General features: G+C 66.0%; 59 protein-coding genes and 1 riboswitch (2 of these 60 cut by a window edge). Of the genes, 37 read left to right on the top strand and 22 right to left on the bottom strand.

What is annotated here, in order from left to right:
- Positions 1–782: the 5' portion of a carotenoid oxygenase family protein gene (locus ACFQU0_RS12300; protein WP_382201145.1), read on the bottom strand. The gene continues 706 nt to the left of window position 1, outside the view; the window shows 782 of its 1,488 coding nt (coding positions 1–782); it begins with the start codon at positions 780–782; its stop codon lies off the left edge, out of view.
- A 224-nt stretch (positions 783–1,006) separates the two neighbouring features.
- Between ACFQU0_RS12300 and ACFQU0_RS12295 the strand changes: the two genes are divergently transcribed.
- The 8 genes from ACFQU0_RS12295 to ACFQU0_RS12260 all read left to right on the top strand — a co-directional run bounded on the left by ACFQU0_RS12295 (position 1,007) and on the right by ACFQU0_RS12260 (position 8,684).
- Complete coding sequence (locus tag ACFQU0_RS12295; protein ID WP_382201143.1) at positions 1,007–1,798, top strand: sulfite exporter TauE/SafE family protein; 792 nt, start codon at positions 1,007–1,009, stop codon at positions 1,796–1,798.
- Between the two features lie 22 nt (positions 1,799–1,820).
- Positions 1,821–3,656, top strand: coding sequence for a nitrite/sulfite reductase (locus tag ACFQU0_RS12290; RefSeq protein ID WP_382201141.1), 1,836 nt, complete (start codon positions 1,821–1,823; stop codon positions 3,654–3,656).
- Positions 3,657–3,675: 19 nt separating this feature from the next.
- The gene (locus ACFQU0_RS12285; protein WP_382201140.1) at positions 3,676–4,065 is read left to right on the top strand and encodes a DUF934 domain-containing protein; all 390 of its coding nucleotides are present in this window, start codon (positions 3,676–3,678) and stop codon (positions 4,063–4,065) included.
- Between the two features lie 20 nt (positions 4,066–4,085).
- Entirely contained in the window at positions 4,086–4,823 is a 738-nt protein-coding gene (locus tag ACFQU0_RS12280; protein ID WP_382201138.1) for a phosphoadenylyl-sulfate reductase, read from the top strand.
- Entirely contained in the window at positions 4,820–5,767 is a 948-nt protein-coding gene (gene cysD / locus ACFQU0_RS12275) for a sulfate adenylyltransferase subunit CysD (protein ID WP_382201136.1), read from the top strand. Before ACFQU0_RS12280 ends, cysD begins: the two co-directional genes overlap by 4 nt.
- Entirely contained in the window at positions 5,767–7,092 is a 1,326-nt protein-coding gene (locus tag ACFQU0_RS12270) for a sulfate adenylyltransferase subunit 1 (protein ID WP_382201134.1), read from the top strand. Before cysD ends, ACFQU0_RS12270 begins: the two co-directional genes overlap by 1 nt.
- A 113-nt stretch (positions 7,093–7,205) precedes the next feature.
- Positions 7,206–7,535 carry a ferredoxin FdxA gene (gene fdxA, locus ACFQU0_RS12265; RefSeq protein WP_382201132.1) on the top strand — a complete coding sequence of 110 codons (330 nt, stop codon included), beginning with the start codon at positions 7,206–7,208 and terminating at the stop codon, positions 7,533–7,535.
- 48 nt (positions 7,536–7,583) lie between these two features.
- Positions 7,584–8,684, top strand: a complete 1,101-nt coding sequence (locus ACFQU0_RS12260) for an NAD(P)/FAD-dependent oxidoreductase (RefSeq protein WP_382201130.1) — start codon at positions 7,584–7,586, stop codon at positions 8,682–8,684.
- Between the two features lie 75 nt (positions 8,685–8,759).
- On the opposite strand, the gene rplI is transcribed toward ACFQU0_RS12260, so the two are convergent.
- From rplI to ACFQU0_RS12225, 7 genes are all read right to left on the bottom strand, one after another.
- On the bottom strand, positions 8,760–9,212 hold the full coding sequence (gene rplI / locus ACFQU0_RS12255) for a 50S ribosomal protein L9 (protein WP_382201127.1): 453 nt from the start codon (positions 9,210–9,212) through the stop codon (positions 8,760–8,762).
- A gap of 14 nt (positions 9,213–9,226) precedes the next feature.
- Positions 9,227–9,508, bottom strand: coding sequence for a 30S ribosomal protein S18 (rpsR, locus tag ACFQU0_RS12250; protein ID WP_342130806.1), 282 nt, complete (start codon positions 9,506–9,508; stop codon positions 9,227–9,229).
- A gap of 12 nt (positions 9,509–9,520) precedes the next feature.
- Positions 9,521–9,808: a primosomal replication protein N gene (priB, locus tag ACFQU0_RS12245; protein WP_382201124.1), complete on the bottom strand. Its 288-nt coding sequence runs from the start codon at positions 9,806–9,808 to the stop codon at positions 9,521–9,523.
- A gap of 23 nt (positions 9,809–9,831) precedes the next feature.
- Entirely contained in the window at positions 9,832–10,197 is a 366-nt protein-coding gene (rpsF, locus tag ACFQU0_RS12240; protein ID WP_382201122.1) for a 30S ribosomal protein S6, read from the bottom strand.
- 154 nt (positions 10,198–10,351) lie between these two features.
- Entirely contained in the window at positions 10,352–12,481 is a 2,130-nt protein-coding gene (locus ACFQU0_RS12235) for a sodium:solute symporter family protein (RefSeq protein WP_382201120.1), read from the bottom strand.
- 3 nt (positions 12,482–12,484) lie between these two features.
- On the bottom strand, positions 12,485–12,763 hold the full coding sequence (locus ACFQU0_RS12230) for a DUF4212 domain-containing protein (protein ID WP_382201118.1): 279 nt from the start codon (positions 12,761–12,763) through the stop codon (positions 12,485–12,487).
- A 69-nt stretch (positions 12,764–12,832) separates the two neighbouring features.
- Positions 12,833–13,129: a hypothetical protein gene (locus tag ACFQU0_RS12225; protein ID WP_382201116.1), complete on the bottom strand. Its 297-nt coding sequence runs from the start codon at positions 13,127–13,129 to the stop codon at positions 12,833–12,835.
- Positions 13,130–13,972: 843 nt separating this feature from the next.
- Between ACFQU0_RS12225 and ACFQU0_RS12220 the strand changes: the two genes are divergently transcribed.
- The 18 genes from ACFQU0_RS12220 (at position 13,973) to tolA (ending at position 28,596) form a co-directional block, all read left to right on the top strand.
- Positions 13,973–14,836 (top strand): lytic transglycosylase domain-containing protein, encoded by an 864-nt coding sequence (locus ACFQU0_RS12220; protein ID WP_382201114.1) that lies wholly within the window; start codon positions 13,973–13,975, stop codon positions 14,834–14,836.
- A gap of 49 nt (positions 14,837–14,885) precedes the next feature.
- Positions 14,886–15,014: riboswitch (ZMP/ZTP riboswitch) on the top strand.
- A gap of 51 nt (positions 15,015–15,065) precedes the next feature.
- Entirely contained in the window at positions 15,066–16,310 is a 1,245-nt protein-coding gene (glyA, locus tag ACFQU0_RS12215; protein WP_382201112.1) for a serine hydroxymethyltransferase, read from the top strand.
- Between the two features lie 2 nt (positions 16,311–16,312).
- Positions 16,313–16,762 (top strand): transcriptional regulator NrdR, encoded by a 450-nt coding sequence (gene nrdR, locus ACFQU0_RS12210; protein ID WP_382201110.1) that lies wholly within the window; start codon positions 16,313–16,315, stop codon positions 16,760–16,762.
- Positions 16,763–16,852: 90 nt separating this feature from the next.
- Positions 16,853–17,449 (top strand): pilus assembly FimT family protein, encoded by a 597-nt coding sequence (locus tag ACFQU0_RS12205; protein ID WP_382201108.1) that lies wholly within the window; start codon positions 16,853–16,855, stop codon positions 17,447–17,449.
- The gene (locus tag ACFQU0_RS12200) at positions 17,446–17,889 is read left to right on the top strand and encodes a type IV pilin protein (RefSeq protein WP_382201106.1); all 444 of its coding nucleotides are present in this window, start codon (positions 17,446–17,448) and stop codon (positions 17,887–17,889) included. Before ACFQU0_RS12205 ends, ACFQU0_RS12200 begins: the two co-directional genes overlap by 4 nt.
- Positions 17,852–18,562, top strand: coding sequence for a PilW family protein (locus ACFQU0_RS12195; protein ID WP_382201104.1), 711 nt, complete (start codon positions 17,852–17,854; stop codon positions 18,560–18,562). Before ACFQU0_RS12200 ends, ACFQU0_RS12195 begins: the two co-directional genes overlap by 38 nt.
- Positions 18,547–19,794: a hypothetical protein gene (locus ACFQU0_RS12190; protein WP_382201102.1), complete on the top strand. Its 1,248-nt coding sequence runs from the start codon at positions 18,547–18,549 to the stop codon at positions 19,792–19,794. Before ACFQU0_RS12195 ends, ACFQU0_RS12190 begins: the two co-directional genes overlap by 16 nt.
- Positions 19,791–20,966, top strand: a complete 1,176-nt coding sequence (locus ACFQU0_RS12185) for a type IV pilus modification PilV family protein (protein ID WP_382201100.1) — start codon at positions 19,791–19,793, stop codon at positions 20,964–20,966. Before ACFQU0_RS12190 ends, ACFQU0_RS12185 begins: the two co-directional genes overlap by 4 nt.
- A 16-nt stretch (positions 20,967–20,982) precedes the next feature.
- The gene (ribD, locus tag ACFQU0_RS12180) at positions 20,983–22,110 is read left to right on the top strand and encodes a bifunctional diaminohydroxyphosphoribosylaminopyrimidine deaminase/5-amino-6-(5-phosphoribosylamino)uracil reductase RibD (protein WP_382201098.1); all 1,128 of its coding nucleotides are present in this window, start codon (positions 20,983–20,985) and stop codon (positions 22,108–22,110) included.
- A 45-nt stretch (positions 22,111–22,155) separates the two neighbouring features.
- Positions 22,156–22,776, top strand: a complete 621-nt coding sequence (locus ACFQU0_RS12175) for a riboflavin synthase (protein ID WP_382201096.1) — start codon at positions 22,156–22,158, stop codon at positions 22,774–22,776.
- On the top strand, positions 22,773–23,900 hold the full coding sequence (ribBA, locus tag ACFQU0_RS12170; protein WP_382201094.1) for a bifunctional 3,4-dihydroxy-2-butanone-4-phosphate synthase/GTP cyclohydrolase II: 1,128 nt from the start codon (positions 22,773–22,775) through the stop codon (positions 23,898–23,900). The genes ACFQU0_RS12175 and ribBA overlap by 4 nt, the downstream gene beginning before the upstream one ends.
- Positions 23,901–23,913: 13 nt before the next feature.
- Positions 23,914–24,378: a 6,7-dimethyl-8-ribityllumazine synthase gene (ribH, locus tag ACFQU0_RS12165; RefSeq protein ID WP_382201092.1), complete on the top strand. Its 465-nt coding sequence runs from the start codon at positions 23,914–23,916 to the stop codon at positions 24,376–24,378.
- Between the two features lie 2 nt (positions 24,379–24,380).
- Entirely contained in the window at positions 24,381–24,881 is a 501-nt protein-coding gene (nusB, locus tag ACFQU0_RS12160) for a transcription antitermination factor NusB (protein WP_382201090.1), read from the top strand.
- 6 nt (positions 24,882–24,887) lie between these two features.
- A complete protein-coding gene (locus tag ACFQU0_RS12155; RefSeq protein WP_382201088.1) occupies positions 24,888–26,090 on the top strand; it encodes a pyridoxal phosphate-dependent aminotransferase in 1,203 nt (400 codons plus the stop codon).
- Positions 26,087–26,509: a tol-pal system-associated acyl-CoA thioesterase gene (gene ybgC / locus ACFQU0_RS12150; protein ID WP_382201086.1), complete on the top strand. Its 423-nt coding sequence runs from the start codon at positions 26,087–26,089 to the stop codon at positions 26,507–26,509. The genes ACFQU0_RS12155 and ybgC overlap by 4 nt, the downstream gene beginning before the upstream one ends.
- Positions 26,506–27,198 (top strand): protein TolQ, encoded by a 693-nt coding sequence (gene tolQ / locus ACFQU0_RS12145; protein ID WP_382201084.1) that lies wholly within the window; start codon positions 26,506–26,508, stop codon positions 27,196–27,198. Before ybgC ends, tolQ begins: the two co-directional genes overlap by 4 nt.
- Position 27,199: 1 nt before the next feature.
- On the top strand, positions 27,200–27,640 hold the full coding sequence (locus ACFQU0_RS12140) for an ExbD/TolR family protein (protein WP_382201082.1): 441 nt from the start codon (positions 27,200–27,202) through the stop codon (positions 27,638–27,640).
- Positions 27,641–27,654: 14 nt separating this feature from the next.
- A complete protein-coding gene (gene tolA, locus ACFQU0_RS12135) occupies positions 27,655–28,596 on the top strand; it encodes a cell envelope integrity protein TolA (protein ID WP_382201081.1) in 942 nt (313 codons plus the stop codon).
- A gap of 12 nt (positions 28,597–28,608) precedes the next feature.
- On the opposite strand, the gene ACFQU0_RS12130 is transcribed toward tolA, so the two are convergent.
- The 4 genes from ACFQU0_RS12130 to ACFQU0_RS12115 all read right to left on the bottom strand — a co-directional run bounded on the left by ACFQU0_RS12130 (position 28,609) and on the right by ACFQU0_RS12115 (position 35,745).
- Entirely contained in the window at positions 28,609–30,111 is a 1,503-nt protein-coding gene (locus ACFQU0_RS12130; RefSeq protein WP_382201079.1) for a sensor histidine kinase, read from the bottom strand.
- On the bottom strand, positions 30,108–31,592 hold the full coding sequence (locus ACFQU0_RS12125) for a sensor histidine kinase (protein WP_382201077.1): 1,485 nt from the start codon (positions 31,590–31,592) through the stop codon (positions 30,108–30,110). Before ACFQU0_RS12125 ends, ACFQU0_RS12130 begins: the two co-directional genes overlap by 4 nt.
- Before the next feature lie 108 nt (positions 31,593–31,700).
- Entirely contained in the window at positions 31,701–35,273 is a 3,573-nt protein-coding gene (dnaE, locus tag ACFQU0_RS12120; protein WP_382201076.1) for a DNA polymerase III subunit alpha, read from the bottom strand.
- Between the two features lie 82 nt (positions 35,274–35,355).
- On the bottom strand, positions 35,356–35,745 hold the full coding sequence (locus ACFQU0_RS12115; protein ID WP_382201074.1) for a winged helix-turn-helix domain-containing protein: 390 nt from the start codon (positions 35,743–35,745) through the stop codon (positions 35,356–35,358).
- A gap of 75 nt (positions 35,746–35,820) precedes the next feature.
- Between ACFQU0_RS12115 and modA the strand changes: the two genes are divergently transcribed.
- From modA to ACFQU0_RS12100, 3 genes are read left to right on the top strand one after another with little or no spacing between them, the layout of a single operon-like run.
- Positions 35,821–36,606, top strand: coding sequence for a molybdate ABC transporter substrate-binding protein (modA, locus tag ACFQU0_RS12110; RefSeq protein ID WP_382201072.1), 786 nt, complete (start codon positions 35,821–35,823; stop codon positions 36,604–36,606).
- Positions 36,607–36,608: 2 nt separating this feature from the next.
- Positions 36,609–37,277, top strand: coding sequence for a molybdate ABC transporter permease subunit (gene modB / locus ACFQU0_RS12105; RefSeq protein WP_382201071.1), 669 nt, complete (start codon positions 36,609–36,611; stop codon positions 37,275–37,277).
- Positions 37,274–38,386 (top strand): ABC transporter ATP-binding protein, encoded by a 1,113-nt coding sequence (locus ACFQU0_RS12100; RefSeq protein ID WP_382201069.1) that lies wholly within the window; start codon positions 37,274–37,276, stop codon positions 38,384–38,386. Before modB ends, ACFQU0_RS12100 begins: the two co-directional genes overlap by 4 nt.
- Before the next feature lie 12 nt (positions 38,387–38,398).
- Here ACFQU0_RS12100 and ACFQU0_RS12095 read toward each other — a convergent pair whose 3' ends face one another.
- Together ACFQU0_RS12095 and ACFQU0_RS12090 are read right to left on the bottom strand one after the other, a co-directional pair.
- Positions 38,399–39,385: a Bug family tripartite tricarboxylate transporter substrate binding protein gene (locus tag ACFQU0_RS12095; RefSeq protein ID WP_382201067.1), complete on the bottom strand. Its 987-nt coding sequence runs from the start codon at positions 39,383–39,385 to the stop codon at positions 38,399–38,401.
- A gap of 37 nt (positions 39,386–39,422) precedes the next feature.
- On the bottom strand, positions 39,423–40,616 hold the full coding sequence (locus tag ACFQU0_RS12090; RefSeq protein ID WP_382201160.1) for an FAD-dependent monooxygenase: 1,194 nt from the start codon (positions 40,614–40,616) through the stop codon (positions 39,423–39,425).
- 75 nt (positions 40,617–40,691) lie between these two features.
- On the opposite strand from ACFQU0_RS12090, the gene ACFQU0_RS12085 reads away from it, so the two are divergent.
- Positions 40,692–42,248: a diguanylate cyclase gene (locus tag ACFQU0_RS12085; protein ID WP_382201065.1), complete on the top strand. Its 1,557-nt coding sequence runs from the start codon at positions 40,692–40,694 to the stop codon at positions 42,246–42,248.
- 6 nt (positions 42,249–42,254) lie between these two features.
- On the opposite strand, the gene ACFQU0_RS12080 is transcribed toward ACFQU0_RS12085, so the two are convergent.
- From ACFQU0_RS12080 to ACFQU0_RS12055, 6 genes are all read right to left on the bottom strand, one after another.
- On the bottom strand, positions 42,255–43,307 hold the full coding sequence (locus tag ACFQU0_RS12080; protein WP_382201063.1) for a VWA domain-containing protein: 1,053 nt from the start codon (positions 43,305–43,307) through the stop codon (positions 42,255–42,257).
- Positions 43,308–43,328: 21 nt separating this feature from the next.
- Positions 43,329–44,288 (bottom strand): DUF58 domain-containing protein, encoded by a 960-nt coding sequence (locus ACFQU0_RS12075; RefSeq protein ID WP_382201061.1) that lies wholly within the window; start codon positions 44,286–44,288, stop codon positions 43,329–43,331.
- An 8-nt stretch (positions 44,289–44,296) separates the two neighbouring features.
- Positions 44,297–45,304 (bottom strand): AAA family ATPase, encoded by a 1,008-nt coding sequence (locus ACFQU0_RS12070; protein ID WP_382201059.1) that lies wholly within the window; start codon positions 45,302–45,304, stop codon positions 44,297–44,299.
- A gap of 18 nt (positions 45,305–45,322) precedes the next feature.
- A complete protein-coding gene (locus ACFQU0_RS12065) occupies positions 45,323–46,279 on the bottom strand; it encodes a S1C family serine protease (protein WP_382201057.1) in 957 nt (318 codons plus the stop codon).
- A gap of 144 nt (positions 46,280–46,423) precedes the next feature.
- Positions 46,424–47,416: a S49 family peptidase gene (locus ACFQU0_RS12060; RefSeq protein WP_382201055.1), complete on the bottom strand. Its 993-nt coding sequence runs from the start codon at positions 47,414–47,416 to the stop codon at positions 46,424–46,426.
- Positions 47,417–47,446: 30 nt separating this feature from the next.
- Positions 47,447–47,839 carry a Rieske (2Fe-2S) protein gene (locus tag ACFQU0_RS12055; RefSeq protein WP_382201053.1) on the bottom strand — a complete coding sequence of 131 codons (393 nt, stop codon included), beginning with the start codon at positions 47,837–47,839 and terminating at the stop codon, positions 47,447–47,449.
- A gap of 80 nt (positions 47,840–47,919) precedes the next feature.
- Here ACFQU0_RS12055 and ACFQU0_RS12050 point away from each other — a divergent pair, with 80 nt between their 5' ends.
- The gene (locus tag ACFQU0_RS12050) at positions 47,920–48,498 is read left to right on the top strand and encodes a histidine phosphatase family protein (RefSeq protein WP_382201051.1); all 579 of its coding nucleotides are present in this window, start codon (positions 47,920–47,922) and stop codon (positions 48,496–48,498) included.
- A 96-nt stretch (positions 48,499–48,594) separates the two neighbouring features.
- The gene (gene bktB / locus ACFQU0_RS12045; protein ID WP_382201049.1) at positions 48,595–49,779 is read left to right on the top strand and encodes a beta-ketothiolase BktB; all 1,185 of its coding nucleotides are present in this window, start codon (positions 48,595–48,597) and stop codon (positions 49,777–49,779) included.
- 30 nt (positions 49,780–49,809) lie between these two features.
- Here bktB and ACFQU0_RS12040 read toward each other — a convergent pair whose 3' ends face one another.
- Positions 49,810–50,259: an OsmC family protein gene (locus ACFQU0_RS12040; protein ID WP_382201047.1), complete on the bottom strand. Its 450-nt coding sequence runs from the start codon at positions 50,257–50,259 to the stop codon at positions 49,810–49,812.
- Between the two features lie 282 nt (positions 50,260–50,541).
- Between ACFQU0_RS12040 and ilvA the strand changes: the two genes are divergently transcribed.
- Complete coding sequence (gene ilvA / locus ACFQU0_RS12035; RefSeq protein WP_382201045.1) at positions 50,542–52,116, top strand: threonine ammonia-lyase, biosynthetic; 1,575 nt, start codon at positions 50,542–50,544, stop codon at positions 52,114–52,116.
- On the opposite strand, the gene ACFQU0_RS12030 is transcribed toward ilvA, so the two are convergent.
- The gene (locus tag ACFQU0_RS12030) at positions 52,106–52,648 is read right to left on the bottom strand and encodes a type II secretion system protein N (protein ID WP_382201043.1); all 543 of its coding nucleotides are present in this window, start codon (positions 52,646–52,648) and stop codon (positions 52,106–52,108) included. The two genes, ilvA and ACFQU0_RS12030, sit on opposite strands and share 11 nt — an antisense overlap.
- 83 nt (positions 52,649–52,731) lie before the next feature.
- On the opposite strand from ACFQU0_RS12030, the gene gspG reads away from it, so the two are divergent.
- The 4 genes in view from gspG to ACFQU0_RS12010 are tightly spaced (at most 5 nt apart) and all read left to right on the top strand, a layout consistent with a single transcriptional unit that may run on beyond the window.
- On the top strand, positions 52,732–53,172 hold the full coding sequence (gene gspG / locus ACFQU0_RS12025) for a type II secretion system major pseudopilin GspG (protein ID WP_382201158.1): 441 nt from the start codon (positions 52,732–52,734) through the stop codon (positions 53,170–53,172).
- Positions 53,173–53,176: 4 nt separating this feature from the next.
- Positions 53,177–53,815 (top strand): prepilin-type N-terminal cleavage/methylation domain-containing protein, encoded by a 639-nt coding sequence (locus ACFQU0_RS12020; RefSeq protein ID WP_382201041.1) that lies wholly within the window; start codon positions 53,177–53,179, stop codon positions 53,813–53,815.
- A 5-nt stretch (positions 53,816–53,820) separates the two neighbouring features.
- On the top strand, positions 53,821–54,195 hold the full coding sequence (gspI, locus tag ACFQU0_RS12015) for a type II secretion system minor pseudopilin GspI (RefSeq protein ID WP_382201039.1): 375 nt from the start codon (positions 53,821–53,823) through the stop codon (positions 54,193–54,195).
- 2 nt (positions 54,196–54,197) lie between these two features.
- A protein-coding gene (locus ACFQU0_RS12010) for a PulJ/GspJ family protein (RefSeq protein WP_382201037.1) crosses the window boundary here: on the top strand, positions 54,198–54,646 show its 5' portion. 241 nt of this gene lie beyond the right edge of the window; the window shows 449 of its 690 coding nt (coding positions 1–449); its start codon is at positions 54,198–54,200; its stop codon lies off the right edge, out of view.

The following is a 54,646-nucleotide window of genomic DNA, read 5'->3' as shown; positions in this document are numbered from 1 at the left end:
TAGAAACGCACCACGTGTTTGCCTTCGGCCAGCAGCTCCGGATCCCAGTACAGCGGAAAGTCGTTGAGGATGGCGAAGTTCTCGGTGAAGGCCATGTCGTGTGGCAGACGTGGACCGGGCAGCGGCACGGGCACGTAGTGCACCAGCTTGTCATGCCTGTCCACCACACCGTAGTGCATGTAGGGCGCATGGGTCGAGTAGTTGAAAAACAGCAACTCGCCATTGGACTCATCGACCTTGGAGTGCGCCGATATGCCATCCAGGGGCGACCAGGGTGGGATACCTTCTTGCGCCAGCGTCAACGGATCAAGCCGGTAGCCCTCACCGCACTGGTAATAGGTCGTCAGTGCCCGACCCGCGTGCACCACCACATCGGTGCTGGAGGCATCCTTGATGCCACCATGTGCACCCCAGCCCGGCCTGGTGGAAAGTGCCGGGTCTTCCAGCAAACCTGCCCACAAGCGCTTTCCGGCTTCCTGTTCTGCACTTAACCCCTTGGTCTGGATGAAACGGTTGCGGTAGCTGACCTTTCCGTCACGGAAGGCAGCCATGTGCAACATGCCATCGCCGTCGAAGGGGTGGTAACGGCCCAGCGCCTGGTACACCGGATTCTGTGTGTTACGAAGGTAAACACCATCAATGTCCCTGGGCACTTCGCCCTCGATGACCTTGAGGTCGGTGGCATTGACCTCTTCGAGCAGCGGTGTCCAGGCCCCCTGCAGGTAGGGGTGATCACCGGCGGTAATGTCACCGCGAAGGCGGCGAATGACGTCTGTTGGCATGGGTGTCTCCTGTCATTTCACTTTCTTTGTTGCATGCAGTTTGCTCGGTGCATCCACAGACCCAAGTAACAAAGATGACACTCAAGGGTTTTCACTGACACCAACACCGATCAACCGCCTTGCCACCCCAACCGAGACAGCGTGCCCCTTCATAACCCAAAGCAATACCACCATCACAAAAAGATAGTTTGAGATATGTAGACGGGCTTTTACAGTCCGTCCCCATGCATGAACTTGCCTTTGTTTTCGCCGGTTTTTTTGTGGGCCTCGTCGTCGGCCTCACCGGCGTGGGCGGCGGTTCGCTGATGACGCCCATCCTGATCTTCTTTTTTGGCGTCAAACCCTATCTCGCTGTCGGCACCGACCTGCTGTTTGCCGCTTTCACCAAAGCCGGTGGCACGGTGAGCCTGGCCCGCCAGCGTCTGGTGCCCTGGCGCGTGGTGGGCCAGCTGTGCGCGGGCAGCATCCCGGCCGCCCTGGCCACCTTGTGGGTGCTGCACACGGTGGGGCCGGCCAACCCGCAGGTGCAGACCGTCATGACCACCGCCCTGGGCGTGGCCTTGTTGCTCACCGCTGCCGCCATGCTCTACAAGGCCGCTCGCGGCAAAACGGCACCGCGCACGCTGGACGTGGCCCACCTCGAGCAAGCCACCCGCGCGCGCCATTGGGCACTCCCGCTGCTGTTCGGCGCCGTCATCGGCACCCTGGTGACGCTCACCTCGGTGGGCGCCGGCGCCATCGGCGTGACCGTGTTGCTGCTGCTGTTCCCGCTGTTGCCACTGCCGCGCATCGTTGCGGCCGACATCGCCTACGCCGTGCCGCTGACCCTGGTGGCCGGTCTGGGCCACGCCTCGCTCGGCTCGGTGGACTGGCCCTTGCTGGCCAAGCTGCTGGCCGGATCGCTGCCCGGCATCTGGCTGGGCTCAAAGCTCATGCGCCACACCCCCGAGCGCCTGGTGCGCTCCCTCCTCTCGCTGCTGCTGGCCTACGCCGGCGTCAAGCTGATCGCCATCTGATTCTCGACACCTGATACCCACCATGTACCAGTACACCGCCTTTGACCGCCAATTCGTGCAACAACGCGCGGCCCAGTTCCGCGACCAGTTGGAGCGCTGGCAGGCCGGCACCCTGAAGGACGACGAGTTCAAGCCGTTGCGCCTGCAAAACGGCTGGTACGTGCAGCGCCACGCCCCCATGCTGCGCGTGGCCGTGCCCTACGGCGAGCTGTCCACGGCCCAGGTGCGCGTGCTGGCCAAAATCGCCCGCGAATACGACCAACCGACCGCCGAGATCTTCCAGGGCGCAGTCGCCGCACAAAACCGCCTGGGCGACATCCAGCTGCGCGACGGCAAAGCCATCGGCAGCAAGCTCACCACCGGCTACGCCCACTTCACCACACGCCAGAACGTGCAGTACAACTGGATCCCGTTGTCCGACGCGGCCGACGTGATGGACCTGCTGGCCAGCGTGAACATGCACGGCATCCAGACCAGCGGCAACTGCATCCGCAACATCACCAGCGACGAGCGTGCCGGCATCGCGGTGGACGAAATCGCCGACCCCCGCCCTGTGGCCGAAATCCTGCGCCAGTGGAGCACCCTGCACCCCGAATTCGCCTTCCTGCCGCGCAAGTTCAAGATCGCCATCACCGGCGCCCGCGAAGACCGCGCCGCCATCCACTGGCACGACGTGGGTCTCCAACTGGTGCGCAATGACACCCAGGCACTGGGCTTCAAGGTGCTGGTGGGCGGTGGCATGGGTCGCACCCCGGTGGTGGGCACCGCCATCCGCGAGTTCCTGCCGTTTGACCAGATCCTGAACTACCTCGAAGCCGTGGTCCGCGTCTATAACCGCTGGGGCCGCCGCGACAACATCTACAAGGCCCGCATCAAGATCCTGGTGAAGGCCGAAGGCCAGCGCTACACCGACGAAGTGGAAGCCGAGTACAAGCGCATCGTCGAGCAAGACGGCGCCCCCCACACCATCCGCGCCGCCGAGTACGAGCGCGTGGCCGCGCACTTCGCGCCGCCGGCCCTGGCCTGCGACCGCAAGAGCGCCGACGCCAAGATCGCCCACATCCTGCGCGCCGCCGCCGAAGACGACGTGGAGTTTGGCCGCTGGTTGCAGCAAAACGTGGCCGCGCACAAGAACCCCGACCTGCGCGCCGTGACGCTGTCGTTCAAGCGCCTGGGCCAGGCCCCGGGCGACGCCACCGCCGACCAGCTCGACGCCGTGGCCGACCTGGCCGACCGCTACAGCGCCGGTGAAGTGCGCGTGACGCACGACCAGAACCTGCTGCTGCCCTGGGTGCGCTGCGACCAGCTGCCGGAAGTCTGGCGCGAGGCCCGCCGCCTGGGCCTGGCCAAGCCCAACATCCGCTTGCTGACCGACATGATCGCCTGCCCCGGCGGCGATTTCTGCGACCTGGCCAACGCGCGCTCCATTCCGGTGGCAGAAGCCATCACGGCCCGCTTCCAGGATATGGACGAGCTGCACGACCTGGGTGAGATCGACCTGCACATCAGCGGCTGCATCAACAGCTGCGGCCACCACCACAGCGGCCACATCGGCATCCTGGGCGTGGACAAGGACGGGCAGGAGTGGTACCAGATCACCCTGGCCGGCTCCGACGGTTCGGCACTGAGCGGCCCCACCCAAGCCGGCAAGGTGGTCGGCCCCTCGTTTGCCGCCAACGAAGTGACCGAAGCGGTAGAGGCCATCCTCGACGTCTACCGTGCCCAGCGTGAAAGCGGCGAAAACTTCATCACCGCGCTCAAGCGCATCGGCCACGAGCCCTTCAAGGCTGCTGCCAACGGGGTGCGCGTGGCCACCGCCCGCACGCCCGCCGCCGACGCCGTCACTGAGGCCGCCTGAGCCGCCCTGGAGAACACACATGCAACTGATCCAATCCCAAAACGCCTCTCAAGCCGCCTTGCTTGAAGGCACTGGCGTGCTGAGCGTGGCGAACGACACCGACGTCGAAGGCGTGAACCTCGACGGCGTCGCCACCGTGGTGCTGCACTTTCCCAAGTTCACCGATGGCCGCGCCTTCAGCCAGGCGGTGGAACTGCGCCGCCGCCGCGGTTTTGACGGCACCGTGGTGGCCACCGGCGACGTGCTGGTGGACCAGCTGCTGCAGATGAAGCGCTGCGGCTTCAGCGCCGCCGTGCTGCGCGCCGACCAAAGCCTGCCCGTGGGCGAAAAGCTGCTGCGCCACTACAGCGCCTTCTACCAGGGCGACGTGGAACAACCCGCCCCCCTGTTTGCCCGCCAGGCCGCCTGACCTTGACGGAGCAGCCCCACATGAGCGCCATCGCCCTCTACAACCGCCCCTCGGCCAGCTTTGATGCCAAGGTGGCCGCCAGCATCGCGCTGCTGCAGCGCGTGGCGGCCGAGCACCAGCCGCTGACCCAGGCCTCCAGCCTGGGCGTGGAAGACATGGTGGTCACCCACCTGATCCATCTGGCCGGCATCAACTCGGGCATCTTCGTGCTCGACACCGGCAAGCTGCACGCCGAAACGCTGGGCCTGATCGGCAAGATCGAGCAGCGCTACGCCCACAGCGTCGAGGTCTACCGCCCCAAGGCGGAAGCCACCATCAAGTTCGTCAAGCAGCACGGCGAAGAAGCCATGTACCAGAGCGTGGACCTGCGCAAGCAGTGCTGCGACATCCGCAAGATGGAACCGCTGGCACGTGCCCTGGCCGGCAAGGGTGGCTGGATCACCGGCCTGCGCCGCGAGCAGTCGGGCGCCCGCGCCGACGTGCCCGACGTGGTGCAGGAGCCCGGCCGCGTCAAGGTCAACCCGCTGGCCGACTGGACCTGGGGCGATGTGTGGCACTTTGTGGCCACGCACGGGCTGGACTACAACCCGCTGCACGACCAGTTCATGCCCAGCATCGGCTGCGCGCCCTGCACCCGCGCCATCGCGGTAGGTGAAGACTTCCGCGCCGGCCGCTGGTGGTGGGAAGAAACCTCCAAGGAATGTGGCCTGCACGTGCAAGCCCTGCCCGAATCACAAACCCAAGGACAGCCGGCATGAACGCCCGCACGGAACCCCAATTGCTGCAAGCCGCCCGCCCCCACCAGCCCCAGCGCTCCCACCTGGACGCACTGGAAGAAGAAACCATCTTCATCCTGCGTGAAGTGGCCGCCGCCTTCGAGCGCCCCACCCTGCTGTTCTCGGGCGGCAAGGACTCGCTGGTGCTGCTCAAGTGCGCCGAAAAGGCCTTCGGCGTCGGCCGCATCCCCTACCCGCTGCTGATGATCGACACCGGCCACAACTTCAAGGAAGTGACCGATTTCCGCGATTTCCGCGCTGCCGAACTGCAAGCCCGCCTGATCGTTCGCAGCGTGGAGGATTCGATGGTGCGCGGCACCGTGCGCCTGGCCCACCCGGGCGAGTCGCGCAACGCCCACCAGTCGGTCACGCTGCTGGAGGCCATCGACGAGTTCCGTTTCGACGCCCTCATCGGCGGCGCCCGCCGCGACGAGGAAAAGGCCCGCGCCAAGGAGCGCATCTTCAGCCACCGCGACAGCTTCGGCCAATGGCAGCCCAAGGCCCAGCGCCCCGAGCTGTGGAACCTCTACAACACCCGCCTGCAGCCGGGCGAACACTTCCGCGTATTCCCCATCAGCAACTGGACCGAGCTGGACGTGTGGCAGTACATCGCCCGCGAAAACATCGCGCTGCCCGAGCTGTACTACGCCCACCAGCGCGAGGTGGTGGAGCGCAAGGGCCTGCTGGTGCCGGTGACTGAGCTGACCCCCCCGCGCGAGGGCGAAACGGTGGAGACGCGTACCGTGCGCTTCCGCACCGTGGGCGACATCACCTGCACCTGCCCGGTCGAGAGCGATGCGGCCAGCGCCGACGACATCGTGCTGGAGACGCTCAGCGTCAACGTGAGCGAACGGGGCGCCACCCGCATGGACGACAAGACCAGCGACGCCTCGATGGAAAAGCGTAAAAAAGAGGGTTATTTCTGATGAACGCACTGAAATTCATCACCTGCGGCTCGGTCGACGACGGCAAGAGCACCCTGATTGGCCGACTGCTGGTGGACAGCCGCTCGGTGCTGCAGGACCAGTTGGCCAGCGTCACATCGGCCGGGGCCCACGGCGCCGAGGACGAGGTGGACCTGGCCTCGCTGACCGACGGCCTGTCGGCCGAGCGCGAGCAAGGCATCACCATCGACGTGGCCTGGCGCTACTTCAGCACCCAGGCGCGCAAGTTCATCATTGGCGACAGCCCCGGCCACGAGCAGTACACCCGCAACATGGTGACCGCCGCGAGCGGTGCCGATGCGGCCGTGGTGCTGGTGGACGCCACCAAGCTGGACTGGCGCGACCCGCAGCTCAAGCTGCTGCCCCAGACCCGCCGGCACAGCCTGCTGGTGCACCTGCTGCGCGTGCCCACCATCGTGGTGGCCATCAACAAGCTGGATGCGGTGGAAGACCCGGCCCTGGCCTTTGCCCACATCCGGGCACAGCTCGAAGGCTTCGCGGCCGAGGCCGGCATCCCTCTCAAGGCGGTGGTGCCCATCTCCGCCCTCAAGGGCTACAACGTGGTGACGGCCGCCGATGGTTGGGCCGGCTACCAGGGCCCCAGCCTGCTGGACCTGCTGGAGCACCTGCCCAACACCGTCGCCGAGACCGAACTGCCCTTCTCCTTCGCCGTGCAATGGGTGGAGAAGTTCTCTTCGTCGTCCGACACCTCACAAGGCCGCCGCGTGTTCTGGGGCCGCGTGGCCACCGGCGGCGTACAGGTCGGCCAGACCGTGCGCGTGCTGCAGGGCCCGCAGGGCCTGGGCCAGACGGCCACCGTGGCCCAGGTGCTGGACCACACCCGCCAACCCCATGCCGTGCTGGCCGGCCACAGCGCCGGCATCGTGCTGGACCGCGAGCTGGACGTGTCGCGCGGCGACTGGCTGCTGGCCGCCGGCGAAGCCGCCCCTGCGGCAGACGATTTCGACGACACGCCCGTGGCCTCGCCCATCCCCGTCACGCGTGAGCTGACCGCCACCGTGGCCTGGCTGGACAACGAGGCCCTGGTACCGGGCCGCGTCTACTGGGCGCTGCACGGCCACCGCTGGGTCAAGGCCAAGGTGCGCCGCATCGTGCACCAGGTCAACATCGAGACCCTGGCCGAGACCGACGCCGAGCAACTGCCGCCCAACGCCATTGGCGTGGTCGAGCTCCTGCTGCAGGAACCCATCGCCGCCCTGCCCTACACCCGCTCGCGCGGCCTGGGCGCCCTGGTGCTGGTGGACACCGCCAGCCACGCCACGGCCGGCGCCGTGATGCTGCGCTGACACCTTGATCCGCCCCTGGCCGATTGACACATGTCAAGCGGCAGGGGCATTGCCCATTTGAAAATGCGCGAAACCCTAAAATCAGGGGTTTCCACCGATTCCCTTCAAAAACCATGACCCACGTCGTCACCGAAGCCTGTATTGCCTGCAAGTACACCGATTGTGTGGACGTCTGCCCCGTGGACTGCTTCCGCGAAGGCCCCAACTTCCTCACCATCGACCCCGACGAGTGCATCGACTGCGCCGTGTGCATCCCCGAGTGCCCGGTCAACGCCATCTACGCCGAGGAAGACCTGCCGCGCGACCAGCAGCACATGATCAAGCTCAACGCCGAGCTGGCCCGCCTGCCCGGCTGGAAGAGCATCACCAAGCGCAAGACGCCCATGCCCGACGCCGAGGCCTGGAAAGACAAGACCGGCAAGCTCGGTCAACTGCTGCGCTGACGCGCCGGGGGCCGGGCCCCCACGGATTTGTTACCACCGCTGAACCCTATGGACCCGAAATTGAACCAGCAAGTCATTGACACCGCCCACGCCCACGAAGGCCCCATCGAGGCCGATGCCGTCATCGTTGGCGCCGGCCCCGTGGGCCTGTTCCAGGTGTTTGAACTGGGTCTGCTGGAGATCAAGGCACACGTCATCGATTCGCTGGCCTACCCCGGTGGCCAGCCGGTGGAGCTGTACCCCGACAAGCCCATCTACGACATCCCTGCTGTGCCCGTGTGCACCGGTCAGGAACTCACCGACGCCCTGCTCAAGCAGATCGAGCCTTTCGGTGCCACCTTCCACCTCGGCCAGGAAGTGACCGTGGTGCAGAAGCAGGACGATGGCCGCTTCTACGTCGAAACCTCCAAGGGCACGCGTTTTCTGACCAAGACCATCTTCATCGCCGCAGGCGTCGGTGCCTTCCAGCCGCGCACGCTGAAAGTGGATGGCTTGGAGCAGTTTGAAGGCTCGCAGCTGTTCTACCGCGTGAAGAACCCCGCCACCTTCGCTGGCAAGAACCTGGTCATCGTGGGCGGCGGCGATTCGGCGCTGGACTGGACGCTGAACTTCGTGGCCGAAGGCCCGAACAAGGCTGAGAGCGTCATCTTGATCCACCGCCGCGATGGCTTCAAAGCCGCGCCGGCCAACGTGGCCAAGATGCGCGAACTGTGCGAACAGTACGAGATGCAATTCATCGTGGGCCAAGTGACGGGCTACGAGGAAAAAGACGGCAAACTCACCGGCGCCAAGGTGACGGGTGCCGACGGCGTGACCCGCGTTGTGCCCATGGACATGATGCTGGTGTTCTTTGGCCTTTCACCCAAGCTGGGGCCGATCGCCGAGTGGGGCCTGGAGATCGAGCGCAAGCAACTGGTGGTGGACACCGAGAAGTTTTCCACCAGCATCCCCGGCATTTTTGCCGTGGGCGACATCAACACCTACCCGGGCAAGAAAAAGCTCATCCTGAGCGGTTTCCACGAATGTGCCCTGGCCGCCTTCGGCGCCGTTCCCTTCATCTTCCCCGAGAAGAAGGTCTTCCTGCAGTACACCACCACCAGCCCCAAGCTGCACAAGGTGTTGGGCGTGGAATCCCCCGTGTTTGATTGAGGCCGCGCCGCTTTTGGCGGCATCCGCCCAACAAAAAACCGCCCGAAGGCGGTTTTTTGTTGGGAGCGCGAGAGCTCAGGCGGTTTCGCCCAGCACGCTCACACTCACTTCGACGTTCACATCGGTGTGCAGCGACACACTGACGGTGTAGTCGCCCACAGCCTTCAGGGGGCCGTTGGGCATGCGGACTTGCGACTTGGCAACGGCAAAGCCTTGCTTCGTCAGCTCTTCCGACACGTCGTGGTTGGTGACGGAGCCGAACAGGCGACCATCAACGCCGGCTTTTTGCGACAGCTTGACGGTCAAACCGCCCAGCTTCTCGCCCAGCGCCTGGGCTTCGGCCAGCTTGGCGGCAGCCACCTTTTCGAGTTCGGCACGGCGTGCTTCGAACTCGGCAATGGCGTTCTGGGTGGCGCGCCGGGCACGGCCCGTGGGGATCAGGAAGTTGCGGGCGTAGCCGTCCTTGACCTTGACGATATCGCCGAGGGCACCGAGGTTGACCACTTTGTCGAGCAGAATGATTTGCATGTTGAGGCTCCTTCTTACACGCGGTGCTGGTCGGAGTACGGCAGCATGGCCAGGAAGCGCGCCCGTTTGATGGCGGTGTTGACCTGGCGCTGGTAAATCGCACGGGTACCCGTCAGGCGGGCGGGGATGATCTTGCCGTTTTCGGCGATGAAGTCACGCAGGACATCAACGTCCTTGTAGTCGACTTCTTCCACGCCAGCCACGGTGAAGCGGCAGAAACGCTTGCGCTTGAACAGCAGCGACTGGGTGTTGCGCTTGGGGCGCTTGTCTTTATTGAAACGCTTGGGTGCAGCCATGATGGAGCTTCCTTAAGGTTCTTTGAATGCTTGAATGTGGAACACAACGCCTTTGTGGTTGCGTGCGGTCGTCAGAAAGCCGTCGAATTCGAGCGCGGTGTTCAGGGCCAATTGGCCCAGTGCCTGCGCGTCGCCCCCAAAGGCCACGGCCTTGAGGATCAGACTGGCTTGCCGTTTGAGTCCCATTTCCAGCACCTCTGATTGGTGTTCGAGCACCAGATTGAGGGCGGGCACACCGGCTGGGGTGTAGCGCAGGCTATCGACCTGCACCACCACCGCCGTCAGGCGCAAATGGTTCAACGGGCAACGACCATCACGGCCATTTACGCTGCGGTCTCCTGCTGAGCGGACTTGCGAGCCTCTTCGCGCTCGACGGACTTCATCATGGAAGACGGGCCGGTGTCAGCCTTCTTCTTGAGGACGGTCAGGTGACGCAGCACGGCATCGTTGAACTTGAACGCGTGTTCCAGTTCAGCCATCACAGCTTGGTCGGCTTCGATGTTCACGCACAGGTAGTGCGCCTTCGACAGCTTGTTGATCTGGTACGCCAGTTGGCGGCGGCCCCAGTCTTCCACACGGTGGATCTTGCCACCACCGTTGGTGATCATGCCTTTGTAACGCTCCAGCATGGCGGGGACTTGTTCGCTTTGATCCGGGTGGATCAGCAGAACGATTTCGTAATGACGCATGGACACTCCTTTTGGATTGAACACCCGCCTCCGGCGTCAGACGGAGTGCGGTAAGGGAAAGCTGCCCCCGGCGTCAGACGGGGTGCGGCAAGGGAAAGCCCACGATTCTAACCAATTTTCGCCAGCCAGCCAAATCAGGGCAGTGTCCAGGCGTTCAATCCGGCCCGCGATCCAGGTCGCTGCGCAAACGGGGATAACGGACACGATCGACAAACGCCAGTGTTTTGGCCGATGGTTTGGGTGTGACGAGGCTCAGCAGCAAGATCACCGCAAAACCGACGGGCACCCCAAACAAGCCGGCCGAAATGGGTTGTATGCCCCACCACAGCTCAATGGGTCGGGTCACGCCAAAAACGCTGCGCAACCAGGGTTGTGTGGTCACCATGTAGTAGAAGGTCACACCCAGCCCGGCGACCATGCCCACCGATGCGGCGATGCCCGTTGCGCGCTTCCAAAAAATACCCAGCACCAGCGCTGGGAAAAAGGCCGCCGCCGCGATGGAGAATGCGGCGGACACGAGAAACAGGATGTCGGCAGGTTTCTGGGCCGCCACGTACGCCGCAGCCAGCGCCACGATGAGCAGCAGCACCTTGGAGATGGTGACGCGACGGGCCGTGGAGGCGCTGGGGTCGATCATTTTGTAGTACAGGTCATGGGAGAGCGAGCTGGCGATGGTCAGCAGCAAGCCGTCGGCGGTGGACAACGCTGCGGCCAGGCCGCCGGCTGCCACCAGGCCCGAAATCACGTAGGGCAGTCCCGCGATTTCCGGCATGGCCAGCACCACGATATCGCCACCGATGCTGATTTCGTTGAGCTGCAGCAGCCCATCGCGGTTGACGTCGGTGATGGACAGCAGGGCGGGATCGACCTTGTTCCAGGCCGCCACCCAGCCCGGGAGTTGGTCAAAAGGCATGCCCACCATCACGTTAAACACCTCGAACTTGACCAGCACGGCCAGCGCCGGTGCCGTGAAGTACAGCAACACGATGAACACCAGTGACCAGGTCACCGACGTCCGGGCTTGCCGCACACTGGGCACGGTGTAGTAGCGCATCAGGATGTGGGGCAAGGCCGCCGTGCCAACCATGAGGCAAAACACCAGTGCCAGGAAGTTGCGCCGCGAATGGTCGAACTCCACGCGCTCCTGCGGGCTGCCGTCAGGGTCGCCCGCGTACTGTTGCGCATGGGGTGGCATGCCATTGAGCGGCAGCGATTTGTCGCGGGCGGCCGCCAGTTCGCGCTGCCACAGAGCGCGCGCCGAATTGGCGTCGGACGGCAGGGCCGCGAGCGCACGTTCGGCAGCCGCCACCTCGACCAGATCGGCATCGCGGTTGCGCAACTGGGTCAACTTCGCTTCCATGCGGGCCTTGTCGGCGGCCAGCGCTGCCGCTGGGTTCTGGAGTTTTTCGCTCAAGGCCTGGGCTTTGGCCTCAAACAGCTGCCTCACCTCGATTTCCTTGGGGTCGGTGGCGAGCACGGTCTCTCGCGCCGACACCTTTTCCAACTGGTAGCCGTAGGCAATCTGCGGCACCGGGACCCCGGTCTGTTTGACCGACAACCAGACCACCGGCAACAGGTAGGCAACGATCAACACCACATACTGGGCCACCTGGGTCCAGGTCACGGCACGCATGCCCCCCAAAAACGAGCACACCAGAATGCCCCCCAAGCCAAGGAACACCCCGAGCTCGAACGCCACCCCCATCAGGTGCGAAGCAATCAGACCCACACCATAGATCTGGGCCACAACGTAGATGAACGAACACAAAATGGCCGCACAAATACCCAGCAGCCGCGGGACATTGCCACCGTAACGTTCTCCCAGGAAGTCAGGGATGGTGAACTGGCCAAACTTGCGCAGGCAAGGGGCCAGCAACAAGGCCACCAGGCAGTAGCCACCTGTCCAGCCCATGATGAAGGCCAGACCGTTGTAACCCGTCAAGTAAAGGGTTCCGGCGAGTCCGATGAAGGAGGCGGCCGACATCCAGTCGGAGCCGGTGGCCATGCCGTTGTACATGGCGGGCACACGACGCCCTGCCACGTAATACTCCGTGGCATCCGTGGTGCGGCTCAACAGGCCAATGCCCGCGTACAGCGCGATGGTGGAAAAAAGAAAGATGAAGCCGATCCACTGGCGCGGCAAGCCCATCTGTTCGAGCACCGCCAGCAACACCACAAAACACAGAAAACCCGCCGTGTACCAGGCGTACACCCTGTTCAACTGCTGCTTGAAGCGCCGTCCGGCCACCTGCTCGGCTGATGAAGACCCCGTGCCCGCTGCCACCCCTCACTCCTGCGCTTCGGCAACACCGTGCGCGAAGTCAGCGCGGTTCATGAACCACGCGTAGCTACCCACGATGAGCACGTACACAATGAGTGCCCCTTGCGCCGCCACCCAGAAGCTGAACGGCCAGCCAAAAAACGTGAAGCTGAGTTCTCGGGCGAAGTAGCTGACCACAAACGTCACGCCAAACCAGACGGCGAGCAGGACGGCGGTCACCGCGAGGTTGTTGCGCCAGTAGCGCGCCAGCATATCCGGCAGGGCCTGTGGGGAGGGTGGCGGCATCAAACGGCGCTCTGGTGAATGGCGTTCATGCCAGCGAGCGTAACGCAAGATGCCCATGCATTGCAGCACTCAACGACAGCCCGCAACCCCCAGCCCAAGACACAACCACAGCTTTGCCACTGTGGCGCCACACCACAGAAGGAACAGCAACAAGGCGGCGAACCGCATGTCGCGCCGGGCGTTTGCCCCGCCTGAAAACAGCCTGCCCACCAGCCCCACCACTGGGCTGGTGACCACTTGCAGCAAGCCATAGACCACGTTGTCACCTGAACGGCCACCCAGCAGCCGCATCAGCACCCACTGCCCTGCCAGCGCGAGCAGCGCAACCTCCACACACAACTTGAGCAGAACCACCACCGTGAGCATTGCGCCAACCTTTCGTCCGTTTTACCCCTTCCCCGCGCCTCGCCTGCAACAGCACACCGCAGAGACGCTCGCGACGTCAATCACCAGCAAAAAATAAGGGTTAATACTTATTTTTTCGATCAATCTGGACAGACCGCCTACACTACACCTAGGGTTTACCCTTGATTTTGTACTCACCAAGCGCCTCATCACCTGCGCGGCAAGCGACCCGCACGCTGCGCCCAACCAAGGAACCACCATGTCATTCGTTCACAACGTCATCGCCGTCATTGCAGAAACCCTCGCCCGCATCACCCGCCTGCGCATGAGCGCCGGTCTGCTGGGGTCCTGAAAGCGCGAAACACAAACGAAAAACCCCGGTGACCAAAGCCACCGGGGCCGACGGCGGGCCACAGGCCCATGCCGTTGGGTTTTGGCGGGCGGAGTTGGATGTCGCACCTGCCATGGGGCAACGGATTGCCCCTGAAAACCACCGGCGATGCAGCCGAACTGCTTCGCGGGTGGGCGCCCACCATCGGGTGGGCGACACAAGCTTATCGCGAACCCACGGCGACGCCCCAGTTCATTTTTTCAATCGCGAAGCGCACATCCATACGCAAAAGAGCCTCGCTTCTATAGATGGATTTTTGTCTTAAGATTTACTTTTAAATTCTTGACGAGACATTTAACAGGCACTAAGATTCACCCCGTTTGCCCAGCCTAGGGTAAACCCGCGACCGCTGCCGACCCCGGCTAAGTTGGCTCCCAGGTCTGAAGCGACCTATCGCAGCCGATGGCGACCCCCTTTCAAAGTCCTCTCGGCTGCAAATCAGCACCCAAAAGGCACCCGACAAGGAGCGTGCTATGACAGCGCAAACATCCTGGCCCCGTGCCACCCTCAACAGCCTGCGAACGTTCGCAGACGACGTCACACGTGGCTTTTTTGACATCACCCACAACAGCCTTGCGCTGCTGGGCATGGTCTTGGCCGTGGGCTTGATGACCCTCACCTTCCGTGCCGACCTGCGCACCGCTGCCGAGGAAAAACTCCTCGGCTGGCTGCTGGAGCGCCAAAGCGGTGGCGCCGTGATTGCCTTGACGGCCGACCCGACCGCCGTTGACCGCGCCACCGCACTGCACACCCACGAGCTGCCCTCGGAGCAGGCCAAGGTGGCCCTGTGGCTGAGCCGAAAGTACCGCGTGGCACCAGAACCGCTGAGCGCCTTGGTGGCCGAGGCGTTTGAACTCGGCAAAAAAATCAAGCTGGACCCCAGCTTGCTGCTCGCGGTCATGGCCGTGGAGTCCAGCTTCAACCCGTTTGCACAAAGCTCGGTGGGTGCTCAAGGTCTGATGCAGGTGATGACCCGCGTTCACACCGACAAATACGCCGGCTTTGGCGGCAAGTTGGCCGCCTTTGACCCCGTGACCAACCTGCGCGTGGGCGCCCAAGTCCTCAGCGAATACGTCCGGCTGAGCGGCTCGGTCGAGGGCGGACTGCGCCTTTATGTCGGCGCCGTCAGCAGCGACGGCAGCGACTACATCGACAAGGTGCTGGCGGAAACGCAGCGCATACAAAGCGTGGCACTGGGGCGCCCGGCTCCGGCGCCGGTTCGCACACCACCTCGCCCCCCCCCCGACATCATCGACATCGCGCCCGCTGCACCGCTGCCCACACGCACCGACACCGAGGCGGCCGCTGAGCTGGCGGCAACGGTCAACAAGTCTTGAAACCGGCGTCGGCCTGCGCCGATAGCTGACGGCGGCGCCTGATAAACTCTGCTCCGTGCGCAACTGGCGATAGGCCGGCAACCCCACAGGTTGTTGTGCTGACGTGGGACACCACTGGGAAGCGCACCGCCTGCGGGTCAACACCCCTGGCGTTCAGCCGTTCGCCTGGGCAGCCCCTGTCGGCGCTTGTGTTGCCGCACAGGGAATCATCTCGCCTGACTGCCACACCATGTACGACCGCAACATCCTCATCGAACAAACCGACCCCGAGCTGTTCAAGGCCATCCAGCTGGAAAACGCCCGCCAGGAACACCACATCGAGCTGATCGCGAGCGAAAACTACGCTTCGCCTGCCGTGATGGCCGCTCAGGGCACCCAGCTCACCAACAAATACGCAGAAGGCTACCCCGGCCGCCGCTACTACGGTGGTTGCGAGTACGTGGACATCGCCGAACAGTTGGCCATCGACCGCGTCAAGCAACTGTTTGGCGCCGACGCCGCCAACGTGCAGCCGCACTGCGGCGCCTCCGCCAACGAGGCTGTGTTCCTGGCCTTCCTTAAGCCGGGCGACACCATCATGGGCATGAGCCTGGCCGAAGGTGGCCACCTCACCCATGGCATGCCGCTGAACATGTCGGGCAAGTGGTTCAACGTGGTCAGCTACGGCCTCGACAAAAACGAAGCCATCGACTACGACGCGATGGAAGCCAAGGCCCGTGAGCACAAGCCCAAGCTGATCGTGGCAGGCGCTTCTGCTTACAGCTTGCGCATCGACTTCGAGCGCTTTGCCCAGATCGCCAAGGAAATCGGCGCCATCTTCATGGTGGATATGGCCCACTACGCCGGCCTGATCGCCGCTGGCGTCTACCCCAACCCGGTGCCCCATGCCGATGTGGTGACCTCCACCACCCACAAGAGCCTGCGCGGCCCGCGTGGCGGCATCATTCTGATGAAGGCCGAGCACGAGAAGGCCATCAACAGCGCCATCTTCCCCGGCCTGCAGGGCGGTCCGCTGATGCACGTGATCGCAGCCAAGGCCGTGGCCTTCAAGGAAGCGCTGCAACCCGACTTCAAGGTCTACCAGCAACAGGTGGCCAAGAACGCCCAGATCGTGGCCGAAACCCTGACCCAGCGTGGCCTGCGCATCGTCAGTGGCCGCACCGAGAGCCACGTCATGCTGGTCGACCTCCGCGCCAAGGGCATCACCGGCAAGGAAGCCGAAGCCGTGCTGGGCAGCGCGCACATGACCATCAACAAGAACGCGATTCCCAACGACCCGGAAAAGCCCATGGTCACCAGCGGCGTGCGCATCGGTACCCCCGCCATGACCACGCGCGGCTTCAAGGATGAGGAAGCCCGCATCACGGCCAACTTGATCGCCGACGTGCTGGACAACCCCCGTGACCCGGCCAACATCGAGGCCGTGCGCGCCAAGGTCAACGCCCTGACCGCCCGCTTCCCCGTCTACCGCTGATCATGAAGTGCCCGTTCTGCGGCCATGCCGAGACCCAGGTGGTCGAGACGCGTGTGGCCGAGGACGGGGGTTTCATCCGGCGTCGGCGCCAGTGCGGCGCCTGTGAAAAGCGTTTCACCACCTACGAGCGGCCCGAGGTCAGCTTTCCGGCCGTCGTGAAGAAGGACGGTCGGCGCATCGACTACGAACCGGCCAAACTGCGCGCCAGCCTGGCGCTGGCGCTGCGCAAACGCCCGGTCAGCATGGAGCAGGTGGACAGCGCCATAGAACGCATCGAGGAAAAGCTGCTCAACCTCGGGCAGCGCGAAATCCCCTCGCACCGCCTGGGCGAAATGGTGATGCGCGAACTCAAGAAGCTGGACAAGGTGGCCTACATCCGCTTTGCCAGCGTCTACCGCAGCTTTGAGGACATCGACGAATTCAAGAACCTGGTGGACGAAGTTCGCAAGTAGAACGGCGTCCCTCCCTCCAAGACGACACAATTCTTGAGTGTGTCTTTCAGGCTTTTGTCTTAGGCTTCCTCTCCATCGAGGGGAGGACACATGGAACAACAAGGCCTGAAAAAGTGCGGCCAGGTGCCCCATGCCGGCATCTGGACACGGGGTCGGCACCACACACGTGGTGTCACCTTGATCGAAACCCTGATCACCGTTTTCCTGCTGTGTTTGTTGGCGTTCATCGCCCTGCCGACCTGGCAAACACACTTGCTGCAAAAGCGGCTCGAAAGCGCCGCCGAAACCTACCGCCAGCACTTCCAGTGGGCGCGCAGCCACGCGATGCGTTCGGGGCAAACGGTTTCCATCCGGTTTGCCAGCGATGCCAGCGGCAGCTGCTACATCGTCTTCACCGGCCCTGAAACCGCCTGTGGATGCACCGCGGCAGCAGCCCAATGCGAGGCACCTGCGCGCCTGTTGGTCAGCGAACACCTTCCGGCCGAGCGGCACATCGCGATGCAACCCAAAAGCGTGAGCCAAACCTTCCGTCTGGGCCCATTGCACGGGACGGTCACGCCCACCCCGGTCATCGTGTTCAGCGGCCCCAACGGCCAAACCCTCCACGAAGTGGCCAACCGGCTGGGCCGCACCCGCAGCTGCAGCCCACAGGGCAGTCTGCCGGGCTGGCCTGCCTGCACCACATGAGCCGGCCCGACATGGGGCGCGGCTTCACACTGGTGGAGATGCTGATCACCCTGGCTGTGGTCGGCATCCTCGGAACCCTGGCCTACCCCTCGTACCGAGACCACGTGCTGCGCGCCCGCCGCAGCGAGGCCTTCAGTGCCCTATCGGCCGTGGCACAAGCCCAGGACCGCTGGCGAGCCACACACACCCGCTATGCCGGCTCACTTGCCGACCTGGGGCTTGAAGCCACCAGCGGCCCGGGACGCTACTACCAGATCGAGCTTGAGACCCATGAATCCCACAGCCACAGCCACTTCATGGCCATCGCCCGTGCCACCGGCACTCAACGCGCCGACACCCGCTGCGTCCTGCTGCAGCTCGGCCAGCACGGCCAACAACAGCTGCGCACCGCGCACGACCACCGTGGCGAAGACACCACCTCACACTGCTGGCCAAGCTGAAGCACACCGCACACGGCACCGGCCGCAGCGCTGGCAAACGGGCCTGACCCTGGTGGAGTTGCTGGTGGGCATGGCGCTGGGGTTGGTGGTGGCCGGCGGTGCTCTCGCCCTGTTTCTGACCGAACTCCAGACCAGCCGGCGGTTGCTGCTGGAAGCCAGGCTGGGACATGATTTGCGCGCTGCCGCCGACCTCTTGGCGCGCGACCTGCGCCGGGCCGGCCACTGGGAGGCGTCCACCACCTCGGATGCCAACACCAACCCACACGGCGCCATCGAGCTGGACGACGCCTCGCTGGACGGCCTCTTTCGCCGCGTCCGCTACAGCTTCGACCTGCCCGGCAGCGATCCGCTGAGCGCAGCGTTTGCCCAAACAGACCACAAGCTGACACTGGCACTCGGCGGCTCGGGCCAACAGGAGCTGACCGATCCCGCCGTCGTGCGCATCACCCAATTGGCGATCACGCCCACCGACACCCACGTGTCGCTCGCGGCCCTTTGTCCACAAGCGTGTGGGTCGCCGGACACGCCGAACACCTGCCCCACGCTGGCCATCCGGCGCTACGACATCGTCCTGCGGGCCCAAGCCACCACCGACCCATCACTGCAACGCGAGGTTCGCACCACCGTCCACGTGCGCAACGACCAATGGAGCGGCACATGCCCAGGCACTTGACCACCCGCCGCCCCCAACGCGGCGCAGGTGTGCTGGGGGTGATCGCCATGCTGCTGCTGATCGCGCTGGTGGTTGTCCTCTATCTGAACCGCCACCTTTTGCTGGCGCACCAAAGTGCTTCCAACCAATGGCGAGCTGCGGTCGCCGTCGAGTCTGCGGAGGCAGGACTGAGCTGGATGCAGGACCGACTCAACCACCCCGGCCACCTTGACGCGCAATGCGAACCCGCCACGCTGGTCGCCGCAGGCACCGACTTCCGCGCGAGCCACCTGCCCACCAGCACGGTGCCCGCGGCGAGTGCAGGCTGCCGCCTGCCCGGTGGCTCGCTCGACTGCGCCTGCCCAAACAACAACCATACCTGGGCCGACGACACAGCCGCGCGTTTTGTGGTGCGCCTGGCGCCAGAAACAGGCACGGGCACCGTGCGCGCCCAGGCACTGGGCTGCGCCCCAGACACCGCCCCCTGCGACCATACCGCCTCGAACCAACTGGACACGGACGCGCGTGCGTGGCTGTCCGTCGCGCTGCGGCCGGTGCCGCTGCTGCCGTCACTGCCCACGGCCGCCCTCACCTGCGCTGGCGAGTGTCGCCTGTTGGAGCAGGCCAGGCTGCGCAACGACCAGATCGTCGGCCTGGGGCTCGCGGCCCACACCGCGACAACGCTGACCCGCGCCCCAAGCACACAAGTGCTGGGCCTGCCGGGCGCGCCCCCAGCGCTTGCCAGCGTCGAAAACGACCAAACACTCGCAACCGCCGCAGGCGCCCCCTGCAACGATGAAGCCTTGTTCGCGCACCTGTTCCAGCAAAGCCTGGCCGATTACGCCCGCTCGCCGCTGACCCGCCACCTGTCTTGCCCCACCGACAACGACTGCAGCGCCACCATCCGCCAAGCTCACGCACTGGGCTGGCGGGCCTTCTACCTGCCTGCGGGGGCGCTCCTTTCCAGCGGTGAGGCCATCGGCAGCCCCGATGCGCCCGTGGCCTTGGTCACGCCCGGCCGGCTCACCATCGACAACGCGCCCAACGTGTACGGTGTGCTCTTCGCACACGACACCTTCATCAACGCCAGCGACGGTGGCGCCGCACACATCCGGGGCGCAACGGTCAGTTGCCACCAACACCGCCAAGGCGGGCAAAGCGAGGTGGCCCACGACGCCGACACGCTCAACCGCCTGCGCGAAAGCACACGCACGTACGAACGCGTGCCCGGCAGCTGGAGGGATGCGCCATGAACACCGCTCGTGGCCTCCACGCTCGGCTGCAGCGACCCTGGCCCCGCACCGCTGCCGGCTTCACGCTGATCGAGGTGCTGATCGCGCTCCTGCTGGTGGGTGCCGGGCTGCTGGCCATGAGTGGCCTTCAGTCCAACCTGAGCCGCCACACCGACCTGTCCCGCCAGCGCGGCGAGGCAACCCTGTTGGCCCAAGCCGGCATGGAATCACTGCGCCACCAGAGCCATCTGCCCACCGCGAACCTCGGTCTGACCGCTCAGGAACCCCAACGTAACCCACTGACCAGTGGCAGTGAGTCCATCGCCTCGGACCATTTCAACACCCGCTACACGCGCCGTTGGACGGTGCAAGGTGACGTGGCCGACGCCCTGCGTCCCGTCACCGTCGAATTGCACTGGAGCGATCGCGATGGCACAGACCAGCAATTGCGCCTGCATTCCGCACTGCAGGCCACGCAGCCGCTGCACAGCGCACAGGCCGGCCTGCGACCAGCAACGACCGCCCCTCCCTGGCGTGCGCCGCAGCAACGCCACGCCACCATCCCACCCACGGCCCGACACGACGGCCCAGGCCGCAGCCGGCTGGACATCGAAAACCGCTGGCGCCTGGCCTTCGACAACACGACCGGCCTGGTGATTGAAATGTGTGGCACCGGTGCCAGCGGCTCAGACCTGAACCTTTGCCACGCCATCCACGCGCTGCTGCTCAGCGGCCACCTGAGCCGCTCCACCCCCGATCTGCCGTGGCCAACGGGCATGGATGTGTCGGGCCTCAGCGGCGTGGCAGGGCACCCCACCTGCCTGCTGCTTCTGCAACCCACCGGCGCAGGCGATTCAGATGCTGCCCAGCACTACGTCTGCCTGCTGCCTCTGCAGGCGGGACAGACCCAGTGGCAAGGCAAACCACGTTGGCGCGGCCTGCCCACCAACGACACCTTGCTGGTCTGCCGCTACGAATACGCCGCCACGGGTGGTGCCGACGAGCCCGAACGCAACGTGCAAGGGCCCGACGGCTACGGCCCGGTGTCGCGCTCGCTGGCCCAGCAGAACTACCGCCTGCACCGGGCCGTGGGCGATGCGTTGTGCCCGCCCGATAATCCCAGCACCTTCCGCTGGGCGGTGCACCAGGATTGCCGGGCCGGCCAGGCCCACGCGGCCCGGGACTGCCCCTGATCCCTGCGCCACCACCATGCCCACACCGCCCTCGCACCTGTTTTTCCCCCTGGCGGACGCCACCCCCTCGGTCGGCCTGTCCGAGCCCAACCCACGGGTCGCCTGCGTCATCACCTCGCCCTCGGGCGAGGTGATCGCCCAGGGTCATACCCAGCAAGCGGGCGGGCCCCATGCCGAAATCATGGCCCTGCGTGCCGCCACCGCCGCAGGGCGGTCCGTGCGGGGCGCCACCGCCTACGTCACGCTGGAGCCCTGCGCCCACCATGGCCGCACCCCGCCCTGCTGCGACGCCCTCATCGAGGCCGGTCTGGCACGGGTGGTGGTGGCCCTGGGCGACCCCAACCCCCGCGTGGCCGGGCAAGGCCTGGCGCGCATGCGGGCGGCCGGCATGCAGGTCGAGGTGCTGCCCGCCGACCACCCCGCCGCCATCGAGGCGCGCGAACTCAACATCGGCTTCCTCTCGCGCATGGTGCGTGGCCTGCCTTGGGTGCGGCTCAAGGTGGCCGGTTCGCTCGACGGGCGCACCGCCCTGCCCAACGGCGTGAGCCAGTGGATCACCTCGCCCGAGGCCCGCGCCGACGGCCACGCCTGGCGCAAGCGGGCCGGCGCCCTGCTCACCGGCATCGGCACGGTGCTGGAAGACGACCCGCGCCTGGACGTGCGCCTGGTGCCCACCGAGCGCCAACCCGTGCGGGTGATCGTGGACGCCCGACTGCAAACGCCTGCCAAGGCCCGCATCCTGCAGCCGCCGGGCACCGTGTGGGTCTACACCGCCGCCGACCCCGCCACCAGCGCCGCGCGCCGCACCGAACTGCAGGCGGCGGGCGCTACCGTCATCGACTGCCCAGGCCCCCACGGCAAGGTCGATCTGGCCGCCATGCTGCGCGACCTGGCTGCCCGCGAGATCAATGAGCTGCACGTCGAAGCGGGCCACAAGCTCAACGGTTCCTTCCTGCGCGAGGGCCTGGTGGACGAGCTGCTGCTCTACCTGGCACCGAAGCTGTTGGGCGAAGGCGCGGGCCTGGCGGCCCTGGGGCCGTTCGAGGCCCTCCACCAGGCGCCCGGATTCGCGTTCCTGGACGTCCAGCGCATCGGACCCGACCTGCGCCTGCGCGCCCGCCCGCCGGGACGCGACGCCTTCTGAACCCCCAAGCCCAGGGCAAACCCGAATCCCTGCGACAATAGCCGGATGTTTACCGGCATCATCACAGGCGTGGGGCGCATCACCGCTGTCCAGCCGCTCGGCAGTTCTTCATCCCATGGCAAGCGCCTGACCCTCCAGGCGCCGCCAGGCTACCTGGACGACGTCGGACTGGGCGACAGCATTGCCCTCAACGGCGCCTGCATGACCGTCACCACCTTCTCCGCCGAGAAGGGCGAATTCACCATCGACATCTCGGCCGAATCGCTGGACAAAACCAGCGGCTTGGACAGCGAAGGCCCCGTCAACCTCGAAAAAGCCCTGCGCGCCCACGACCGACTGGGCGGGCACATCGTCAGCGGCCATGTGGACGGCATCGGCCACGTCACGCGCTTCGAGCAAGTGGGCGAAAGCTGGGACCTCCGCGTGATGGCCCCGCCCGCGCTGGGCAAGTACCTGGCCTACAAGGGCTCCATCACCGTCAACGGCGTCAGCCTGACCGTCAACCGCGTGGCCGACAGCGACGCCGGCTGCGAGTGCCACATCAACCTGATTCCTCACACCGTCGAGAACACCGCCCTGGGCAGCCTGCGGGCGGGTTCGCGTGTCAACCTCGAAATCGACCTCATCGCCCGCTACGTCGAGCGCATGCTGAAGCACAACCCATGAGCACACCCGTCCCCATCTCCCCGGTCGAAGACATCGTTGCCGACATGCGCGCCGGGCGCATCGTCATCCTCGTGGACGAGGAAGACCGCGAAAACGAAGGCGATCTGGTGCTGGCGGCCGACCACGTCACGCCCGAGGCCATCAACTTCATGGCCCGCTTTGGTCGTGGCCTGATCTGCCTGACGCTGACCAAGGACCGCTGCGAACGCCTGAACCTGCCGCCCATGGTGCCGCGCAACGGCACCAAGATGGGCACCGCTTTCACCGTCTCCATCGAGGCGGCCGAGGGCGTGACCACCGGCATTTCGGCCGCAGACCGCGCCCGCACCGTGCAGGTGGCGGTGGCCCCCAACGCCCAGGCAGCCGACCTGGTGCAGCCGGGCCACATCTTCCCGCTGCAGGCGGTGGAGGGCGGCGTGCTCATGCGCGCTGGCCACACTGAAGCCGGCTGCGACCTCGCCGCCATGGCCGGCTGCACGCCCGCCGCCGTGATCTGCGAGATCATGAAGGACGACGGCACCATGGCACGCCTGCCCGACCTGCAGCTGTTCGCGGCCGAACACGGCCTCAAGATCGGCACGATTGCCGACCTGATCGAACACCGCAGCCGCGTCGAGAGCCTGGTGCAAAAAGTGGGCAGCCGCCCGCTCAACACCGCTTTCGGCGAATTCACCGCCCACGCCTTCCGCGACGAACCCAGTGGTGCGCTGCACCTGGCCCTGGTCAAGGGTCGGTGGGAGGCCAGCACCTCGGTGGACGTGCGGGTGCACGAGCCGCTGTCGGTGCTGGACGCGCTGGAGGTGGGCCGTGGCATGCACTCCTGGTCGCTGGAAAACAGCCTGCGCCACATCGCGGCGCAGGGCCAGGGTGTGGCGGTGCTGCTGAACTGTGGCGAAACAGCCGAACAACTGCTGGCGCAGTTCGAGGGCACGGCCCGCTCGGCGCAAGCGCCTGAACGTGGCCGCATGGACCTGCGCACCTACGGCGTGGGCGCACAGATCTTGCGCGAATGTGGTGTGCAAAAAATGCGCCTCATGGGCAACCCGCGCCGCATGCCCAGCATGACCGGCTACGGCCTGGAAATCACCGGCTACCTCAGCAAAGACAGCGCCACCGGCGTTTAAGGAAAATCAGAACATGTTTGGCGCAGACAAAGGCAGCACCGGGCCGCTGGACGGCAAAAACCTGCACATCGGCGTGGTGCAGGCCCGCTTCAACGAAGGCATCACCAACGCCCTGTGGGACGCGTGCCACAAAGAATTGCTGGCCCTGGGCGTGCAGGAAAAGCGCATCCACCACGTGACCGTACCGGGCGCACTGGAAGTGGCCACCGCACTGCAGGCCCTGGCCGAACGCGACGAGTTCGATGCCCTCATCGCACTGGGCTGCATCATCCGTGGCGAAACCTACCACTTCGAGCTGGTGGCCAACGAATCGGGCGCGGCCGTCACCCGCGTGGGTCTGGACTACCAGCTGCCCATCGCCAACGCCATCCTCACCACCGAGAACCAGGAACAGGCCGTGGCACGTCAGACCGAAAAAGGTGCGGATGCAGCCAAGGTCGCTGTCGAAATGGCCTTGTTGCTCAAGCAGATTGGTTGAACATGAGCACTGAGAACACCCCACCCCGCAAGGCGGCCGACAAATCCGCCCGCACCCGTGCCCGCGAGTTCGCGCTGCAAGCCCTTTACCAGCACCTCGTGGGCCGCAATGACGCCAGCGACATCGACGTGTTCACCCGCGACCTGAGCGGCTTCCACAAGGCCGACAGTGCGCACTACGACGCCCTGCTGCACGGCTGCATCGAACAATCGGCCGCGCTGGACGCCGCCATCACCCCCCACCTGGACCGCCCGCTGGCCGAAATCTCGCCCATCGAGCGCGGCGTGCTGTGGATTGGTGCCTACGAGCTGCAGCACTGTCTGGACGTGCCCTGGCGCGTGGTGGTCAACGAGTGCATCGAGCTGGCCAAGTCCTTTGGGGGCACCGACGGCCACAAGTACGTCAACGGCGTGTTGCACCCGTTGGCCAAGGGTTTGCGTGCCCAGGAAGTGGCCGCCTCGCCCAGCAGCGGGCGCGGCAGCCGTGCCAAAACAGCCGAATGACACGGAATGAAGTTATCTGATCGCGCCCAGCGCATCGAACCTTTCTATGTGATGGAGGTGGCCAAGGCCGCCGCCCAAGTGGCCGCACAGGCGGCGCACACCGACCGGCCCATGATCTACCTCAACATCGGCGAGCCCGACTTCACCGCGCCCCCGCTGGTGCGCGAGGCGGCTGAAAAAGCCATCCGCGACGGCCGCACGCAGTACACTCAGGCCACCGGCCTGCCCGCCTTGCGCGAGCGCATCAGCGGCTGGTACGCGCAACGTTTCGGACTCAACATCGATCCCGCCCGCATTGTGGTCACCGCGGGTGCGTCCGCCGCGCTGCAGCTGGCCTGCCTGGCCCTGATCGACCCCGAGGACGAGATCCTCATGCCCGACCCCAGCTACCCCTGCAACCGCCAGTTCGTGCAGGCGGCCGGCGGCACGGCGGTGCTATTGCCCAGTGGGCCCGACACCCGCTTCCAGCTCAGCCGCGAGCAGGTGGAAGCGGCCTGGGGCCTGGACACCTGCGGCGTGCTGCTGGCCTCGCCGTCCAACCCCACGGGCACGTCGATTGCCCGCACCGAGCTGGAGGCCATCGCCCGCAGCGTGCGCGAGCGTGGCGGTGTGACGCTGATCGACGAGATCTACCTGGGCCTGAGCTACGACGATGAGTATGGCCACAGCGCCCTGGGCCTGCCTGATGGGCTGGGCGACGAAGTCATCAGCATCAACAGCTTCTCCAAGTACTTCAACATGACCGGCTGGCGCCTGGGCTGGCTGGTGGTGCCACCATCGCTGGTGGACGCGGTGGAGCGCATCGCACAAAACCTGTTTATCTGCGCCAGCACCGTGTCGCAACACGCCGCGCTGGCCTGCTTCGAGCCCGAGAGCCTGGCCGAATACGAGCGCCGCCGCCACGAGTTCAAGGCCCGGCGCGACTTTTTCATCCCGGCACTCAACCGCCTGGGTTTGAATGTGCCGGTGATGCCGGACGGCGCCTTTTACGCCTACGCCGACTGCAGCGCGGCCTGCCAGAAATGGGGCATTGCACCCGAATCAGGCAGCTGGGACTTTGCCTTCGAGCTGATGAAGCGCGCCCACCTGGCCGTCACCCCGGGACGCGACTTCGGCAGTGCCGAACCGCAGCGCTACGTGCGTTTTTCCACCGCCAATTCCATGGCCCAGCTGCAGGAAGCCGTGCGCCGCCTGGAGCAGGTGCTGTGACAAAGCCGGAGGTGTTCAATTGGCCCGTGCGGGTGTATTGGGAAGACACCGACGCCGGTGGCATCGTCTTCTACGCCAACTACCTCAAGTTTTTTGAGCGCGCTCGCACCGAGTGGCTGCGCAGCCTGGGTCTGCAGCAGCAGGCCCTGCGCGAGGCCACAGGCGGCATGTTTGTTGTCACCGACACGCAGACCCGCCACCACCGCCCGTCGCGCCTCGATGATTTGCTTCTTGTAACCACCCGGCTTACGGAACTTGGCCGCGCCTCCATGACACTAGAGCAGGTGGCGTGGCTGGGTGAAGGCCCGGATGCGCAGCGCCTGTGCGAAGGCCAGATCCGCATCGGCTGGGTCGATGCCAGTGCCATGAAGCCGATGCGCATTCCCGTCACCCTGATCGACAAGCTACACAACGCATGACACACGACTTTTCGATTGTTTCCCTGCTGCTCAACGCCAGTTGGGTGGTGCAGGCCGTGGTGCTGCTGCTGCTGACGCTGTCCGTCATCAGCTGGGCGGCCATCTTCCGCAAGCTGTTTGCACTCAAACGGGTCAAGGCGCTGACCGAGGATTTCGAGCGCGACTTCTGGTCGGGCAGCAGCCTCAACGACCTGTATGCCGGCGCCACCCAGAACGCGCGCCAGGGCAGCCCCATGGAGCGCATTTTTGCCAGTGGCATGCGCGAATACCTCAAGCTGCGTGAACGCCGCATCGGCGACAGCGGCGCCCTGCTCGATGGAGCGCGCCGCGCCATGCGCGCCAGCTACCAGCGCGAACTCGACGCGATGGAAGTCAACCTCGCCTTCCTCGCCTCGGTCGGGTCGGTGTCGCCCTATGTGGGCCTGTTCGGCACGGTGTGGGGCATCATGCACGCCTTCACCGGCTTGGCCTCGCTCACGCAGGTGACCCTGGCCACCGTGGCACCCGGCATTGCCGAAGCCCTGGTGGCCACCGCCATCGGCCTGTTCGCCGCCATCCCCGCCGTGGTGGCTTACAACCGCTTCGCCCACGACATCGACCGCGTGGCCAACCGGCTGGAAACCTTCATCGAAGAGTTCTCCAACATCCTGCACCGCAACCTGGGCGCGGGCACCGCGTCCGGCCACTGAAATGCCTGCCGTGTCCTCACGCGGCCGGGGCCGCCGCACCATCAACGAAATCAACATGGTGCCCTTCATCGACGTGATGCTGGTGCTGCTGATCATCTTCATGGTCACGGCGCCGCTGATCACGCCGAGCATGATCAACCTGCCCAGCGTGGGCAAGGCGGACCGCTCGCCGGACAAGTTTGTGCAGGTGCTGATCGACAAGGACGCCAAGCTGCAGGTGAAAGACGGCATGTCCAACGCCAGCGCCCAAGACACCACCAAGGAACGCCTGGTGGAGCGCGTGCGCCAACTTCAAGGCGCGGCCGGCGCAGACGGCAAGTCCGCGCCGGTGGTCATCAGTGCCGACAAGAATGTGAAGTACGAAAGTGTGGTCGAGGTGATGGACCGCTTGCAACGGGCTGGCATCGAGCGCGTGGGCCTGTCGGTGCAAACCAGCCGCTGACACACACGCACCACATGAACGCCACCGCCGACCAGATCGACCTCAGCCCACCAGGGGACACCCGCTGGAGCGGGCCGCTCACCTTGGCCCTGATCGCCCATGGCTTGCTGGTGGCCGCGCTCACCTGGGGCGTGAGCTGGACGCCGGACGCGACCGAGGTGGCGGTGGAGGCCGAACTGTGGTCACGCCTGCCACAAGAAGCCGCGCCACGGCTGGTGGAACCCACGCCCGCACCGCCACCGCCGCCCGCACCAGAGCCCAAACCCGTCAAGCCCGCGCCCGAACCGCCGCGCCCGGCCCCCCCGCCCCCTGCGCCGGCGCCAGACCGGGCGGAGATTGCGCTGGAAGCCAAGAAAAAGGCCGAGGAAAAACGCAAGGCTGAGGCCCTCAAACAAGCTGAGGACAAGAAGAAAGCGGACGCGCTCAAGCGCGAAGAAACCAAGAAGCTCGAAGAGAAAAAGAAGGCCGACCAAAAGAAGCAGGAACTGGCCGAGCAGAAAAAGCGCGAGCAAGCCAAGCTGGACGCCGAACGCAAGAAGCGCGAAGACGCAGCCAAAGCCGCTGAGGAAAAACGCCGCGACGCCCAACTCGCCGCCGACAGGCAGAAGAACCTGGAGCGCATGATGGGCCAGGCCGGTGCCACCGGCAATGCCAACGCCAAGGGCACGGCCCAACAGTCTAGTGGTCCGTCGGCCAGCTACGGCGGTCGCGTGGTCGCACGCATCAAACCCAACATCGTCTTCACCGATGTGGTCAACGGCAACCCACGCGCCGAGGTGGAAATCAAATTGCTTCCCGACGGCACCATTGTCAGCAGCCGACTCACCCAGTCCAGCGGCAACAAAGCCTGGGATGACGCGGTGTTGCGTGCCGTGGAGCGCACGGCCACCCTGCCACGCGACGAAAACGGCAAGGTGCCCTCGCCCATCGTGCTGGGCTTCCGCCCCCAAGACTGAGCCGCTGGTCGCTCAAAGCCCCGTGGTCGTGCCCGGGTGGCTCTGTGTCTGGGGCTGGGAGTCGGGCCGCTCGGACGTGAGGCGCCGAGGCAAACGCAGGTGCAGGCGCACCCCTTGGCCCGGCCGCGACCAGAACGTCAGTTGCCCGCCCATGCGTTGCGTCACCACGGTGTACACGATGTTCAGCCCCAGGCCGGTGCCACCACGGCCTCGGCGGGTGGTGAAAAAGGGCTCGAAGATGCGTGCCTGGTACTCGTGTGGCACGCCCACGCCGTTGTCGCTGTACACCAGCTCCCATTCGTGCTCGCCTTCGCGCACGTCGATCACGATGGCGGGTGAAGCCACCTCGCGGAACGCGTGGTTGACGCTGTTCATGATGAGGTTGGTCAACACCTGCATGAGCGCGCCGGGGTAGCCTCGGGCAGGCAGTTTGCGTGGCCCACCCAACATGGGGCGCACCGGCACCCGGCGCGTCACCGGGTGCAGACTGGCCAACAAGGCACGCAAGGTTTCCATCACATCAAAGTCGCACAGGCGCTCGCTGGTCTGATGCACCGCCGTCTGTTTGAAATCCTTGATCAGGCGCGAGGCCCGCATCAGGTTGGTGTCCAGCATGTCCAGGCCCTCCATGGCCTGGTCCAGCGCCTGCTCGAAGCTTTCACGGGTCATGCGCTGCGCCTGGTAGTCCTCGCGCATGCCGACCAGGCCTTCTCGCACCGCCGACGCCGCGGTGATCGAAATGCCCAAGGGCGTGTTGACCTCATGTGCCACACCGGCCACCAGGGCGCCCAGCGCCGCCATTTTTTCACTGCTGATGAGCTGGTCGCGCGCCACCTCCAGGTCGGCTTGGCGCTCGCGTGCCATGGTTTCAGAGCGCACACGGGCAGAAAAAACGCGGGCGATCACCAGGGCCATCCACGCTTGTGCCCCACTGTATGTCAGCAGCAGGGTGAGTTCGATGCCGATGAATTCCAAACGCGCCATCAGCGCCGCCGCCATGCAGCACAGTGTCAGCACGCAGAGGTAGGCCCATGCAGCAGTAGGCACTGTTGCCAACGCCAACACCCCCCCATTGAGGCAACCCAGCACCACCATGCCCACCAAGAAGCGTTGTTCGCTGTTGCCGATCGGGAACCACATCAAGGCCGCCACGCCCCACAACAAGGCTATGGCCATGGCGCCCTGGGTGACACGGCAGACAGCACGCGGCGAGGCCGTCTGCGCCTCGTGGCGGTGCCGCTTCCACCAGCCACGCATTGCCAGCACCGCCCAGGCGACGTAAAACAACACCCAGCACAGCACCGGCAGCGCGCCCGCGCTGAATTGCATCACGTAGACCAACAAGGAGGCGTTGGCCATGCTCACCCCAACCAGCAAGGGCGTGAGGCGGTTGACGTAGTTCAGGTGGCGGGCGCGCAGCCGCGCGGCGGTCTCGTCCTCGCGCGTCAGCCAGTCGAGATCGGACCGCAGGCGCGCTTGCAGACGGGACATCCAAGCCGAGCGTTCGCCGGTCATGTTTCGTCCTGTGCAGCCACGGTGGCCGCAGGCGGCGCCAGTTTCGGCAGATCAAGCCGAAAACGCAAACCGGCGGCCGGGTCGGACCAGAATTCCAGCCGCCCCCCCAGCCGCTGCGTCACCAGGGTGTAGACGATGTTCAGGCCCAGCCCGGTGCCGCCGCGGCCACGTCGGGTGGTGAAAAAGGGCTCAAAGATGCGCTGTTGCACATCGAGGGCCACGCCCACACCGTTGTCGTGGTAGGTCAGGGTCCACTGGTCTTTTTCATCGGTCACCTCAATGTTGATTTCGGGTGACACCACGCCTTCGAAGGCGTGCAGCGCGCTGTTCATCATCAGGTTGGTCAGCACCTGCATCAGCGCGCTGGGGTAGGAGCGCACCTTGAGCTGCGCAGGCCCCATGAGGGTCGGCACCACCGGCACCCGCCGCAACACCGGCTGCAGGCTCACCAACAAGGTCCGCACCGTCTCCATCACCTCGAAATCGCTCAGGCTGTCGTCCACCTGGCTCACCACCGTGTGCTTGAAGCTGGAAATGAGCTGCGCCGCACGGTCGAGGTTGTTCTGCAGCATGCCCACGCCAGCCATGGCCTGCGTCATGGTCTGCTCGAACACGTCCTGGCTCAGGGTGCGGTCGTCGTAGTCGCGCTGCATGCCATGCAAGGTGTCGGCCACCGCAGAACAGGCCGTGACGGCCACCCCCAAAGGTGTGCTGACCTCGTGCGACACGCCGGCCACCAAAGAGCCGAGCGACGCCAGCTTTTCGCTGTTGAGCAGGTGGTCTCGCGCCAATTCCAGCTCTTCGAGGTTGGCCTTGAGCCGGCGCTTGGACATGTGGTTGGCGGTCAGCACCCGCGAGATGTAAGACCCGAACCAGCACAACACCAGCGCGAGCAGCACCAGCGCAATCAGTTCAAGCTCGACATAGCTGCGTGGGTAAACCACCAGCGACACGGCGGTGGCCAACACCTGTGGCAGCACATACGCCAACACCCCAGAGGCGATGGACGACATCGCCAAGGTGCCTACACACAGGTTGCCCACCACGATGGCCACCATGAAATGGCGACCGTCGGGATCGGCATGGCTGAACCACACCCAGATGGCGATGGACCACAACACCGACACCACCGCCGCCCCCAGCAGCACACGGGTCAAGGCCCAGGGGGTGGCCAGGACGTAGGGCCGTCGCTGGCGGGGCCGCCACGCGGCCCAGACGTACAGCGTCCACACCACCTGTGCCGAAATCCAGGCCCACATGAAGGTCCAGCCGGCCGCGTTGGTGAAGATGCCAGCCGCCAAAATGGCAAACGTCAGGTTGACGAACAGCACAAAAGGCACGGTCTGGTGCTGGCTGCGCAAATGCATGGCACGCAGCTCGGGCCACGGTGCATCCGTGGCCAGGCGCAGCACGCGGTCCTGGCCCCAGGCGTCGGCCCAGGCGCCGTCCAGGCGGCTCAATCCCGCGGTGATGGCTTTCATCCTCCCTCCCCCACTCCTGATGCGGCGGGGGATCAGACACCCGCGCCAGAGCACTTGTTTTGAATCAGGTGCGAGGTTAACCCGGTTTAAGGGTCAACGTGTCGCCGTTCAGTCGAAGACGATTTCGGCTTTTTGCTGATGCGCCTGGGCCGTCCAGCTGGCCAAAGCCGCGTCGCTGGGGTAGAACAGCGCCCGCTCGTCGAGCTGGATTTCGCAACGCGCACCGTGGCGCTCCAGCGCGATGCGCACCGGCAGGCCCCGCACCAGTTCGCCTTGTTCGGTCATCTCGCGCACGGGCGCAAAGGTCTTGACCAGTTCGGCAATCGGCGGGTTGCTGCCGTTGACCGCCACACGCAGGTACTTGCCAAATCGGCAGCGGGCGGTGGGCAAGTCCCACACCTGGGTGATCTTCAGGCGCAGGCCGCCCGAAAAACGGTCGTGTTGGGCCTGGGCCATGACGATGATGAGTTCGTCGTCCTTGAGCAGGTGCTTGTGGGCGTTGATGAGGTTCTCATCGGCCGAGGCTTCGACCGTGCCGGTCTTGTCATCGAGCTTGAACAAGGCCAGCTTGCCACGCTGGCCGTTGATGACCCGCAGGTCGTTGACAATGCCGGCCAGCAACTGCTGGTCACGCGAATCCACCAGATCGGCCAGCGGCGTGCGCGCAAAACGCCGCACCTCGCGTTCGACCTCGTCGAACAGGTGCCCCGAGAGGTAGAAGCCGATGGCGGTTTTTTCGAACGTCAGACGCTCCTTCACCCCCCAGGGCAGCACCTCCACCAGGCCAGGCTCCTCGGTGCTGGCGCCCGGGCCTGCATCCATCATGTCGAAGAGGCCGCCCTGGTTGGCGTTGGCCGCCTGGGCGGAGGCAAAGTCGAAAGCGCGCTCGACCGACGCCAGCAAGGCCGCGCGGTTGAGTTCGATGGCGTCAAACGCACCGGCCTTGATCAGCGCCTCGACCGTGCGTTTGTTGACCCGCTGTTTGTCGATGCGAACGCAGAAGTCGAACAGGCTGGTGAAGGGCCCGGTGCGGTCGCCGAACTCGCCCGAACCCCGCCCCTCGCGCGCGGCCACGATGGCCTCAATCGCCTGCTGGCCGGTGCCCTTGACAGCGCCCAGGCCGTAGCGGATGACCTTGTCGCTCACCGGCTCAAAGCGGTAGTTGCCCCGGTTCACATCGGGCGGCTCGAAGCTGAGGCCGAAGTTTTTCTGCGCGTCTTCGAACAACACCTTGAGCTTGTCGGTGTTGTCCATTTCCACGGTCATGTTGGCGCAGAAGAACTCGGCCGTGAAATGCACCTTGAGCCAACCGGTGTGGTAGGCCAGCAGTGAGTAAGCGGCGGCGTGCGACTTGTTGAAGCCGTAGCCCGCGAACTTCTCCATCAGGTCGAAGACCTCGTCGGCCTTGTCCTGCGGGATGCCGTGGGTGGCCAGCGCGCCCGCGCGGAACTTCTCGCGGTGCTCGGCCATTTCCTCGGCCTTTTTCTTGCCCATCGCGCGGCGCAGCAAGTCGGCGCCACCCAGCGAGTAGCCGCCCAGGATCTGCGCCGTCTGCATCACCTGCTCCTGGTAGACCATGATGCCGTAGGTCTCGCTGAGCATGTCGGCCACGGCCGGGTGCGGGTATTCCACCGGCTCCTTGCCGTGTTTGCGGTTCACGAAGCTGGGGATCAGGTCCATGGGGCCCGGTCGGTACAGCGCGTTCAGGGCGATCAGGTCCTCCAGCCGGCTGGGTTTGGCGTCGCGCAGCATGCCCTGCATGCCGCGGCTTTCAAACTGGAACACGGCTTCGGTCTTGCCTTCCGAGAACAGCCGGTAGGTGGGCTTGTCGTCGAGCGGGATGTTCTCGAAGGCGAAGTTGGCCTGGCTCTTGTGCCGCTGGACGATGAATTCCTTGGCAATCTCCAGGATGGTCAACGTCGCCAGACCCAGGAAGTCGAACTTCACTAGGCCCACGGCCTCCACGTCGTCTTTGTCGTACTGGCTCACGGCCGATTCGCTGCCCGGCTGTTGGTAGAGCGGGCAGAAGTCGGTGAGCTTGCCCGGCGCGATCAGCACGCCCCCCGCGTGCATGCCCACGTTGCGGGTCATGCCTTCGAGCTTTTGTGCCATCTCGACCAGGGCCTTGACGTCTTCCTCTTGCTCGATGCGCTCGGCCAGCAGGGGCTCGGCGGCGATGGCGTACTTTTCCATGTCATCGCCTTTGAGGTCGGGCGGCGGGTACTGCAGCGTGACCGGCTTGCCCGGCTTGTTGGGGATCAGCTTGGAGATGCTGTCGCAAAAGCCATAAGGAAAGTCCATCACGCGGCCCACGTCGCGGATGGCCGCGCGCGCGGCCATGGTGCCGAAGGTGGCGATCTGGCTCACCGCCTCCTTGCCGTACTTGTCCTTCACGTAGTCGATCACCCGATCGCGGTTGGATTGGCAGAAGTCGATGTCGAAGTCGGGCATGGACACCCGCTCGGGGTTGAGGAAGCGCTCGAACAGCAGCTTGTATTCCAGCGGGTCCATGTCGGTGATCTTGAGGGCATAGGCCACCAGCGAACCCGCGCCAGAACCCCGGCCCGGCCCCACCGGGCAGCCGTTGTTCTTGGCCCACTGGATGAAGTCGCCCACGATGAGGAAGTAGCCGGGGAAACCCATCTTGAGGATGGTGTTCAGTTCGAACTCCAGGCGCTCTACGTAACGTGGCCGTTCCTTGTCGCGGCGCGCCTCGTCGGGGTAGAGGTGGCGCAGCCGTTCCTCCAGGCCCTCAAACGACACATGACGGAAGTAATCCTCGGTGGACAGGATCTGCCCATTGACCGGCGGGATGGGGAAGTTGGGCAGTTGCGGTTTGCCCAGCACCAGGGTCAGGCTGCAGCGGCGCGCAATCTCCAGCGTGTTGGCCACAGCGCTCGGCACGTCGGCAAACAAGGCCACCATCTCGGCCGCGCTCTTGAAGTGCTGGTCGCGGGTGAATTTGCGCACGCGGCGCTGGTTGCCCAGAATCTCGCCTTCGGAGATGCAGACCCGGGCCTCGTGCGCCTCGTAGTCTTCGGGCGCCATGAACTGCACCGGGTGGGTGGCCACCACCGGCAGGCCCAGGCGCGCGGCCAGGGGCACGGTGGCCTGCACCAGGCGCTCGTCATCGGGGCGGCCCGCGCGCTGAATTTCCAAGTAGAAGCGGTGGGTAAATACGCCCGCCATCTGCAACGCAAGATCGGCAGCGCGGGCGCTGTCACCGCCCAGCAAGGCCTGGCCCACCGGGCCGGCATGGGCACCCGACAGCAGGATGAGGCCCGCGCCCAGTTCTTGCAGCCACTCCCATTTGACCAGCGCCATGTCGCGCACCACGTTGCGCGTCCAGGCGCGCGCCAGGATTTCGCACAGGTTGAGGTAGCCCTCGCGGTTCTGCGCCAGCAGCAGCACCCGGGGCATGGGCTGGGCATTCGGGCCGGCGCCGGGGGCCACGGCAGCATCGGCACCCAGGCCTTGCAGCATCACCTCCACCCCCAACACCGGCTTGAGGCCGGCGCCCCGTGCGCCCTTGTAGAACTTGATGCCACCAAACAGGTTGTTCAGGTCGGTGATGGCCAGCGCGGGCTGGCCATCGGCAGCGGCGGCGGCCACCGCCTCGTCGATGCGCACGGTGCCGTCAACGACGGAAAATTCGGTGTGAAGGCGAAGGTGGACAAACATGGACCGATTTTAGGGAGCTTGGGAGCCGGTCCCGGTTCATGTCGCGGTTCCTGCCGCCCAGGTTCCCACGGCGGCCGGGCGTTCACGGCTTTCGCAACAGACCCAGTACCCCACCCAAGTGCGGCTGAGCGGCCTGCAAGGCCGCCGCATCTGCGGCACGGTACGCCGCCAGCACGGTCTGTCCAGTGGGGGTGAGCGCCGCGCCACCGCCGGCCGAGCCCCCCCGCTGCTTGACCACCAGCGGCGCCTCAAACGCGGCGTTCATGGCCTGAACCAGCGACCACACGCGCTGGTAGCTCATGCCCAGGCGCCGCCCTGCCTCAGCGATCGACCCGGTTTCGGCCACCCCCTGCAACACGTCGATCCGCCCGGGCCCGAGTTGGATGTCTGCACCGCTTTGCACGCGCAAGCGCACCCGCACCTGGGTGGTGGGGTCCAGCGCTGGCGTGGTGTGGGCAGGCGGGTGGCTCATGGCAAGCGATATCTTTGTTCGGAGATAACCCGATATACTTCGCGACAGATATCGTACTTCGAACCCACACGCGACATGGCCATCCACCTGCTGACCCGCCGCACGCTGTTGACCCTGCTGGGCGCATGTGTCAGTGGGGTTGCAAATGCACAGCCAACGACCATCACCGTTGCGGCGGCGTCCGACCTCAAGTTTGCGCTGGAAGACGTTGCCGCGCAGTTCGAAAAGGGCACGGGCCAGCGCCTGCGCTTGGTGTTTGGTTCTTCGGGCAACTTCTTCACACAAATCCAGCAAGGCGCGCCCTTCCACCTCTATCTGTCCGCCGACGAAGCCTACGTGTTCAAGCTCGCCGACGCCGGCCTGACCACCGACCGGGGACGCCTGTACGCCCTCGGCCGCATCGGGCTGTTTGTGCCCAAAGGCTCGCCCGTGAAGGCCGATGGGGAGCTCAAGGATCTGGCGCGCGCATTGAAGGCCGGTGAGGTGCACAAGTTCGCCATCGCCAACCCAGACCACGCGCCCTACGGCGCCCGCGCCCGCGAAGCGCTGCAGCACGCGGGCCTTTGGAACGCCCTGCAACCCAGGCTGGTGCTGGGCGAGAACATCTCGCAGGCCACCCAGTTCGCGGCCAGCGGCGCCACGCAGGGCGGCGTCATTGCCCAGTCGCTGGCGCTGGCGCCGCAGATGGCGGCGCAAGGCGACTTCGCGCTGATTCCCGCCACCTGGCACCAACCGCTGGCCCAGCGCATGGTGCTGCTGAAAAACGCCCCTCCCGCAGCGCGCGCCTTCTACGAACACCTGGCCACACCCGCTGCCCAGGCCACGCTGGCGCGCTACGGTTTCAGCCGGCCCAAGCCCTGAACATGGATTGGCAGGCACTCGCGCTCTCGGTACAGCTGGCCCTGGCCACGTTGCTGGTGCTGCTGCCGGTGGGCTTGCTGAGCGCGCGCTGGCTGGCGCGCAGCCGCTCGCCCGCCAAGCCCTGGCTGGAAGCCCTGGTGATGCTGCCGCTGGTGCTGCCACCCACCGTGTTGGGCTACTACCTGCTGGTGTCGCTGGGGGCGGCCTCGCCGCTGGGGCGCTGGGCGCAAGACACGCTGGGCCTGTCGCTGAGCTTCAACTTCCTGGGCCTGCTGCTGGCGTCGGTGGTGTTCAACATCCCCTTCATGTTGCAGCCCATGCAACGTGGCTTCGAGGCCATTCCGCACAAGCTCATCGAAGCCGCCACCGTCAACGGCCTGAGCGCCTGGGCCACCTTCTGGCGGGTTGAGCTGCCACTGGCCTGGCCCGGTGTGATGTCGGCCATGGTGCTGACCTTTGTGCACACGCTGGGCGAGTTTGGTGTGGTCTTGATGGTGGGTGGCAACATTCCCGGTGAAACACGGACCATCGCCATCGCCATCTACGACCGCGTGCAGGCCTTCGACCTGCATGGCGCGCACCTGATGTCGCTCACCCTGCTGGTCTTCTCCACGCTCGCGGTGGTGGCCTCGCTGTGGGCCGGGCGGCGGACCCCGGAAGGCGCCCGGTGACACTGCGTGTGCACATCGCCCAAGAGACGCCCATGCGCCTGCGTGGCGGCTTTCACTGCGAGCCCGGCCAAATGGTGGCGCTGGTTGGCCCCTCAGGCGCCGGCAAAACCTCGCTGATGCGCGCCATCGCCGGCCTCATGCGGCCACAACACGCGCGCATCACCGTGGGCGACGCCTGCTGGTGCGACAGCGCCGCCGGCCTGTTTGTGCCACCCCAGCAGCGCCGGGTCGGTCTGGTGTTTCAGGACTACGCGCTCATGCCCCACATGACCGCCCAACACAACGTCGCGCTGCCCCTGCACGACCCCGACCGCCTGGCGCGCGCGACCGACATGCTGCGCCGCGTGGGCCTGGCACCCGAGCTGTACACACGCCGCCCGGCGCAACTCTCCGGCGGCCAGCAGCAGCGTGTGGCGGTGGCCCGCGCCCTGGTGCGCGACCCGGCGGTGCTCTTGCTCGACGAGCCGTTTTCGGCGGTGGACCAGATGAACCGGCGCACGCTCTACGCGTTGCTGGCCGAACTGCGTGAGGACATCGCCGTGCCCATGGTGCTGGTGACCCACGACCTGACCGAAGCACGGCTGCTGGCCGATGAGCTGGTGGTGATGGCCGACGGCGAAGTGCTGCAGCAAGGCCGACCCGAGGTCATCCACCGCTCGCCGCGCAACGCCCGGGTCGCCGATCTGGTGGGCATCGTCAACCGTTTTGAGGGGCGCTGGGAAGGTGCGGCCGACGCCCCCGGCTGGGGCCTGATGCGGTGGCTGGGGGCGGCAGGCGACGGGCCGCAGCTGCGCGTGCGCGACAAAGGCAAGGTTGAACGCGACCAACATGTGACCTGGGTCATCCCCGGCGAGGGCCTGGCCCTGTGCGATGGCACCCCGCCCACCGACCCGCGCTGGCTGTGCCTGCTGGCCCAGGTGCTGACCCAACACCACCTGGGCGACGTGACCTTGTTGCGCCTGCAGACCGATCAGCCGACCGGCACCACACTGCAACTGATGTTGACCGGGCAGCCCCACACCCAGTTGCCCGCCGTGGGTGACACGGTGCGGCTGCGGCTGGACCTGTCGCTGGTCCACATCATGCCCAGCCGCACGGTCTCCGCCTGAGGCACGCGCCCGTTACTGCGGGCGTATGTTGTTGCGGCGAATCACCTCGCCCATTTCAGCCGTGTCGCGCTGGATGCGTTTGGCCAGGCCTTCGGCCGAGGTGCCGGCCACCTGCCAGCCCTGGTTGAACAGCTTCTCACGCACCTCGGGGCGGCGCACGATCTCGGCCAACAAGGTGGAGAGTTTGTCCACCACCGGCTTGGGCGTGTGGGCGGGTCCCGCCACCGCGTTCCAGATTTCCAGCTGGAAACCGGGGATGCCGGCATCGGCCAGCGTGGGCACATCGGGCACCAGACTGCTGCGCCCGGCCGAGGTGACACCCACCGCCTGCAGCTTGCCGGCCCGCACCTGGGGCATGGCCAAGCCGGGCGGCAGCAGCGCAAGCTGCAGGTCGCCCGCGATCAGGGCGGTGATGACCTGCGGGTTGCCTGGGTAGGGCACATGCACCGGCGCCAGGCCCGCCTTGGTTTTCAGCAACTCCATGCCCAGGTGGGCCACGGTGCCGTTGCCGGGTGTGCCGTAGTTGATCTTGTCACCACCCTGACGCACGGCGGCCAGCACGGCCGGTGCGCCGGCAGGCAGTTGGGTGGAAGCGGCCAACACCAGGGGCGCGGTGGCCAGCAGGCTCACCGGCGCCAGGTCCTTGAGGGGGTCGTAAGTTGTCGCCGGGTTGAGCAACTTGGCAATCGTCATGTTGCCGTTGATCATCAAACCGAAGGTGTGGCCGTCGGCGGCTTTGGCCACAAAGTCGGCGGCGATGTTGCCACCGGCACCGGGCTTGTTGTCCACCACCACCGGTTGGCCCAGCGCCTGCGCCAGCGGCTCGGCCAGGGTGCGGGCGGTGAGGTCGGGCGAGGACCCGGCCGGAAAACCCACCACCAGGCGCAGCGGCTTGGTGGGCCAGGCGGTTTGTGCCACGGCGACGGAAGTGGCCAGTGCGAGGGTGCTGGCCGCCACCAGGTTGAGGGCGGTGCGGCGGGTCAGGAAACGTTTGGTCATGGGCGGCATCGGGTTCAGGTGGGAGAAAGCGGTGATGTTAAGCCGACGGTGGCCCGCTGTAGAGCGCCGGCACGTCGAGCAACCGTTCACCCAGCACGGCCATGGCCAGGTTGCGTCCCCAACTCAAAGGGGGCACCAGGTGAAAAATGCGTCCGTTGCGCCGCGAACGTGCCTGCACCCAGGCGTTGCGCGACCAACGTTGGTCTGCCCATTGGCGCAACAGGCCGGCAGGAGCGGCCAACGCGCCGGCTTGGCCCGCGAGCAGCCGGCCCAGGCTCCAGGCGTCTTCCAGCGCCATGGCCGCACCTTGTGCCAGGTAGGGGCGCATGGGATGGGCGGCATCGCCCAGCAGCGCCACGCGCCCGCCGCCGTGGGCCTGCGGCCCAGTGATGACCGGGCGCTCGAACAGCGGCCAGCGCAGCCATTGCGGCACAGCTTGCAGCACCGATTCGAGCGCCGGCGCCACGCGGCCCATGGCGGCACGCAGCTCGGTGGGGTCGGCGGCGTGGCTCCAGTTCTGGACATCGCCGTCCAGCCGACCCTGCACAATCACCACCACGTTGAGGTGTTCGTCGCGCCGCACCGGGTAACACACCGCATGCATCCTGGGTCCCAGCCAGGCCACCACGTCGCGCTGCCGCTGTGCCGGTGGCAACCCCGATTGGTCCACCAGCCCCCGGTAGGCGATGTGGCCGGTGGGAACGGGCAGCTCGTCGCCCAGCAGCGGCGCCCGCACGCGGCTCCACAAGCCGTCGCAACCGAGCAGCAGGCGCCCGCTGACGGTGGCGTTGTCCGTCAATTGCGCCACCACCTTGTCTTCACTGGCCTGCCAGCCCAGCACCGTGCGCCCCAAACCAAGCTCAACCTCAGGCTGCGCCGCCACCGCCCGCCACAGCAAGGCATGCAAGTCGGCGCGGTGCACCGTGGCATAAGGCTGGCCATAACGGGCCTGCGCCCGCTCACCCAGACGCAGCCGCCCCAGCGCCGCCCCGCCGGGCGCGTCGCGCACCACCAGGGCGTCTGGAAAAGCCGCGACCTCGCGCAAGGCGTCGAGCAGCCCCCAATCGGCCAGCACCCGCACCGCGTTGGGCCCCAGCTGCAGGCCTGCCCCCACCTCGGCCAAACGCGCGGTCTGTTCGAACAGGCGCACGTTCAGGCCCGCACGGGCCGCGCCCAGCGCGCCCGCCAGTCCGGCGATACCGCCACCGGCCACCAGCACGTCGGTGTCAATCGGGTGTGTCATGGGGTGCGATTGTGACGTCAGCCAGGGGCTGCCGAGCCGCCGCGCGCGTATCATGGGTTGGCCATGGCCCTGCCACCGCCCTCCCCCCATGTGCTGCGCTACCGCCCGCTGCCGCTGAGCCTGTTGTGGCGCCGGCATGGGGACCAAACCCTCACTGGCCTGCGGCTGGCATGGTGGGTCAGCCTGGCCGCCAGCGTGTTGTTGGGGCTGGCCACGGTGGCTTTCGGCTGGTCGGGCCTGTCGCTGCGCTTTGGGGGCGCCAACCTGCACCTGACCGTCTACCCGCCTTTGACGCTGTGCACGTTGTGGGTCTTGTGTGTCGGGTTTTGGTGGGGTGCCATCCCCGCCTACCTCGCCACGCTCTTGTTGGCCCTGCAGGCAGGCATGGCGCCCGAGTGGGCCGTGGTGTTCGCGCTGTCCAACCCCCTGGGTTATTTTGTGCTGGCGGTGGCCTACCGCGCTGTGCAGATGCCGGTGCCCCCACGCACCGGCAGTGCGGTGCTGTTTTTTGTGGCCGTCGCCTTCATCGCCTCGGTGTTTGGCGCCACCGGCTCGTTCATCTGGTCGTACACCGGGCAGGTGGGTCCGGAGGCCGCGTTTGCCATCTGGCAAGGCTGGTGGCTGGGCAGTTTTCTACAGACACTGGTGTTTGTGGGGCCCCTGCTGGCCTGGCTGGGACCGCAGGCGATGGTGTGGCGCGATGCGCAACTGCCACGCCACGCAGACCAGCTGCTGCCCCGCTGGCAACTGTTTGCGGCGTCGCTGCTGGGTGTGGGTGGGGTGCTGATTTTTCTGTGGCTGTCCTTCCACCTCGGTCGTGGCGCCTGGTCGGCATTGCCAGCGCCGACCTCGGCCGACGATGCCAGGCGTCTGCTGCAATTGGTGAACGAGTACACCTTGGCCGTCTACTGGATCATCACCGTGTTGACGCTGGCGGTGCTGTTCCTGGGACACCACTTTTTCACGCACTGGACGGGCGCCCTCGAACGTGCCCGAGAAAGAACCGCCGTCGAGCGCGATCTGGCGGTGCAACGCCACCACGAGGCCGAACTGGCGCGGCAGGAACTGGCGGCCCGCATCGAGGAAATCCAGCTGTTGCAGGCCCAGTTGCGGGAACAGGCGGTGCGCGACCCACTCACCGGCCTGTACAACCGCCGCCATCTGCAGGACGCCCTGCCCCGCGAACTCAAACGCGCCCATCGCGCGGGCGCCCAGGTGGCGGTGGTGGTGATGGACCTGGACCACTTCAAACGTGTCAACGACGAACACGGCCACGCCATGGGCGACCACGTGCTCCAAGCGGTGGCCGACCTGCTGCAGGCACAGACACGCGCCGGCGACTTTTGCGCCCGCTACGGCGGCGAAGAGTTCTGCCTGGTGTTGCCAGGCGCCAGCGCCAGCCAGACGGTGGCGCGCCTGCACCTGCTGCAACAGACCTACGCCGAGCTGTGTGTGGAACACAGCGGCACCCGCCTGAACGGCTTGGGCTTTTCGGCCGGGGTGGCGGTCTACCCGCAGGACGGCGACAACGACAGCGCCCTGCTCAACGCCGCCGACAACGCCCTCTACCGCGCCAAGGCCGAGGGCCGCAACCGCATCTGCCTGGCGGCAAAAGCATGAGCCCGCTCAGGCAATGCGGTTGAACCACAGCAGCGACAGCCCCGCCGACAGCGTGGCCAACACCGCCGCCAGCAGCGCCAGCAGGCTGGAGATTTCGGTCTCCTTTTTCTCCACCGTCAGGCGGGTGCTCAGGGTCTCGTAGACCTTTTTGAGGTTTTCGGCCGTGCCGGCGTAGTAGTACTCGGCCTGCGTGCGGTCGGCCACTTCCTTCAAGGTCTCCTCGTCCAGTCGCACCCGCATGGACCACCCTTCAAACCCGATGGTTTCGCCCTCTACCGTGCCCACACCCACGGTGTAAACACGCACGCCCCGATCGGCGGCCATCTTGGCGGCCTCCATGGTGTCCACGCCGGTGGTTCGCTGGCCATCGGTCAGCAAAATGATGGCCGCCGACGAGTAAGAGCCTGGGGGCACGGGCGTGTGTTCCTTGGGCTCCGACGGTTTCTGGTCGATGGCCATGCCCCGCTGGCGGTCGCGCCCGTAGACCATGGACGACAGATCGATGCCGGCATCGGGGAAGATTTCAGACAAGGACACCACGATGGCGCTGCCAATGGCGGTGGCGCGCTGGAGCTGGAACTTGTCGATGGCGACCACCAGGTCTTCGCGGCTGAGGGTGGGCGACTGCACCACCTGCGCGGTGCCGGCAAAGGCCACGATGCCCACCTTCACATGGCGCGGCAGCTCGGCCAGAAAGGCCTTGGCCGCGTTTTGTGAAGCCACCAGGCGGTTGGGCTCCACATCGGTGGCACGCATGCTGCCCGATACGTCCATGGCCAGAATGATGGTCTGCTGCAGCGACGGCAAGCTGAGTGTGGCGAACGGCCGCGCGGCGGCCAGCAGCATGGCTGTGAGCGCCAGCAGGAACAGCACCGGGGGCACGTGGCGCCGCCACTGCGAGCCACCGGCCATGGCTTCGCGCACGATGGCCAAACTGGCGTATCGCACCGCCGTTTTTTTCTTGCGCCGCAACAGCCAAAAATACACCAGCAACAACAAAGGAACGATCAGCAGCAGCCACAGAAACTGCGGCCAGAAGAAGGTGAGCGGGATTTTCATGGCCATCCTCCTGGGTTGACGTCAGGCGGCGTTGAGGTGGGGCGCCGGGGCGGCACCCCGGTGTTGTTGGCGGCGGCGGCGCAGGTCCACAAAACGCAGCAGCGCGTCGACCAGGTCGTCGTCGGTGGACAGCTCCAGCGTGTCCACCCCGGCCTGCGCCAGGCTGTCGCGCAGCTCGGCCTCGCGCTGGGCCGCAATGCGCGCAAAACGGCGGCGAAATGCGGCGTCGTGGGTGTCCACCACCAGGTGCTCACCGGTTTCGGCGTCGCGCAGCGTAAGCAGGCCCAGGTCGGGCAGCTCCAGCTCCAGCGGGTCGAGCAGGCGCACGGCCACCACGTCGTGGCGCAACACCAGCCGCCCCAGCGCCTGGTGCCAGCCGGGCTGGCTGATGAAGTCGGACACCACAAACACGGTCGAACGTCGCTTGAGCACGGGGCTGGCTGCGGCCAGCAAATCGTGCAGGCGGGTGGTGTCGCCGTCGGGTGGCGCCACGTCGGGTTCCCGCATGGCATGCAGGATTTCCAGCAGGTGCTGGCGGCCGCTGCGCGCCGGCAGAACGCGGTGCAGCCCACCGCCGTACAACAACGCACCAATGCGGTTGCCATGCCCGGCCAACAAGCGCGCCAGCACCGCCACAAATTCGCGCGACAGACGGCGTTTGGTCTGGGTGTTGGAGCCAAAGTCCACCGAGGCGCTCAAGTCCAGCAGAAACCACGCGTTCATGTCGCGGTCTTCCATGAATTGGCGCACGTGGGGCAGGCCCAGGCGTGCGGTCACATTCCAGTCGATGTGGCGCACGTCGTCGCTGGGCTGGTACTCGCGCAGGTCGGCCAGGTCCAGCCCGGTGCCGCGCATCAAGGTCCGGTGGTCGCCCTGCAACAGGCCGTCCAGGCGTTTGAGCACCGTCCACTCGATGCGGCGCAACAGCGCGGCCGCCGATTCGACCGGGGGCGCGGGGTGGGCGGGCAAGCTGGACGCCATGGCGGGCCTCAGGCGGCGCGTTGCTCGTGTTCCAACGGTTTGGCCGGCGGGGGTATCTTGGCCATGATTTTGTCCACCACCTGCTCTGGCGTGAGGCCTTCGGCCAGCGCCTCGTAGGACAAGACCACGCGGTGGCGCAACACGTCGGGCACCAGGTCCACCATGTCCTCGGGCAAGGCGTAGCTGCGCCCGCGCAACATGGCCAACGCACGCGCGCCTTCGGTGAGGCCAATGGTGGCGCGCGGGCTGGCGCCGAAGGTGATGAAGCGGCTCAGGTCTTTGAGGCCATGGGCCTCGGGTTTGCGCGTGGCAGACACCAGCTTGACCGCGTACTGCACCAACGACGGATCGACATAGACCTGCCGGCATTGCGCCTGCAAGGCGGCCAGTTGCTCGGTGCTGGCCACGGGCACCACGTCGATGCGCGGGCCGGTGACCCGTTCGACGATGACGTACTCCTCCTCGTCGGTGGGGTAGTCCACCAGCACCTTCATCATGAAGCGGTCCACCTGGGCTTCTGGCAACGGGTAGGTGCCTTCGGTTTCGATGGGGTTCTGGGTGGCCATCACGAGGAAAGGCTCAGGCACCTTGTGCGACTCGCCCGCGATGGTGACCTGGCGCTCCTGCATCACCTCCAGCAACGCGCTCTGCACCTTGGCCGGTGCGCGGTTGATTTCGTCGGCCAGCAGCAGGTTGGCAAACACCGGGCCCAGCGTGGTGCTGAACTCGGCCGTTTTCTGGTTGTACATGCGGGTGCCCACCAGGTCGGCCGGCACCAGATCGGGTGTGAACTGGATGCGTTTGAACTGCCCACGCACCGCCTGCGCCAGCGTCTTGACGGTCAGCGTTTTGGCCAGCCCCGGCACGCCTTCCACCAGCAAGTGGCCCTGGGCCAGCATGGCCACCATCACCCGCTCCAGAAAACGGTCCTGCCCGACCACCACGCGTTTGACTTCATAGAGGATGCGCTCCATCAACTGGGCGGTGGCGGGGTCTTGTTGGCGGACATCGCTCATGTGAGTTCCTTGTGTGGGTCAGAACGGGGGCAAGCCGGCGGCTGAGGCGGCGTTCTCGATAGGCACCGCAAAACCGATGCCCACAAAGGTGCGGGCCGAGGTGGGGTTGAGGATGGCGGTGACGATGCCCACCACTTCGCCGTCCATGGTGACCAGCGGCCCCCCCGAGTTGCCGGGGTTGGCAGCGGCATCAAACTGGATCAGGTTGGTCATGGTCTGCTTGCCTTCGGGCGAGCGGAAGGAGCGGCCCAGGCCCGATACCACGCCGGCCGACACCGAAGGCCCGATGCCAAAGGGAAAACCCACCGCCACCACCTGATCACCCGGTTGCAGGTCGCCGGTAGAACGCATGGTGGCGGCATACAGGTCATCGGGAATTTCGTGGGCCTGCAGCACGGCCAGGTCGTTTTCGGGCTGCGCGCCGGTCATGCTCGCGTCGGCCTCCAGCCCATCTGCAAAAGCCACGCGGATTTTTTTGGCGCCGCCCACCACATGCAGGTTGGTCAGGATCACGCCTTTGTCCACGATGACCACCCCGGTGCCTACGCCCATTTCCACCTCTTCACCGGTTTTGGGGTGTTTGCCATAGGCCATGACACGCACCACCGAACCCGCCACCGCTTCTTGCGCGCGGGCCGCAGCCGACGGCAGCACCTGGGTTTCCAGCGTTTTGAGCACCGCGGCATCGATGGTCTTCTGGGTGAGTGGCCTGCTGGCAGGCCCGGTGCGCCACAGGTTGAGCAGCAGCAACGTGGCCAACACGCCCATGCCCAACCAAAGGGCGGCGGGGTGGGCAGCCCAGCGCTGCCAGCGCGGTGCGGCGGCTGCAACCGTTGCCGTCGAAGGGGTGGCGGCAAGCGCCGTTGAGACCGGTGGTGTGTGTGGTGAGGACGCTGCAGCGCCCCCAACCGCGTCCGTCGTTGCCGGGGGCAAGGACGCGGCGCGCCGTGAGCTGTACAAGGGCCTGCGCTTCATGGCCGGCCCCCGCCCACCTGTGCTGTGCTCGAACCTGCCGCCATGCCCCACCTCGCTGCTGTGTTGCTACGAGGCCATTGTGGCAGCAGGTGGCGAATTTGTCAGAGCCTCGGCGGCGAAAACCCACCTGCGGTTGCGGGCCTCTCAACGCAGCGACAGCCCGCCGTGTTGCAAGGCCTTGACGGCGCCCTCGCCCACGGCCGCGCCAAACCGGCGCGCCAGGCGCGAAGCCACATTTTCGCGCTGGGTGTAGTCCACAATGTCTTCGGCCTTGACCACATCGCGGGCCACCTGGTCCAGGCTGCCCAGACCGTCGGCCAGGCCCAGGGCCACCGCCTTCTCGCCGCTCCAGACCAGGCCACTGAACATCTCCGGGGTTTCCTTGAGGCGGTCACCACGCCCCTTGCGCACCACGGCAATGAACTGGTTGTGAATTTCGCTCAGCATGGACTGCGCGTAAGCACGCTGCACCTCGCTTTGGGGGCTGAAGGGATCGAGAAAACCTTTGTTTTCACCCGCTGTGAGCAAGCGCCGCTCCACGCCCAGTTTGTCCATCAAACCGGTGAAGCCAAACCCGTCCATCAACACACCTATGCTGCCCACCAGGCTGGCCTTGTCCACGTAGATGTTGTCCGCTGCGGCGGCGATGTAATAGGCCGCCGAGGCGCAGGTTTCCTCCACCACCGCATACACCGGCTTGTTGTGCAAAGCCTTGAGGCGGTGGATTTCGTCGTTGATCATGCCGGCCTGCACCGGGCTGCCGCCGGGCGAATTGATCAGCAGCACCACGCCCTGCGAGCCGCTGTCCTCGAAGGCCTGGCGCAAGGCCACCACCACCTGGTCGGCACCGGCTTCGGTGCCGTCCGCAATTTCACCCTGCACCTCGATCAAGGCCGTGTGCGGTGTGCTGACGCTGGTCGTGGTGGGCACTTGCGCGAACAACAGCCACGCCACCGTGCCCAGAAATCCCAGCCACAGCAGGCGCAGGGCCACCCGCCAGCGCCTCGCGGCACGTTGCTCCTTGAGCTGGGCCATCAACAGCCGCTCCAGCGCTGCGCGCTCCCATCCGGGGGTGGCGGAGGTGGGGGTGGCCGGTGTGGCGGCGCTGGGGGCATCGGAAACGCGAAAGTCTTCCATGGGGCTGATAAAAAAAGTGGCGCCGCGCGCTCAGAACTGCACCGGCTTGAGGTGGTATTGTGACCGCCAGAACACAACACCGTCGCGCTCCTCGGTCTCGATCTTCATCAGACCACCCCGCCCCGGCCCGCCCACACACTGCCCGCTGTCGGGCCGAAACATGGCGCCATGGGCGGCGCACACGATGTAGTGGCCGGTGAGGTCAAAAAATCGGTCGGGCTGCCAGTCCATCTCCATGGCCACGTGGCTACAACGGTTGAGGTAGGCGTGCACTTGGCCGGCATACCGCACGGCAAAGGCGCGGCAGGTTTGGCCGGCGTAGTTCACATCAAACGAGCACGCCAGCCCGCTGTTGACCAGCTCGCTGGCCTGGCACACAGGATGCCAGTCGTCTCCGGTGGGGTCGCTTTGGGGGGTCTGCATGTCCCTGCTTGGGCAACTGTTGGCCGCGTTCATCAGAATGGGAAGCTCCATTGTGTGCGAGTTGCCCCAGGACGCCGACGATGAACCCCGATTCCCCTGCACGCCGAACCCTGTTGCTGGCCGGCGCCACCCTGTTGTGTGTGCCACAGGCACGCTCCCAAGCTGGCCTGGTGGCTTTCTGGCACGCGGCCCAACAGCCCGGCACGGTGATTTTGATGCGCCATGCCCAGACCGAGCCCGGTGTGGGCGACCCGCCGGGCTTCCGGCTGGACCAGTGCAGCAGCCAGCGCAACCTCAGCGACGCCGGCCGGGCCCAGGCGGCCCGCGTGAAAGTGGCTTTTGCCGATCAGGGCATCACACCGGCTGAGGTGCGCAGCAGCGCCTGGTGCCGCTGCCTTGACACCGCACGCCTGGCATTCGGCCCAGCCACCATTTGGCCGGCCATCAACTCCACCTTCCAGGGCCAGGGCGACCCCGAACAGGGCAAAACTCAGGTGCTGGCCGCCGCGCGCGCCTGGCGCGGCCCCGGCCCACTGGTGCTGGTAACCCACCAGGTCAACATCAGCCACATCACCGGGGAGTTCACCGCCATGGGCGAAATGCTCGCAACGCGCCACATCGAGGGCCGGCTGCAAGTACTGGCACGGTGGATGGCCTGAACCCGCGTCAGGCTGGCATCAGCCCGAGGGCTAAGATGTTGGGTTGAGCCCGCGCCGCACGTGCGGGGCCGCCCATCCATTTCGCAGGAGTTTCACATGAGCCGAGAAGTTGTTGTTGTCAGCGCAGTGCGCACCGCCATTGGCACCTTTGGTGGCAGCCTCAAGGACATCCCCCCCACCGAGCTGGGCGCCACCGTGGTGCGCGAATCGCTGGCACGCGCCGGTGTGGACGGCAAGGACGTCGGCCACGTGGTGTTCGGCCACGTCGTCAACACCGAGCCCAAGGACATGTACCTCTCGCGTGTGGCCGCCATCAACGGCGGTGTGGGCGAAGGCACGCCGGCCTTCAACGTCAACCGCCTGTGCGGCTCGGGCCTGCAGGCCATCGTCTCGGCCTCGCAATCCATCTTGCTGGGCGACACCGACATCGCCATCGGCGGCGGCGCCGAGAACATGAGCCGTGCGCCCTTTGCCAGCCTGAACATGCGCTGGGGCTCGCGCATGGGCGACACCAAGATGGTGGACATGATGATCGGCGCCCTGCACGACCCTTTCCACAACATCCACATGGGTGTGACGGCCGAGAACGTGGCCGCCAAATACGGCATCACCCGCGAGATGCAGGACGCCCTGGCCGTGGAAAGCCACAACCGCGCCCAGCGTGCCACCGAAGCTGGTTACTTCAAAGACCAGATCGTGCCCATCATGCTCAAAAGCAAGAAGGGCGAGGTGGCTTGGGCCACCGACGAACACTTCCGCCCCGACTGCACGCTGGCCGACATGACCAAGTTGAAACCCGTGTTCGTGAAAGAAAACGGCACGGTGACGGCCGGCAACGCCTCGGGCATCAACGACGCGGCCGCCGCCGTGGTGCTGATGGACGCTGCTGCCGCCAAGGCGCGTGGCGCCAAGCCGTTGGCACGCCTGGTGGGTTATGCCCACACCGGCCTGGACCCCAAGATCATGGGCGTGGGCCCGATCTCGGCCACGCAGGCGGTGCTCAAGCGCACCGGTCTGAGCGTGAACGATCTGGACGTGATCGAAGCCAACGAAGCCTTTGCCGCCCAGGCCTGCGCCGTGACCAAGGAACTGGGCCTGGACCCGGCCAAGGTCAACCCCAACGGCTCGGGCATCTCGCTGGGCCACCCCATCGGCGCCACCGGCGCGCTGATCACCGTCAAGGCGCTGCACGAGCTGCAGCGCATCAACGGCCGCTATGCGCTGGTGACCATGTGCATCGGCGGTGGTCAGGGCATTGCCGCGATTTTTGAGCGGGTGTGACCCCCACCCAGCCGCAGATGCGGTTGGGTGTTACGCCTCCACCACCTCAAACGAGGTGGTAATCTCTGCCGTCTTGCCCAGCATGATGCTGGCCGAGCAGTACTTGTCGTGGCTCATGGCAATGGCGCGCTCCACGGCAGCAGCGGGGATGCCTTTGCCGGTCACGGTGAAGTGCATGTTGATCCGGGTGAACACCTTGGGATCGACCTCGGCACGCTCGCTGGTCAGTTGCACGCTGCAACCGCGCACGTCGTGGCGCCCACGCTTGAGGATGAGCACCACGTCGTAGGCGGTGCAGCCACCCGTGCCGGCCAGCAGCAGTTCCATGGGACGGGCGGCCAGGTTGGCACCGCCGTTCTCAGGCTTGGCCGCGTCGGGCGCGCCGTCCATGTTGATGATGTGGCCCGTGCCGGTTTCGGCCACAAAGCCCATGTGCGAGCGGGTGCCGCTGTGGCCAGTCCAGGTGACGGTGCAATCCATTGGGGAGCCTTCTCTAAAATATTCGGGTAAACCCGCAAATTTCTGTTGCGACGCAACATTATTTCGATATACTGGCGGCATTGTATGCAAGGCTCCGGTGCTCACCGAACCAAGCACACACCTGCTGCCAGTCAGCAGGCTCCAGTTGTCTCCTCTGCCCTCAACGGGGTGGATTCAAACCCGGACCGAAACGTCCGGGTTTTTTTTCGCCTGTGCACAGCAGGGCGCCACCAAGCGGTTTCGTATGATGACGGGTTACCCCGTTGCCTGAAACCGCCCGCCATGCCCGCCAAGAAGCCCCCCGTCACCAGTCCCGTCACCCAGTTCACACCGGCCGACTACCTGACCCGCATCCTGAACGCCAAGGTCTACGACGTGGCCAAGGAATCGGCGCTGGAGCCGGCGAAGAACCTGAGCCGGCGCCTGCACAACAAGGTGCTGCTCAAGCGCGAAGACCAGCAGCCGGTGTTCAGCTTCAAGCTGCGGGGTGCCTACAACAAGATGGCCCACCTTTCGGCCGATCAGCTCAAACGCGGCGTCATTTGCGCCTCGGCCGGCAACCACGCACAGGGGGTGGCACTGAGCGCCCACAAGCTGGGGGCGCGCGCGGTCATCGTCATGCCCACCACCACACCCCAGGTCAAGGTCGATGCGGTCAAGGCGCTGGGTGGCGAGGTGGTGCTGTTCGGCGACAGCTATTCCGACGCCTACGGCCACTCGGTCAAGCTGGAAAAGGACCAGGGCCTGACCTTTGTCCATCCCTTTGACGACCCGGACGTGATCGCAGGCCAAGGCACGGTGGCCATGGAAATTCTGCGCCAGCACCAGGGCCCGCTGGACGCGGTGTTTGTGGCCATCGGCGGTGGTGGCCTCATCAGCGGCGTGGCCAACTACATCAAGGCGGTGCGCCCCGAGGTGAAGGTGATAGGCGTGCAGATGAACGATTCGGACGCCATGATGCGCTCGGTCGAGTCGGGCCAGCGCGTGACCTTGCCCGACGTGGGCCTGTTCTCCGACGGCACGGCCGTCAAGCTGGTGGGCGAGGAAACCTTCCGCGTGGCCCGCGCGCTGGTGGACGAGTTCGTCACGGTGGACACCGATGCCGTGTGCGCGGCCATCAAGGACATCTTTGTCGACACGCGCAGCATCGTCGAGCCCTCGGGCGCGCTGGCGGTGGCGGCCATCAAGCAGTATGTGGCCACGCACAAGACCAAGGGCGAGACCTACGCCGCCATTTTGTGTGGTGCCAACATGAACTTCGACCGCCTGCGCTTCGTGGCCGAACGTGCAGAAGTGGGTGAGGAACGCGAGGCCCTGTTTGCCGTCACCATCCCCGAGGAGCGTGGCAGCTTCCGCCGCTTTTGTGAGCTGATCGGCACCCTGCCCGGCGGGCCGCGCAACGTCACCGAATTCAACTACCGCATCAGCGACAGCCAGCAGGCCCACGTGTTTGTGGGCCTGACCACCCACACCAAAGGCGAAAGCACCAAGATCGCGGCCAACTTCGGCAAACACGGTTTTGCCACGCTGGACCTGACCCACGACGAACTGGCCAAGGAACACGTGCGCCACATGGTGGGCGGGCATTCACCCCTGGCCCAGGAGGAACGCCTGCTGCGCTTCGTGTTCCCGGAGCGGCCCGGTGCGCTGCTCAAATTCCTCAGCCTGATGCGCCCAGGTTGGAACATCAGCCTGTTCCACTACCGCAACCAGGGCGCCGACTACGGGCGCATCCTGGTGGGCCTGCAGGTGCCAGCCAAAGATGACAAGGCCTTCGCCAAATTCCTCGACACCCTGGGCTACCCCTATGTGGAGGAGACGCTGAATCCGGTTTACCGGCTCTTCCTCAAGGCCTGATCACACCTGCCCCGATGACCTTGGCGGCGACGGTGGGCGACGCCTCGATGTCTGGCAACGCCAAACGCGTTCGCCCAGCATCGTCCCCCACCTCGGCATGGCGTGCGCCCAGAGACAGCAGACGCACACCCTCCACCACCACACCACCCCGTCGGACGGGTTTGGCGGGCTGCCCATCCACCGAAATCAGCGCCGCACCCAGACCGTCTCGGCCGGCCACCACACCCAGCAGCCGCAGGCGAGCGCTCAGCCCCGCCACGGGCGCACTGGCAGCTGGCACGTCGCTCGCGGCACGCGCACCCAATGCCGCAGCCACCCGGCCGGTGTCGATGTTCAGCGCGGCGGTTGGCGTTGGCGGCAGTGGCCGGCTGGGCGCTTCGCCCCACCAGCGCAAGCCCCAGTACCCTGCCGACATGGCCAGCGCCCCCCACACCAGCGCCGTGCCCAACACCGGTGGCCAGGCACGCACGCGCGCCGAAGTGGCGGCTGAAGCCGGGGCGGGAGCAAGAGGGCGGTGTCGCGCGAAGGTCATGGACGACGATTATCATTGACCACAGCCCGCTGCCAACGCGGAACACCACCACCACTTTGCACCGGGAGACCCATTTGACTGCCATGCCTCGCCGCCACCTGCCCGACACCTTGCGCGCGCTGCGCGGATTCACCCTGATCGAACTCATGGTGGTGCTGGTGATCATTGGTGTGCTGGCGGCCCTCATCGTCCCCAACGTGCTCGACCGCACGGACGATGCCCGCAGCACGGCAGCGCGCACCGACGTCAACAACCTGACGCAGGCACTCAAGCTCTACAAGCTCGACAACCAGCGGTTCCCCACTACCGAGCAGGGATTGAACGCCCTCACCGCGCGCCCGAGCACCGCCCCGGTGCCGCCCAACTGGCGACGCTACCTCGACAAACTGCCCACCGACCCCTGGGGCCGCCCTTACCAGTACCTCAACCCCGGGCTGCACGGCGAAGTGGATGTGCTGTCGCTGGGGGCTGACGGTCAACCAGGCGGGGACGGCAAGGATGCGGATATCGGCAGTTGGCAGTGAGGGCATGAGGCCCCCACACGCCGCCGCTGCGCGGGTCGTTGCCCCCCAAGGGGGCTGTTTCGCCTTGGGGCGGCCCGGCGGCGAAACCTGGCCCCCACACTCCGCCGCTGCGCGGGTCGTTGCCCCCCGAGGGGGCTGTTTCGCCTTGGGGCGGCCCGGCGGCGAAACCTGGCCCCCACACGCCACCGCTGCGCGGGGCTTCACGCTGCTGGAACTGATGGTGGTGGTGGCCCTGGCCGCCATGATGGCGGCAGGCCTGACCTTCAGCCTGCGCGACAGCCGCCTGCAGCAACTGGAACGTGAAGGATTGCGCTTGGCCAGCTTGCTCGATGCCGCGCGCGCGCAGGCCCGCACCAGCGGCACGCCCATCGTCTGGCGCGCCACTGCGCAGGGCTTTGAGTTCATCGGCGCCAGCCCACGGCGCGATGCCAGCGAATCGCTCACCGAGCCGCGTGCCTGGCTGGTGCCTGGCACGGCGGTGCAGGTCATTGAGCCAGCAGGCAACTTGCGCGAGCTGGTGCTGGGGCCGGAACCCCTGGGCTCGCCACAGCGTCTGTCGCTCACACTGGCAGATCAACGGCTGGAACTGGCCAGCAACGGCCTGCGCGCCTTCGCGCCCACCGGTGGTCTGGCCGCCCCCTGAACCGAATGCACACCCGAAACGCCCGGGGCTTCACCCTTGTCGAGATCATGGTCGCGTTGACCGTGGTCGCGCTGACCTTGAGCGCAGGCATACAAGCCGCCGGCGCGCTCACGCGCCAGGCGCAACGCCAGTCCGACCAGTGGCTGGCGCAGTTGTGTGCCGAAAACGAATTGGCCAGGCTGCGACTGTCGTCCGAATGGCCGGGTATTGGCGAGTCTGAGCACTCTTGTGAACAGGGTGGGCGTGCGCTGCGCGTGCGCTTAGGGATTCAGGCCACGCCCAACCCCAACTTCCGCCGCGTCGAAGCACGGGTGGACGACCCCGGCGACGCAGCGCGCCCGGTGCTGCTGAACCTGACCACCGTGCTGGGGCGCTACTGAACATGAAGCGCAGCCCTCACGTCAGATGCCCACATGGCTTCACCCTGGTGGAGCTGCTGGTGGCCATTGCCGTGATGGCGGTGCTCAGCCTCATGAGCTGGCGGGCCATCGACGGCATGTACCGCACCCAGACCATCACCCGCGAACGCACCGACAGCCTGACCGAACTGCAGGGCGCGCTGGGCCAGTGGGTCGCCGATCTGGACGCGGTGGTGCCCCAACCCGGCTTCGCCGCCATCGATTTCGATGGCCTGGTGTTGCGCCTGGTCCGTCGCGATGTGATGGACACGCCACTGCAAAGCCCGGGCCTGCGTGTGGTGGCCTGGACGCGCCAGAACACCACCGGCCTGTGGACGCGCTGGCAGTCGGCGCCCCTGCGCACCCAGGCCGAGCTGCTGGGCGCCTGGCAAAACGCCACCCAGTGGGCCCAGGCCACTCGCAGCGACGCCGT

Origin of the sequence: Hydrogenophaga defluvii (assembly GCF_042665235.1) — a bacterium.
GTDB classification, from domain to species: Bacteria; Pseudomonadota; Gammaproteobacteria; order Burkholderiales; family Burkholderiaceae_C; genus Hydrogenophaga; species Hydrogenophaga defluvii_A.
This window is presented reverse-complemented; position numbering and strand designations above follow the sequence as displayed.

Excerpts from the sequence above, each read along its gene's own strand:
- ACFQU0_RS12295 (WP_382201143.1), top strand. The coding sequence starts at position 1,007 with ATGCATGAACTTGCCTTTGTTTTCGCCGGTTTTTTTGTGGGCCTCGTC.
- ACFQU0_RS12290 (WP_382201141.1), top strand. The coding sequence starts at position 1,821 with ATGTACCAGTACACCGCCTTTGACCGCCAATTCGTGCAACAACGCGCG.
- ACFQU0_RS12285 (WP_382201140.1), top strand. The coding sequence starts at position 3,676 with ATGCAACTGATCCAATCCCAAAACGCCTCTCAAGCCGCCTTGCTTGAA.
- ACFQU0_RS12280 (WP_382201138.1), top strand. The coding sequence starts at position 4,086 with ATGAGCGCCATCGCCCTCTACAACCGCCCCTCGGCCAGCTTTGATGCC.
- cysD (WP_382201136.1), top strand. The coding sequence starts at position 4,820 with ATGAACGCCCGCACGGAACCCCAATTGCTGCAAGCCGCCCGCCCCCAC.
- ACFQU0_RS12270 (WP_382201134.1), top strand. The coding sequence starts at position 5,767 with ATGAACGCACTGAAATTCATCACCTGCGGCTCGGTCGACGACGGCAAG.
- fdxA (WP_382201132.1), top strand. The coding sequence starts at position 7,206 with ATGACCCACGTCGTCACCGAAGCCTGTATTGCCTGCAAGTACACCGAT.
- ACFQU0_RS12260 (WP_382201130.1), top strand. The coding sequence starts at position 7,584 with ATGGACCCGAAATTGAACCAGCAAGTCATTGACACCGCCCACGCCCAC.
- rplI (WP_382201127.1), bottom strand. The coding sequence starts at position 9,212 with ATGCAAATCATTCTGCTCGACAAAGTGGTCAACCTCGGTGCCCTCGGC.
- rpsR (WP_342130806.1), bottom strand. The coding sequence starts at position 9,508 with ATGGCTGCACCCAAGCGTTTCAATAAAGACAAGCGCCCCAAGCGCAAC.
- rpsF (WP_382201122.1), bottom strand. The coding sequence starts at position 10,197 with ATGCGTCATTACGAAATCGTTCTGCTGATCCACCCGGATCAAAGCGAA.
- ACFQU0_RS12230 (WP_382201118.1), bottom strand. The coding sequence starts at position 12,763 with ATGCCGCCACCCTCCCCACAGGCCCTGCCGGATATGCTGGCGCGCTAC.
- ACFQU0_RS12225 (WP_382201116.1), bottom strand. The coding sequence starts at position 13,129 with ATGCTCACGGTGGTGGTTCTGCTCAAGTTGTGTGTGGAGGTTGCGCTG.
- ACFQU0_RS12220 (WP_382201114.1), top strand. The coding sequence starts at position 13,973 with ATGACAGCGCAAACATCCTGGCCCCGTGCCACCCTCAACAGCCTGCGA.
- glyA (WP_382201112.1), top strand. The coding sequence starts at position 15,066 with ATGTACGACCGCAACATCCTCATCGAACAAACCGACCCCGAGCTGTTC.
- nrdR (WP_382201110.1), top strand. The coding sequence starts at position 16,313 with ATGAAGTGCCCGTTCTGCGGCCATGCCGAGACCCAGGTGGTCGAGACG.
- ACFQU0_RS12205 (WP_382201108.1), top strand. The coding sequence starts at position 16,853 with ATGGAACAACAAGGCCTGAAAAAGTGCGGCCAGGTGCCCCATGCCGGC.
- ACFQU0_RS12200 (WP_382201106.1), top strand. The coding sequence starts at position 17,446 with ATGAGCCGGCCCGACATGGGGCGCGGCTTCACACTGGTGGAGATGCTG.
- ACFQU0_RS12190 (WP_382201102.1), top strand. The coding sequence starts at position 18,547 with ATGCCCAGGCACTTGACCACCCGCCGCCCCCAACGCGGCGCAGGTGTG.
- ACFQU0_RS12185 (WP_382201100.1), top strand. The coding sequence starts at position 19,791 with ATGAACACCGCTCGTGGCCTCCACGCTCGGCTGCAGCGACCCTGGCCC.
- ribD (WP_382201098.1), top strand. The coding sequence starts at position 20,983 with ATGCCCACACCGCCCTCGCACCTGTTTTTCCCCCTGGCGGACGCCACC.
- ACFQU0_RS12175 (WP_382201096.1), top strand. The coding sequence starts at position 22,156 with ATGTTTACCGGCATCATCACAGGCGTGGGGCGCATCACCGCTGTCCAG.
- ribBA (WP_382201094.1), top strand. The coding sequence starts at position 22,773 with ATGAGCACACCCGTCCCCATCTCCCCGGTCGAAGACATCGTTGCCGAC.
- ribH (WP_382201092.1), top strand. The coding sequence starts at position 23,914 with ATGTTTGGCGCAGACAAAGGCAGCACCGGGCCGCTGGACGGCAAAAAC.
- nusB (WP_382201090.1), top strand. The coding sequence starts at position 24,381 with ATGAGCACTGAGAACACCCCACCCCGCAAGGCGGCCGACAAATCCGCC.
- ACFQU0_RS12155 (WP_382201088.1), top strand. The coding sequence starts at position 24,888 with ATGAAGTTATCTGATCGCGCCCAGCGCATCGAACCTTTCTATGTGATG.
- tolQ (WP_382201084.1), top strand. The coding sequence starts at position 26,506 with ATGACACACGACTTTTCGATTGTTTCCCTGCTGCTCAACGCCAGTTGG.
- ACFQU0_RS12140 (WP_382201082.1), top strand. The coding sequence starts at position 27,200 with ATGCCTGCCGTGTCCTCACGCGGCCGGGGCCGCCGCACCATCAACGAA.
- tolA (WP_382201081.1), top strand. The coding sequence starts at position 27,655 with ATGAACGCCACCGCCGACCAGATCGACCTCAGCCCACCAGGGGACACC.
- ACFQU0_RS12130 (WP_382201079.1), bottom strand. The coding sequence starts at position 30,111 with ATGACCGGCGAACGCTCGGCTTGGATGTCCCGTCTGCAAGCGCGCCTG.
- ACFQU0_RS12125 (WP_382201077.1), bottom strand. The coding sequence starts at position 31,592 with ATGAAAGCCATCACCGCGGGATTGAGCCGCCTGGACGGCGCCTGGGCC.
- dnaE (WP_382201076.1), bottom strand. The coding sequence starts at position 35,273 with ATGTTTGTCCACCTTCGCCTTCACACCGAATTTTCCGTCGTTGACGGC.
- ACFQU0_RS12115 (WP_382201074.1), bottom strand. The coding sequence starts at position 35,745 with ATGAGCCACCCGCCTGCCCACACCACGCCAGCGCTGGACCCCACCACC.
- modA (WP_382201072.1), top strand. The coding sequence starts at position 35,821 with ATGGCCATCCACCTGCTGACCCGCCGCACGCTGTTGACCCTGCTGGGC.
- modB (WP_382201071.1), top strand. The coding sequence starts at position 36,609 with ATGGATTGGCAGGCACTCGCGCTCTCGGTACAGCTGGCCCTGGCCACG.
- ACFQU0_RS12095 (WP_382201067.1), bottom strand. The coding sequence starts at position 39,385 with ATGACCAAACGTTTCCTGACCCGCCGCACCGCCCTCAACCTGGTGGCG.
- ACFQU0_RS12085 (WP_382201065.1), top strand. The coding sequence starts at position 40,692 with ATGGCCCTGCCACCGCCCTCCCCCCATGTGCTGCGCTACCGCCCGCTG.
- ACFQU0_RS12080 (WP_382201063.1), bottom strand. The coding sequence starts at position 43,307 with ATGAAAATCCCGCTCACCTTCTTCTGGCCGCAGTTTCTGTGGCTGCTG.
- ACFQU0_RS12075 (WP_382201061.1), bottom strand. The coding sequence starts at position 44,288 with ATGGCGTCCAGCTTGCCCGCCCACCCCGCGCCCCCGGTCGAATCGGCG.
- ACFQU0_RS12070 (WP_382201059.1), bottom strand. The coding sequence starts at position 45,304 with ATGAGCGATGTCCGCCAACAAGACCCCGCCACCGCCCAGTTGATGGAG.
- ACFQU0_RS12065 (WP_382201057.1), bottom strand. The coding sequence starts at position 46,279 with ATGAAGCGCAGGCCCTTGTACAGCTCACGGCGCGCCGCGTCCTTGCCC.
- ACFQU0_RS12060 (WP_382201055.1), bottom strand. The coding sequence starts at position 47,416 with ATGGAAGACTTTCGCGTTTCCGATGCCCCCAGCGCCGCCACACCGGCC.
- ACFQU0_RS12055 (WP_382201053.1), bottom strand. The coding sequence starts at position 47,839 with ATGCAGACCCCCCAAAGCGACCCCACCGGAGACGACTGGCATCCTGTG.
- ACFQU0_RS12050 (WP_382201051.1), top strand. The coding sequence starts at position 47,920 with ATGAACCCCGATTCCCCTGCACGCCGAACCCTGTTGCTGGCCGGCGCC.
- bktB (WP_382201049.1), top strand. The coding sequence starts at position 48,595 with ATGAGCCGAGAAGTTGTTGTTGTCAGCGCAGTGCGCACCGCCATTGGC.
- ACFQU0_RS12040 (WP_382201047.1), bottom strand. The coding sequence starts at position 50,259 with ATGGATTGCACCGTCACCTGGACTGGCCACAGCGGCACCCGCTCGCAC.
- ilvA (WP_382201045.1), top strand. The coding sequence starts at position 50,542 with ATGCCCGCCAAGAAGCCCCCCGTCACCAGTCCCGTCACCCAGTTCACA.
- ACFQU0_RS12030 (WP_382201043.1), bottom strand. The coding sequence starts at position 52,648 with ATGACCTTCGCGCGACACCGCCCTCTTGCTCCCGCCCCGGCTTCAGCC.
- gspG (WP_382201158.1), top strand. The coding sequence starts at position 52,732 with ATGCCTCGCCGCCACCTGCCCGACACCTTGCGCGCGCTGCGCGGATTC.
- ACFQU0_RS12020 (WP_382201041.1), top strand. The coding sequence starts at position 53,177 with ATGAGGCCCCCACACGCCGCCGCTGCGCGGGTCGTTGCCCCCCAAGGG.
- gspI (WP_382201039.1), top strand. The coding sequence starts at position 53,821 with ATGCACACCCGAAACGCCCGGGGCTTCACCCTTGTCGAGATCATGGTC.